This is a genomic window from Roseibium sp. (assembly GCF_048261595.1).
In the GTDB taxonomy this organism is placed as follows: Bacteria; Pseudomonadota; Alphaproteobacteria; order Rhizobiales; family Stappiaceae; genus Roseibium.
The window spans coordinates 705991-762377 of the sequence record NZ_JBLXFW010000002.1; the positions used below are offsets into that span (position 1 = coordinate 705991).

Annotated in this window: 57 protein-coding genes and 1 tRNA gene (2 of these 58 only partly in view); 28 read left to right on the forward strand and 30 right to left on the reverse strand. The window is 58.9% G+C overall.

The features are described from left to right. From fba to ACN0SY_RS10570, 7 genes are all read left to right on the forward strand, one after another. Positions 1–733 carry the 3' portion of a class II fructose-bisphosphate aldolase gene (fba, locus tag ACN0SY_RS10540; RefSeq protein ID WP_417687051.1) on the forward strand. It extends 335 nt beyond the left edge of the window, so the window shows 733 of its 1068 coding nt (coding positions 336–1068); its start codon lies off the left edge, out of view; its stop codon occupies positions 731–733. Positions 734–831: 98 nt separating this feature from the next. Further along, positions 832–1518: a thiamine phosphate synthase gene (locus tag ACN0SY_RS10545; protein WP_417687053.1), complete on the forward strand. Its 687-nt coding sequence runs from the start codon at positions 832–834 to the stop codon at positions 1516–1518. Positions 1519–1522: 4 nt separating this feature from the next. Then, the gene (locus ACN0SY_RS10550) at positions 1523–2596 is read left to right on the forward strand and encodes a tetratricopeptide repeat protein (RefSeq protein ID WP_417687055.1); all 1074 of its coding nucleotides are present in this window, start codon (positions 1523–1525) and stop codon (positions 2594–2596) included. Between the two features lie 142 nt (positions 2597–2738). Beyond that, positions 2739–3302 carry an elongation factor P gene (efp, locus tag ACN0SY_RS10555; RefSeq protein ID WP_417687057.1) on the forward strand — a complete coding sequence of 188 codons (564 nt, stop codon included), beginning with the start codon at positions 2739–2741 and terminating at the stop codon, positions 3300–3302. A gap of 71 nt (positions 3303–3373) precedes the next feature. Then, on the forward strand, positions 3374–4168 hold the full coding sequence (locus ACN0SY_RS10560) for an inositol monophosphatase family protein (RefSeq protein WP_417687059.1): 795 nt from the start codon (positions 3374–3376) through the stop codon (positions 4166–4168). Positions 4169–4340: 172 nt separating this feature from the next. Next, positions 4341–5330: a flagellar motor protein MotA gene (locus ACN0SY_RS10565; RefSeq protein WP_417687060.1), complete on the forward strand. Its 990-nt coding sequence runs from the start codon at positions 4341–4343 to the stop codon at positions 5328–5330. Positions 5331–5333: 3 nt separating this feature from the next. Beyond that, positions 5334–6365, forward strand: a complete 1032-nt coding sequence (locus tag ACN0SY_RS10570; protein WP_417687062.1) for a peptidoglycan -binding protein — start codon at positions 5334–5336, stop codon at positions 6363–6365. A 75-nt stretch (positions 6366–6440) separates the two neighbouring features. Here ACN0SY_RS10570 and ACN0SY_RS10575 read toward each other — a convergent pair whose 3' ends face one another. Then, a complete protein-coding gene (locus ACN0SY_RS10575) occupies positions 6441–7160 on the reverse strand; it encodes a DUF1013 domain-containing protein (RefSeq protein ID WP_417687064.1) in 720 nt (239 codons plus the stop codon). 178 nt (positions 7161–7338) lie between these two features. After that, positions 7339–8340, reverse strand: coding sequence for an NAD(P)H-quinone oxidoreductase (locus ACN0SY_RS10580; RefSeq protein ID WP_417687066.1), 1002 nt, complete (start codon positions 8338–8340; stop codon positions 7339–7341). A gap of 121 nt (positions 8341–8461) precedes the next feature. Between ACN0SY_RS10580 and ACN0SY_RS10585 the strand changes: the two genes are divergently transcribed. Together ACN0SY_RS10585 and ACN0SY_RS10590 are read left to right on the forward strand one after the other, a co-directional pair. Next, entirely contained in the window at positions 8462–8659 is a 198-nt protein-coding gene (locus tag ACN0SY_RS10585; RefSeq protein WP_417687068.1) for a DUF1192 family protein, read from the forward strand. Between the two features lie 425 nt (positions 8660–9084). After that, positions 9085–9615: a DUF1465 family protein gene (locus ACN0SY_RS10590; RefSeq protein ID WP_417687205.1), complete on the forward strand. Its 531-nt coding sequence runs from the start codon at positions 9085–9087 to the stop codon at positions 9613–9615. Between the two features lie 133 nt (positions 9616–9748). Here the strand turns inward: ACN0SY_RS10590 and rpmE are convergent, their stop codons facing one another. After that, on the reverse strand, positions 9749–9973 hold the full coding sequence (gene rpmE / locus ACN0SY_RS10595) for a 50S ribosomal protein L31 (RefSeq protein ID WP_417667681.1): 225 nt from the start codon (positions 9971–9973) through the stop codon (positions 9749–9751). Positions 9974–10221: 248 nt separating this feature from the next. Here rpmE and ACN0SY_RS10600 point away from each other — a divergent pair, with 248 nt between their 5' ends. Next, entirely contained in the window at positions 10222–12042 is a 1821-nt protein-coding gene (locus ACN0SY_RS10600) for an ABC transporter transmembrane domain-containing protein (RefSeq protein WP_417687070.1), read from the forward strand. Positions 12043–12065: 23 nt separating this feature from the next. Here ACN0SY_RS10600 and ACN0SY_RS10605 read toward each other — a convergent pair whose 3' ends face one another. Next, positions 12066–12857: an SDR family NAD(P)-dependent oxidoreductase gene (locus tag ACN0SY_RS10605; protein WP_417687072.1), complete on the reverse strand. Its 792-nt coding sequence runs from the start codon at positions 12855–12857 to the stop codon at positions 12066–12068. A gap of 98 nt (positions 12858–12955) precedes the next feature. Then, the gene (locus ACN0SY_RS10610) at positions 12956–14863 is read right to left on the reverse strand and encodes a propionyl-CoA synthetase (protein WP_417687074.1); all 1908 of its coding nucleotides are present in this window, start codon (positions 14861–14863) and stop codon (positions 12956–12958) included. Between the two features lie 184 nt (positions 14864–15047). On the opposite strand from ACN0SY_RS10610, the gene ACN0SY_RS10615 reads away from it, so the two are divergent. Continuing rightward, the gene (locus tag ACN0SY_RS10615) at positions 15048–15809 is read left to right on the forward strand and encodes a sulfite exporter TauE/SafE family protein (protein WP_417687076.1); all 762 of its coding nucleotides are present in this window, start codon (positions 15048–15050) and stop codon (positions 15807–15809) included. 110 nt (positions 15810–15919) lie between these two features. Further along, positions 15920–17554: an acyl-CoA synthetase gene (locus tag ACN0SY_RS10620; protein WP_417687078.1), complete on the forward strand. Its 1635-nt coding sequence runs from the start codon at positions 15920–15922 to the stop codon at positions 17552–17554. Between the two features lie 62 nt (positions 17555–17616). Here ACN0SY_RS10620 and ACN0SY_RS10625 read toward each other — a convergent pair whose 3' ends face one another. Beyond that, on the reverse strand, positions 17617–17799 hold the full coding sequence (locus tag ACN0SY_RS10625; RefSeq protein ID WP_417687079.1) for a YdcH family protein: 183 nt from the start codon (positions 17797–17799) through the stop codon (positions 17617–17619). A 333-nt stretch (positions 17800–18132) separates the two neighbouring features. Between ACN0SY_RS10625 and ACN0SY_RS10630 the strand changes: the two genes are divergently transcribed. From ACN0SY_RS10630 to ACN0SY_RS10640, 3 genes are all read left to right on the forward strand, one after another. Continuing rightward, complete coding sequence (locus ACN0SY_RS10630; protein WP_417687081.1) at positions 18133–18339, forward strand: YdcH family protein; 207 nt, start codon at positions 18133–18135, stop codon at positions 18337–18339. Between the two features lie 103 nt (positions 18340–18442). After that, entirely contained in the window at positions 18443–18931 is a 489-nt protein-coding gene (gene purE / locus ACN0SY_RS10635; RefSeq protein WP_417687083.1) for a 5-(carboxyamino)imidazole ribonucleotide mutase, read from the forward strand. Positions 18932–18971: 40 nt separating this feature from the next. Further along, positions 18972–20066, forward strand: coding sequence for a 5-(carboxyamino)imidazole ribonucleotide synthase (locus ACN0SY_RS10640; RefSeq protein WP_417687085.1), 1095 nt, complete (start codon positions 18972–18974; stop codon positions 20064–20066). Positions 20067–20129: 63 nt separating this feature from the next. Here ACN0SY_RS10640 and ACN0SY_RS10645 read toward each other — a convergent pair whose 3' ends face one another. After that, complete coding sequence (locus ACN0SY_RS10645) at positions 20130–21521, reverse strand: MATE family efflux transporter (RefSeq protein WP_417687087.1); 1392 nt, start codon at positions 21519–21521, stop codon at positions 20130–20132. Positions 21522–21835: 314 nt separating this feature from the next. On the opposite strand from ACN0SY_RS10645, the gene rpsU reads away from it, so the two are divergent. The 3 genes from rpsU to ACN0SY_RS10660 all read left to right on the forward strand — a co-directional run bounded on the left by rpsU (position 21836) and on the right by ACN0SY_RS10660 (position 23776). Next, a complete protein-coding gene (rpsU, locus tag ACN0SY_RS10650) occupies positions 21836–22063 on the forward strand; it encodes a 30S ribosomal protein S21 (protein WP_417687089.1) in 228 nt (75 codons plus the stop codon). A gap of 197 nt (positions 22064–22260) precedes the next feature. Continuing rightward, positions 22261–23109, forward strand: a complete 849-nt coding sequence (locus ACN0SY_RS10655) for a tetratricopeptide repeat protein (protein WP_417687091.1) — start codon at positions 22261–22263, stop codon at positions 23107–23109. A 73-nt stretch (positions 23110–23182) separates the two neighbouring features. Continuing rightward, positions 23183–23776, forward strand: coding sequence for an NAD(P)H-dependent oxidoreductase (locus ACN0SY_RS10660; protein ID WP_417687093.1), 594 nt, complete (start codon positions 23183–23185; stop codon positions 23774–23776). Positions 23777–23786: 10 nt separating this feature from the next. Here the strand turns inward: ACN0SY_RS10660 and ACN0SY_RS10665 are convergent, their stop codons facing one another. From ACN0SY_RS10665 to ACN0SY_RS10700, 8 genes are all read right to left on the reverse strand, one after another. Then, positions 23787–24458 carry an RluA family pseudouridine synthase gene (locus ACN0SY_RS10665; protein WP_417687095.1) on the reverse strand — a complete coding sequence of 224 codons (672 nt, stop codon included), beginning with the start codon at positions 24456–24458 and terminating at the stop codon, positions 23787–23789. A gap of 79 nt (positions 24459–24537) precedes the next feature. Then, positions 24538–25932 carry an NAD(P)(+) transhydrogenase (Re/Si-specific) subunit beta gene (locus ACN0SY_RS10670; protein ID WP_417687096.1) on the reverse strand — a complete coding sequence of 465 codons (1395 nt, stop codon included), beginning with the start codon at positions 25930–25932 and terminating at the stop codon, positions 24538–24540. Between the two features lie 14 nt (positions 25933–25946). Continuing rightward, positions 25947–26426 (reverse strand): proton-translocating transhydrogenase family protein, encoded by a 480-nt coding sequence (locus ACN0SY_RS10675; protein WP_417687098.1) that lies wholly within the window; start codon positions 26424–26426, stop codon positions 25947–25949. Between the two features lie 12 nt (positions 26427–26438). Then, complete coding sequence (locus ACN0SY_RS10680) at positions 26439–27578, reverse strand: Re/Si-specific NAD(P)(+) transhydrogenase subunit alpha (protein ID WP_417687100.1); 1140 nt, start codon at positions 27576–27578, stop codon at positions 26439–26441. Between the two features lie 63 nt (positions 27579–27641). Continuing rightward, positions 27642–27923: an aa3-type cytochrome c oxidase subunit IV gene (locus ACN0SY_RS10685; RefSeq protein WP_417687102.1), complete on the reverse strand. Its 282-nt coding sequence runs from the start codon at positions 27921–27923 to the stop codon at positions 27642–27644. A 140-nt stretch (positions 27924–28063) separates the two neighbouring features. Beyond that, positions 28064–29425: an ABC1 kinase family protein gene (locus ACN0SY_RS10690; protein ID WP_417687103.1), complete on the reverse strand. Its 1362-nt coding sequence runs from the start codon at positions 29423–29425 to the stop codon at positions 28064–28066. A 71-nt stretch (positions 29426–29496) separates the two neighbouring features. Then, complete coding sequence (locus ACN0SY_RS10695; protein ID WP_417687104.1) at positions 29497–30420, reverse strand: heme-dependent oxidative N-demethylase family protein; 924 nt, start codon at positions 30418–30420, stop codon at positions 29497–29499. 44 nt (positions 30421–30464) lie between these two features. Next, positions 30465–32291, reverse strand: a complete 1827-nt coding sequence (locus tag ACN0SY_RS10700; protein ID WP_417687105.1) for a M3 family oligoendopeptidase — start codon at positions 32289–32291, stop codon at positions 30465–30467. 185 nt (positions 32292–32476) lie between these two features. Between ACN0SY_RS10700 and ACN0SY_RS10705 the strand changes: the two genes are divergently transcribed. Together ACN0SY_RS10705 and ACN0SY_RS10710 are read left to right on the forward strand one after the other, a co-directional pair. After that, a complete protein-coding gene (locus tag ACN0SY_RS10705; protein WP_417687106.1) occupies positions 32477–34048 on the forward strand; it encodes a sigma-54-dependent transcriptional regulator in 1572 nt (523 codons plus the stop codon). Between the two features lie 255 nt (positions 34049–34303). Further along, entirely contained in the window at positions 34304–36073 is a 1770-nt protein-coding gene (locus tag ACN0SY_RS10710) for a DUF882 domain-containing protein (RefSeq protein ID WP_417687107.1), read from the forward strand. 87 nt (positions 36074–36160) lie between these two features. Here ACN0SY_RS10710 and pyk read toward each other — a convergent pair whose 3' ends face one another. Genes pyk through ACN0SY_RS10730 form a run of 4 tightly spaced genes read right to left on the reverse strand, consistent with a single transcriptional unit; the run spans position 36161 to position 40386 of the window. Next, the gene (pyk, locus tag ACN0SY_RS10715) at positions 36161–37597 is read right to left on the reverse strand and encodes a pyruvate kinase (RefSeq protein WP_417687108.1); all 1437 of its coding nucleotides are present in this window, start codon (positions 37595–37597) and stop codon (positions 36161–36163) included. Beyond that, complete coding sequence (locus ACN0SY_RS10720) at positions 37594–38082, reverse strand: DUF1036 domain-containing protein (RefSeq protein WP_417687109.1); 489 nt, start codon at positions 38080–38082, stop codon at positions 37594–37596. The genes pyk and ACN0SY_RS10720 overlap by 4 nt, the downstream gene beginning before the upstream one ends. 42 nt (positions 38083–38124) lie before the next feature. Beyond that, positions 38125–39432, reverse strand: a complete 1308-nt coding sequence (locus ACN0SY_RS10725; RefSeq protein ID WP_417687110.1) for a glycerate kinase type-2 family protein — start codon at positions 39430–39432, stop codon at positions 38125–38127. A 33-nt stretch (positions 39433–39465) separates the two neighbouring features. Further along, a complete protein-coding gene (locus tag ACN0SY_RS10730) occupies positions 39466–40386 on the reverse strand; it encodes a DMT family transporter (RefSeq protein ID WP_417687111.1) in 921 nt (306 codons plus the stop codon). A 136-nt stretch (positions 40387–40522) separates the two neighbouring features. Between ACN0SY_RS10730 and ACN0SY_RS10735 the strand changes: the two genes are divergently transcribed. The 3 genes from ACN0SY_RS10735 to ACN0SY_RS10745 all read left to right on the forward strand — a co-directional run bounded on the left by ACN0SY_RS10735 (position 40523) and on the right by ACN0SY_RS10745 (position 42011). Further along, positions 40523–41335 (forward strand): N-formylglutamate amidohydrolase, encoded by an 813-nt coding sequence (locus tag ACN0SY_RS10735; RefSeq protein WP_417687112.1) that lies wholly within the window; start codon positions 40523–40525, stop codon positions 41333–41335. Between the two features lie 14 nt (positions 41336–41349). Next, positions 41350–41646, forward strand: a complete 297-nt coding sequence (locus ACN0SY_RS10740; protein WP_417687113.1) for a DUF1244 domain-containing protein — start codon at positions 41350–41352, stop codon at positions 41644–41646. A 101-nt stretch (positions 41647–41747) separates the two neighbouring features. Beyond that, complete coding sequence (locus tag ACN0SY_RS10745; RefSeq protein WP_417687114.1) at positions 41748–42011, forward strand: DUF2312 domain-containing protein; 264 nt, start codon at positions 41748–41750, stop codon at positions 42009–42011. 49 nt (positions 42012–42060) lie between these two features. Here ACN0SY_RS10745 and ACN0SY_RS10750 read toward each other — a convergent pair whose 3' ends face one another. From ACN0SY_RS10750 to cpdR, 5 genes are all read right to left on the reverse strand, one after another. Continuing rightward, a complete protein-coding gene (locus ACN0SY_RS10750; RefSeq protein ID WP_417687115.1) occupies positions 42061–43068 on the reverse strand; it encodes an alpha/beta fold hydrolase in 1008 nt (335 codons plus the stop codon). Positions 43069–43140: 72 nt separating this feature from the next. Further along, complete coding sequence (locus ACN0SY_RS10755) at positions 43141–43752, reverse strand: tetratricopeptide repeat protein (RefSeq protein ID WP_417687116.1); 612 nt, start codon at positions 43750–43752, stop codon at positions 43141–43143. 132 nt (positions 43753–43884) lie between these two features. Then, complete coding sequence (gene ykgO / locus ACN0SY_RS10760; protein WP_008196524.1) at positions 43885–44010, reverse strand: type B 50S ribosomal protein L36; 126 nt, start codon at positions 44008–44010, stop codon at positions 43885–43887. A 169-nt stretch (positions 44011–44179) separates the two neighbouring features. Further along, positions 44180–44254: transfer RNA gene (locus tag ACN0SY_RS10765), tRNA-Val, on the reverse strand. A gap of 140 nt (positions 44255–44394) precedes the next feature. Then, positions 44395–44754 (reverse strand): cell cycle two-component system response regulator CpdR, encoded by a 360-nt coding sequence (gene cpdR, locus ACN0SY_RS10770; protein ID WP_417687117.1) that lies wholly within the window; start codon positions 44752–44754, stop codon positions 44395–44397. A 246-nt stretch (positions 44755–45000) separates the two neighbouring features. Here cpdR and ACN0SY_RS10775 point away from each other — a divergent pair, with 246 nt between their 5' ends. Next, positions 45001–45864, forward strand: a complete 864-nt coding sequence (locus ACN0SY_RS10775; RefSeq protein ID WP_417687206.1) for an N-formylglutamate amidohydrolase — start codon at positions 45001–45003, stop codon at positions 45862–45864. 302 nt (positions 45865–46166) lie between these two features. Continuing rightward, on the forward strand, positions 46167–46973 hold the full coding sequence (gene hisN / locus ACN0SY_RS10780) for a histidinol-phosphatase (protein WP_417687118.1): 807 nt from the start codon (positions 46167–46169) through the stop codon (positions 46971–46973). Between the two features lie 53 nt (positions 46974–47026). Here hisN and ACN0SY_RS10785 read toward each other — a convergent pair whose 3' ends face one another. Then, entirely contained in the window at positions 47027–47968 is a 942-nt protein-coding gene (locus tag ACN0SY_RS10785; protein WP_417687119.1) for an alpha/beta hydrolase, read from the reverse strand. Between the two features lie 157 nt (positions 47969–48125). Here ACN0SY_RS10785 and ACN0SY_RS10790 point away from each other — a divergent pair, with 157 nt between their 5' ends. Both ACN0SY_RS10790 and ACN0SY_RS10795 read left to right on the forward strand, forming a co-directional pair. Further along, positions 48126–48620, forward strand: a complete 495-nt coding sequence (locus ACN0SY_RS10790; RefSeq protein WP_417687120.1) for a hypothetical protein — start codon at positions 48126–48128, stop codon at positions 48618–48620. A 142-nt stretch (positions 48621–48762) separates the two neighbouring features. Next, the gene (locus ACN0SY_RS10795) at positions 48763–49209 is read left to right on the forward strand and encodes an Hsp20 family protein (protein ID WP_417687121.1); all 447 of its coding nucleotides are present in this window, start codon (positions 48763–48765) and stop codon (positions 49207–49209) included. A gap of 84 nt (positions 49210–49293) precedes the next feature. Here ACN0SY_RS10795 and ACN0SY_RS10800 read toward each other — a convergent pair whose 3' ends face one another. The 5 genes from ACN0SY_RS10800 to ACN0SY_RS10820 form a co-directional block, all read right to left on the reverse strand. After that, positions 49294–50340, reverse strand: coding sequence for a threonine aldolase family protein (locus tag ACN0SY_RS10800; protein ID WP_417687122.1), 1047 nt, complete (start codon positions 50338–50340; stop codon positions 49294–49296). A gap of 68 nt (positions 50341–50408) precedes the next feature. After that, complete coding sequence (locus ACN0SY_RS10805) at positions 50409–50993, reverse strand: DoxX family protein (RefSeq protein ID WP_417687123.1); 585 nt, start codon at positions 50991–50993, stop codon at positions 50409–50411. 1 nt (position 50994) lies between these two features. Then, positions 50995–51816: a DNA-binding domain-containing protein gene (locus tag ACN0SY_RS10810; protein WP_417687124.1), complete on the reverse strand. Its 822-nt coding sequence runs from the start codon at positions 51814–51816 to the stop codon at positions 50995–50997. After that, a complete protein-coding gene (locus ACN0SY_RS10815) occupies positions 51806–52693 on the reverse strand; it encodes a DUF692 domain-containing protein (RefSeq protein WP_417687125.1) in 888 nt (295 codons plus the stop codon). The genes ACN0SY_RS10810 and ACN0SY_RS10815 overlap by 11 nt, the downstream gene beginning before the upstream one ends. A 72-nt stretch (positions 52694–52765) precedes the next feature. Further along, on the reverse strand, positions 52766–53062 hold the full coding sequence (locus ACN0SY_RS10820) for a DUF2282 domain-containing protein (protein WP_417687126.1): 297 nt from the start codon (positions 53060–53062) through the stop codon (positions 52766–52768). 631 nt (positions 53063–53693) lie between these two features. Between ACN0SY_RS10820 and gltB the strand changes: the two genes are divergently transcribed. Then, positions 53694–56387, forward strand: partial view of a glutamate synthase large subunit gene (gltB, locus tag ACN0SY_RS10825; protein WP_417687127.1) — the 5' portion only. 2043 nt of this gene lie beyond the right edge of the window; 2694 of the gene's 4737 nt are visible here — the first part of the coding sequence; the start codon lies at positions 53694–53696; the stop codon falls past the right edge of the window.

Consider the following 56387-nt stretch of genomic DNA (forward strand, 5'->3'; position numbering starts at 1 on the left):
CAAGACACCAGCCGACTGGGACTACAACGTCGGCGTCACGAAGACCGTCACGGACATGGCCCACCTTGGCGGCATCTCCGTGGAAGGTGAACTCGGCGTCCTCGGTTCGCTTGAAACCGGCATGGGCGACAAGGAAGACGGCCATGGCGCAGAGGGCAAGCTGACCGAAGACCAGCTTCTGACCAACCCGGACGAAGCCGTAAAGTTCGTTCAGGAAACCAAGGTCGATGCTCTTGCGATTGCCATGGGCACTTCGCATGGCGCCTACAAATTTACCCGCAAGCCGGATGGCGACATTCTCGCCATGCACGTGATCGAGGAAATTCACCGCCGCCTGCCCGACACCCATCTCGTCATGCACGGTTCCTCGTCAGTTCCGCAGGACCTGCAGGATATCATCAACCAGTATGGCGGCGAGATGCCCCAGACCTGGGGCGTTCCGGTCGAGGAAATCCAGCGTGGCATCAAGAACGGTGTGCGCAAGGTCAATATCGACACCGACAACCGCATGGCCATGACAGGCCAGATCCGCAAGATCCTGAGCGAAAATCCGGGCGAATTCGATCCGCGCAAGTACCTCAAGCCGGCGCGCGATGCCATGGAAAAGCTCTGCATCGCCCGCCTGGAAGCCTTCAACACTGCTGGGCAGGCCTCCAAGATCAAGCGCATCGCAACGCTCTCTGAAATGGCAGCGGAGTACAAGAAGGGCAAGCTTGACCCGAAGATCGCCTGACGCGACCGGCATCGGACGCGCTTACACGCGCCAAAATTGACTTTCCGGAAAGAGGGGCCTTGCGTCCCTCTTTTGCCGTCTTTAGGGACAATAGCAATATGATTGCCCTTCCGGGCGTACCGAGATCAGAAACGGAAACACAAGTGAACCGTCCCCGTCTATTCCTCGTCACTCCTCCGTCGTTCGACACTGCAGAGATGGCAACCGCTCTGGAGAATGCATTTAAGGGGGGCGATGTCGCCTGCGTCCTGATCTACATGCCGGAGGCCACAAGCAAGGAGCTGCAGGCAACTTGCGAGAAGCTCGTTCCGGTCATCCAGTCTGGCGGAGCGGCAGCGCTTGTCTATGGCGACACCCAGGTCGCGGGACGCACCGGGGCGGACGGTGCCCATATCGACAGCTCGCTTGAAGACATCAAGCTGGCTGTGGAAAGCCTCCAGCCGGAGCGGATTGTGGGAGCGGGTGGCACAAAGTTGAAGCACGAGGACATGGAAACGGCAGAAACCGGTGTCGATTATCTCTTCTTCGGTAAGCTGGATCTGGCAGAACAGGCAGAAGCCCATCCGAAGACCCTTTCCAAGGCCGAATGGTGGTCGGAACTGTTCGAAACGCCTTGCGTTGCTCTTGCTGGCAACACAATGACCTCTGTCGAAGCGGCGGCTGCGACCGGAGCGGATTTCGTGGCCCTCAAGGATGCCATGTGGCAGCATGGACAAGATCCGGCTGCTACAGTCGCTGAAGCCAACGCAATTCTGGAAAAATACCCGTTCGAAATCGTGGAATGACGCCATGCCACGCCGCTTCTCTTCATTGCTTGCCTTAGTTTCCGCACTGCTCCTGACCGGAATGTGTATCGGCGACCTGCGCGCACAAACAGGCAACGAGGAAACAGTCGGCAACCTTGGTGCACCGTCCCAGCGTTCGGCCCTGCCCGAAATCACCTTGCAAAGCCCGGTCGATATTCCGCTGCCTCGGCTGCCGGAGGGGACCGAACCGGATGCGGATTTCGCCTATGGGGCATTTCAGCGTGGCTGGTATCTGACCAGTCTAGCGCTTGCGACCCCGCTCGCAGAAGACGGTAACGTCCCCGCCCAGGCGCTTCTGGGCGTTCTTCACGAAACGGGCCTCGGGATCGAGCAGGACAAGGAAAAGGCGGCAGACTGGTACCAGTTGGCAGCGGGCGCCGGAGATCCGGGCGCCGCCATGCAGCTTGCACAGCTTTACCTGCTCGGTTCTGGCGTACCGGAGGACAAGAAGAAGGCCGGAGATTTGTTCCAGATCGCCGCCGACGCCGGAAATCCATCTGCGATCTACAATCTTGCCCTTCTCTATCAGGAGGGCGTTGGCCGCCCTTATGACGAGGAGAAGGCGCGCGAGCTTCTAACCAAGGCAGCAACCCTGAACGATGCGGAAGCCCAGTATGCCTTGGGTCTGTCCTTCCTCGAGGGCGTGGGCGGGCTGAGTGACCCAGGCCAGGGCGCCTTCTGGCTCGGCCGCGCAGCACGCAGGGGACATACCTCGGCACAGATCTACTACGGAATTCTTCGTTTCCAGGGCAAAGGCGTCGAACCCAATGAGTCTGAAGCGGCAGATTGGTTCGAACGCGCGGCGACAGCAGGAAATCCGGTTGCCATGAACCGTCTGGCGCGTGTCTATGCTTACGGCCGCGGCCGTGACCTTGATCCTGTCGCGGCCGCAGGCTGGCATTTCATCGCCCGAGCCTTCGGAGTCTCGGATCTGCAACTGGACGGGTTTGTGGAGAGCCTGGATGACGAAACCCGCGCGCAGGCCCGCCAGCGTGCCGAGCAGTTTTCCGCTCTTCTGATCCCTGAACCGGAGGATCCGAACCGTCCTTCCCCGTGAGGCGGTAACGGTCTTCACCTTTTTTCCTTGAAACCGGCACGCAATTGTGTAGGACAGGCCGCACATTGGGTTCTTGCGACTTATTGCTTTTCGTAGTCGCTTCACCCGCACGTCTCAAACAGTCAATCCAATCGGTCGTTCCATGAAAATCAACGGTAACGAAATCAAGCCTGGCAACGTTCTGCAGCACCAGGACACCCTCTGGGCAGTCGTCAAGACCCAGCATGTGAAGCCGGGCAAGGGCGGTGCATTCGCCCAGGTCGAGCTGAAGAACCTCATCGACGGCCGCAAGCTGAATGAGCGTTTTCGTTCCGAAGACAAGGTCGAGCGCGTCCGCCTGGAGCAGAAGGACTTCCAGTACCTTTACACCCAGGAAGATATGCTGATCTTCATGGACACTGAGACCTACGAGCAGCTTGAACTTCAGGCCGATTTCGTTGGCGATCGCGCGGCCTTCCTGCAGGACGGCATGATGGTCACCGTGGAGCTGCACGAAGAGCGCCCGATCGGTATCACCCTGCCGCAGTTCGTCACTCTGCAGATTGCCGAGGCAGACGCAGTTGTGAAGGGTCAGACCCAATCCTCTTCCTATAAGCCTGCGCTCATGGAAAACGGCGTCCGTGTCATGGTCCCGCCGTTCATCACTGCAGGCGAGCGCATCATCGTTGACACCGGCACGCTGGAATACGTCCGCCGCGCCGACTGATCCAACTTCCTGCTTTTACCTGGCATGGCCGATGAACCCCGGCCATGCCCAAGAAACGACGGCACGCACAAATGGCCCGTACAGCAATTCTCAACGTCATGGTCCAGGCCGCAATGAAGGCCGGCCGCAGCCTTGTCCGCGACTTCGGCGAAGTCGAAAATCTCCAGGTGTCCCGCAAGGGCCCGGGCGATTTCGTCTCGGCAGCAGACCGTAAGGCCGAAGAGATCATCAAGGCAGAGCTGACCAAGGCTCGCCCGCAGTACGGTCTGGTGATGGAAGAAAGCGGCGTTGTCGAAGGATCTGATGTCCAGCACCGCTGGCATGTCGACCCGCTCGACGGAACCACCAACTTTCTTCACGGCATTCCGATCTTCGCCACCTCGATCGCACTTGAGCGCGATGGCCAGATCGTGGCTGGCGTGATCTACAACCCCGTCATGGACGAACTCTATACGGCAGAACGCGGTCGCGGCGCATTTTTGAACGACCGCCGCCTGCGCGTTGCCGGACGTACAGAGCTGCCGGAAATGGCCTTCGGCACCGGCCTTCCCTTCATCGGCAAGGGTGATCATGGCCGCGCGCTCAAGGAGCTTCGCTTCTTCATGCCGGAAGTCGCCGCCATTCGCCGCTGCGGTGCCGCTTCGCTTGACCTCGCCTGGACCGCTTCCGGCCGCCTCGACGGCTACTGGGAACACGATCTCAACTCGTGGGACATTGCTGCCGGCATCCTGATGGTCCGTGAAGCAGGAGGCTACGTCTCCGACACAGGCGGCGCAGACAAGATGCTCGAGACAGGCGACGTCGTCGCAGGCAACGAATTCGCCCACAAACATATTCTGCGCCTGATCAAGAACGCCTCAGCCTAAGCCAAACCCGCTGTTTTCAGCGGCAGAAATGACTTCTCCGGCCTCAGACAGAAGGCCGGAGAACCTCGTTTCGGGTGCGCGATCTTGGTTAAGTCGCGATTAACGGTTTTCAAGCTTCAGAAAATCACGCTATCAATCTTGCCAGTTCTAACAGGCGATTGATTGGCGACTCATGGCACGAGACTACGATCCCTACAGTCTTTCGAGCCCGAAGGCTTACCTCTCCTTCATGATCATCTTTCTGGTGATCGTAGCCTTCATCGCCTTCATCCTGTACCGGCAGATCCACGTTGCGTTCATGAGCAATCCGGGGCTGAACGGCCTGATTGTCATGGTGGGCATATTTGGCATCCTGCTCTTGTTTGGCAGGGTGATACGGCTTTTCCCGGAGATCAGCTGGGTCAACAGCTTCCGTATCGGTGATCCGGGGCTCGACGGACGCGCGCCGGTCCTGCTCGCACCAATGGCCACATTGCTCGGCAACAAAGTCGGCGAAATGGCACTGACACCGACGACCGCCCGTTCGATTCTCGATTCGATCGGCATGCGCCTTGAAGAATCGCGCGAGATCTCCCGCTATCTGACCGGACTACTCGTCTTCCTCGGCCTGCTGGGAACCTTCTGGGGCCTCCTGCAGACCGTCAGCGCGGTCGGAGCGACGATCCAGTCCCTTGATGTCGGATCGGGTGACGCCAACGTCATTTTCGAGGATCTGAAGGCAGGACTTGAAGCACCGCTTTCGGGCATGGGCACGGCTTTCTCCTCGTCACTATTCGGCCTCACCGGCTCTCTCGTCCTGGGCTTTCTCGATCTGCAGGCCGGTCAGGCCCAGAACCGGTTCTACAACGAGCTGGAGGATTGGCTCTCCACCGTCACGGACATCGAACCCGAAGAAGGCCCGCTGATAGCCGCACCGAGCACGAATACCGAACAGATCCAGGCCTCCATCGCTCAACTGCAGAAAACCATTGAGGAAGGCGGCAGCCGGAACGCGGCTCAGGCAATGTCAAACCTCGCCGAGGGTATCCAGGGTCTGGTCAAGCATGTGCGCTCCGAACAGCAGATGATGCGCGACTGGGCGGAGAGCCAGGGAGAACAGCAAAAGCGGATAGAAGGCCTGCTCTCCTCCATTTCTGCTGCCTTCGACCGGGCGAAGGACTGATAGATGGCCAGCCTGCGCGGCAAGAGGAGAAATCAGGGAACAGATTACTGGCCCGGCTTCGTCGACGCCATGGCGACGCTTCTGCTCGTCATCATCTTCCTGCTGTCTATCTTCATGCTGGCGCAGTTCTTCCTCAGCCAGCAGCTCTCGGGCCGGGACACAGTTCTCAACAGACTTAATGCCCAGATCAGCGAACTGACCGAACTGCTCGCTCTGGAGCGCGCGAATTCCGGGGAACTGGAAGATACGATCTCCGGCCTTCAGGCCAGCCTTGGCGATGCGACGGCGGAACGTGACCGCCTGCTCGGCCTCCTGGATTCCAGCTCCGGCGATGCGGAAGCCGCCGGTGGCCGCGCAGCGCGCCTCGAGAACCTGCTTGATGACGAAAGGCAGGTTTCCCAACGCGCCCTCGCCCAGGTCGAGCTTCTCAATCAGCAAATCGCGGCCCTGCGCCGCCAGATTGCAGCAGCCAATGCAGCCCTCGAGGCGGCGGAGGCCAAGGAGAGCGAGAGTCAGGCCAAGATTGCGAGCCTTGGCAAACGCCTCAATGCGGCTCTTGTGCAGCGGGTGCAGGAACTGTCGCGCTACCGCTCGGACTTCTTCGGGCGCCTTCGCGAGATCCTGTCCCAGCGCTCCGATATCCGCGTCGTAGGCGACCGTTTTGTCTTCCAGTCCGAGGTGCTTTTCTCGTCAGGCTCCGAAGAGGTCAATCCTGCTGGCACCGTCGAACTCGACAAGCTTGCCGAGGCGATTCTCGAACTGAGCGCCCAGGTCCCCGAAGAGATCAACTGGGTGCTGCGGGTAGACGGTCATACCGACGCCCGCCCGCTGTCGGGCACCGGCCGCCTTCGAAACAACTGGGAGCTTTCGGCGGCCCGCGCGATTTCAGTCGTGCGCTACCTGATCGACAAAGGCGTCGACCCCAAGCGGCTCGTCGCTGCCGGTTTCGGAGAATTCCAACCCTTGGAAGAAGGCGAAAGCCCGGAAGCACTGGCACGCAACCGCCGGATCGAGCTAAAGCTTACCGAACGCTGACATACGCAACACAGAAACGAAAAAAGCCGCCGAGCAGTTCGGCGGCTTTTCGTTTGTCACCCGGAAGCATCCGACTCAGTCGTCGTCCTGTTCCTGGTTCGACTTCAGCGAATTCAGCTTTGCGAAGACGGCATCGGCATCGATTTCCTCTTCTTCCTCGCGCTGAACCGGCTTCGATGTATCGAACGAGAACGCAGCGGCCAGAGCTTCTTCGCTGGTCGTCTCGTCGACCGAGGCCAGGGTCTCTTCCGGCTGGATCACCTGATGCGGAGCGTTCTTGGCGGCCTTTTCGACTTCCATGTCGAGTTCGAGCTGGCTGCACAGGCCGAGCGTTACCGGATCGGAAGGCGTGAGGTTCGCGGAGTTCCAATGGGTACGGTCGCGAATCGCGGCAATGGTCGGCTTGGTCGTACCGACGAGGCGCATGATCTGCGTGTCCTTGAGCTCCGGATGGTTGCGCACCAGCCAAAGGATAGCATTGGGGCGGTCCTGACGACGGGAGACCGGCGTATAACGCGGGCCCTTGCGCTTGGATTCCGGGACGACAACCTTGGAGCCCTGAAGCTTCAGAACGTAATTCGGATCGTTCTGCGCCTTCTCCAGCTCTTCGCGGCTCAGCTGGCCGGTGAGGATCGGGTCAAGTCCCTTGATGCCCTGCGCAGCTTCGCCATCGGCAATTGCCTTGACTTCAAGCGGGTGCAGTTTGCAGAAACTTGCGATCTGCGTGAAGCTCAAGGCAGTGTTGTCGACGAGCCAGACGGCGGTTGCCTTCGGCATCAGCGGCGTATTCGCCATCGGTCAAATTCCTCCTGTCGGCCCCCTCGCCCGGCAAGGCGAAAAAGCAGTGGTCCATTCAAGATTGATCGGAGATGCAGCGAATATAGTGGTTCTGCGCAACAAACGCAAACATTCACGTGGCACAGTTTCAAAAACTCTCACGTAAATCGCACCCCCGACCTTTTCTTGTCTTCCGCTAACCTACGGTCAGGACGATCTTGCCGATATGCCCGGAGCTTTCCATCCTGCGATGGGCATCGGCAGCCCGGTCAAGAGGAAACGTCGAGTCCATTACCGGCTTCAGCTTGCCCGCGCTGAGCAACGGCCAGACTTTTTCCCTGAGCGAGGCCGCGATCGCTCCCTTGAAGGCATCGTCGCGCGGTCTAAGCGTGGAACCAGTATGGGTCAGTCGCTTCACCATCAGGCGCGAAAAATTGACATCTTCGGCAATGCCGTTGAGCGTCGCAATCTGGCAAATACGGCCTTCCACGGCAGCGACCTTCCAGTTCTTCTCGACGTAATCGCCCCCGACCATGTCGAGAATGACGTCGATACCCTCACCGCCCGTCACTTCCAGGAAGGCAGAGACGAAGTCGGTCTTGTTGTAGTTGACAGCATGATCGACGCCGAGCGCCTTTACCGCCTCCAACTTCTCCTCAGAGCCCACCGTGGTGAAGACCTCTGCGCCGAAAGCCTTTGCCAGCTGGATCGCGGTCGTCCCAATTCCTGACGTGCCGCCATGGACGAGAAAGCGTTCACCGGACTTCAGCCCGACCCTGTCGAATACGTTCGTCCACACCGTGAAGAACGTCTCCGGCAAAGCCGCCGCCTCGACCATCGACAGCCCGTCAGGAATGGGCAGAGCGTGCGACTGGTGAACCTTGCAATATTCGGCATAGCCGCCGCCCGGAGCCAGGGCAGTAACCTTGTCGCCGATCTCGTAGGTTCCGGCAGCAACGCCTTTCGAGACAATAGTACCGCTGACTTCCAGGCCAGGCAGATCAGAGGCACCCTTGGGAGGTGGATAGGCACCCATGCGCTGCAGGACATCGGGCCGGTTTACGCCGGCGGCCTCCACCTTGATGAGTATTTCTTCACCCAAAGGAACAGGTACATGACGCTGCTCGGGCGCAAGGACATCGGGACCACCGGGTGCGGAAATTGCGATCGCCAGCATCTTTTCCGGTAAATCAGTCATTCTCATCCTCCAGATCGTGTCTCCACTCGTGTAGCCCGCAACAGTGAGACTGACAATTGGCCTTGGAGACGGTACGCTGCACCTTCGATATCGCGGAGGCTAGTCACGCGGGAGACAGCACATGCTTGATGACGAATTCAAACCGTCGGCAAACAAGGCGAGCGGAGCCATAACAGTCGGCGAAGATTTGACGGCACACTCGGAGCAAGATCTCGCAGATCGCATCGCCGCTCTCGAGGCCGAAATTCTGCGCACCCGCGAAACCCTTTCACAACGCGCGAATATTCGAAGCGCCGCGGACGCTCTCTTCAAATCATAAGATAGTAATTTTTGACAATATGAGACACATGAGCTTCAAAGTGTCCGATTTTGACGCAGTATAATATCTAAAATTTTAGACATTTACTCATTATTAAGCTTTCCAAGCGATAACCATACCTATCCAGTCATCTGGATCGCGAGTGGCTACTGTCCACTCTGTTTGACGCCTCCCTGTTAAAGACCTTGAGCCGCGGTCACGCGGCTCTTTTTTTTGCCCAACCGACAGACTATGTTGCCCCTGTTACGTCCGAGCGCGCCAACGAGATGACCTGACAGTCCGATCTGGCATGCCCGTTGCAAATCATCCTTGCAAGACGCCGAACCGTCCCGGCATGAGACAGACCCACGATGACACAGCACATCGCGGTCCACATCCGGGACAGACGGCACGTGACAGACGAACAGCAGAAGGCGCAACGAAAAATGGCGGATGACAAGAGCAATCTGAACGGCGCACCCGAGGCAGTGAATTTCGCACCGCGGCTTGCGACATCAGACACCTTCCAGTCGCTGTTCGACGAAGGAATGGCACTGGTCGAGGAAACTGCCGTCTATCTGGATGGCGAAGGCCGCAGCGAAGCAAAGCTGCTCGAACGCCCGGCCTCACTCGCCTATGCGACCGAATCCATGCGCTTGACCACACGCCTCATGCAGCTCGCCTCATGGCTCCTGCTACAGCGCGCAGTGAACGAAGGTGAAATGTCGAAGGAACAAGCCGGCTCTGAAAAGAACAAGGTACGCCTCGACAAGCTCAGCAGCGCGACCAACGGCGCCGCCTGGGACGACCTGCCTGACAGCCTCAAGGCGTTGGTCTCGCGCTCGGTACGACTGCAGGAGCGCATCGTTCATCTGGATCAGGCGCTGTACCGGGATGAAACACCGGCTGAGGCAGACGACAATCCGGTCTTCGCGCAGATCAGCCAGTTGCACGCAGCCTTCGGTCGCGCCGGCTAAGCGATCAGCTCGAAAGCTACAGCTTCATAACTTCAGGGCCGCCTTTGGGCGGCCTTTTTTTTGTTGTGGCAAAGACAACAAAAAACCCGGCCGAAGCCGGGTTTCCGTATCGAACATGCGGTTCGCTTGGGTCTTATGAACCCAGGAAGCCAGCGTACTTGTTCTTGAAGCGGGACACGCGACCGCCACGGTCCATGATCTGACGGTCACCGCCGGTCCATGCCGGATGAGAGGTCGGATCAATGTCGAGGGTCAGGGTATCGCCTTCCGCACCATAGGTGGAACGGGTGGTGAATTCGGTACCATCGGTCATGACAACCTTGATGGTGTGGTAATCGGGATGAATATCCGCTTTCATGGCCGGTCCTTTCCAGCACCCTCGACATCTCTGCGGCTGCAAAGACAGTCCATGGTGCAAACGAAACAAAGGGCCGCCGATCCGGTTTCGGACGCAGCCCAAGAAACATGGGTTGGGGCTATAACCCATGCGAGACCACGAAACAAGAGGGGTTTTCGAATCCTGCGCGGCAATTTTGATCTTGGTTTTTGCCTTTTGATCGCCCAAGTCTATGCCCTGCACAGATCAACCGAATTCAGGATAGAGAATTGGCAAACGCCAGCAGCGAAAACAACGCCGCCGAACAGATCCGCAGGAACAACCTCCGGCCACTTGCTCAGCTCGCCCCTTACCTTTCACGGCGCAAGGGAATGGTTGCCGGAGCCCTGATCGCGCTTGTATCCGCAGCTGTCTTCACCCTTGTCCTGCCGACCGCCGTGAGACACATGATCGATCAGGGCTTCGCGGGGGACAATCCGGCGCTCATAAACGACTACTTCGCTCTGCTCATGGCTGTCGTCGCAGCCCTCGCCGTTGCCAGCGCCATTCGGTACTATCTGGTGATGTGGATCGGCGAACGGGTTGTCGCAGATGTGCGCGCCGATGTCTTCGAGCACATGGCCCACATGAGTTCCGCTTTCTTTGACCGTTCAAAGTCGGGCGAAATCCTGTCGCGCCTGACGGCGGACACGACCCAGATCAAGTCGGCCTTCGGCGCAAGCGCCTCGCTTGCCATGCGCAACCTGGTGCTGTTCATCGGCGCCGTGATCATGATGCTCGTCACGAGTCCGGGTCTGTCGTCGATCGTACTGGCAGCAATCCCGCTCATCCTGCTGCCGCTCATCGGCTTCGGCAGGAACGTCCGCAAGCGCTCACGCTTCGCGCAAGACACGCTTGCAGATGCCGCTGCCTATGCAGGAGAGATGCTCTCGAACATCCGAAGCATTCAGGCCTACACTCATGAAGATATAGCCTCCAACCGTTTCCGCGGTGCGGCCGAAAGCGCGTTTCACGCAGCCCGGAAAGCCACAGGATCGCGGGCAGTTCTGACTTTCTTCGCGATCTTCATCATAGGCGCCAGCATCGTCGCCGTCCTGTGGATCGGTGCCAACCGCGTTCTGGCTGGCACCATGTCCGGAGGGGAACTGAGCCAGTTCCTGCTCTATTCGATCATCGCCGCCAGTTCTCTGGCGGGCTTGTCTGAAGTCTGGGGCGAGCTGTCCCTCGCGGCTGGAGCCGCCGAAAGGCTCGCTGAACTGCTTGCTCTTACCCCGCAAATATCACCCCCAGCCAATCCGGTCACCTTGCCAGATCCGGACAGGGTAGCGGTCTCCTTCGACGGGGTGAGCTTCGCATATGAAGCTGCGGAAAACGCGCCCGTGATCCGTGACCTCACCCTGGATATCGCACCCGGTGAGACCGTTGCAGTGGTCGGCCCGTCCGGCGCCGGTAAATCAACCCTCTTCCATCTGCTCATGCGCTTCTATGATCCAACGAGCGGTGCCGTCCGCCTGAACGGGATCGACCTGACCCGGATGGATCCGAAGGAGCTGCGACAACACCTGGCGCTGGTTCCACAGGAAGCGGCCATCTTCGCCGCAAGCATCCGCGAGAACATCGCCTACGGCAAACCAAGCGCTGCCCAGGAAGAGATCGAGAAAGCCGCAGAGGCCGCTTCGGCCCACCAGTTCATCACACAACTTCCCGACGGCTATGACACCCTGTCGGGAGAGCGTGGCATCACCTTGTCGGGCGGGCAAAAGCAACGGATTGCCATCGCCCGCGCGATCCTGAAAAACGCACCGGTGCTGCTGCTCGATGAGGCGACCAGTGCCCTGGATGCAGAGAGCGAACACCTTGTTCAAAAAGCCCTCGACCACCTGATGGAAGGGCGCACCACGCTGGTCATCGCCCATCGACTGGCGACAGTGCTTAAAGCCGACAGGATCGTCGTCATGGATGGCGGCAGGATCGTGGAGATCGGCACCCATGCCGAATTGACACAACAGGGCGGCCTCTACGCAAAACTGGCCCGGCTGCAATTCGATGCAGGGGCCAGTATTGCAACGGCCTCAGCTCCACGGAGCTGAGGACATCAATAGCGTATCGCAGCTCAGTCTTCGCTGGGCACCGCAACCGTATAGTTGAGTGGCATGCGGCCACCATCGGCATAGATGGTCTGACCGGTGACGTAGCTTGCGTCCGAAGACGCCAGGAAGGCGGCGACACCGGCGATCTCGGCCGGATCACCGACACGTTCCATCGGTGTGCGCGAGAGGATGCGGTTTCGCGCAGCCGGATCGTCATTCACAGAGGCCAGCATGTCGGTCATGATCGAACCCGGACCGATGGCGTTGACGCGAATGCCATGTGGCGCCAGCGCCAGTGCTGTCGTCTTGGTCAACTGTTGTACACCGCCCTTGGAAACGCAGTAGGGAATCTGGTTCGGGATGGCGAGCACTGCGTTGATCGACGACATGTTGATGATGCAGCCGGCTTCCCCGCCGTTCTGAACCTTCTCGACCATGTGCCGGGCCACCGCCTGGCTGCAAAGGAAGGTACCTTTCAGATTGATCGACAGAACGCGATCAAGATCCTCTTCCTCCAGTTCGAGAAAATCGGCACCAACCACAATACCGGCGTTGTTCACCAGAACATCGACGTCACCATAGGCGTTGAGGGTTTCCGCCACCATGTTGCGAACGTCGAGACGTTCGGCAACGTTGCAATGGATATAGGTGGCCTCACCAATCTTCTGCAGCTCTTCGACCGCTGCCTGACCGGCCTCGTCATCGACGTCTGCAACCACAACCTTGGCACCATCCGTGACGAAACGCTTGGCAACCGCATAGCCGATACCGCGCGCAGCGCCGGTGACGATGGCTACCTTATTCTCAAGGGACACTTGAAACCTCTTGGCCTTTTAAAAAGAATTCGGGCCGCCGAAGCGGCGACCCGAACCATAAGAGGATGTCTTGCGACTGTCGATGGGGTTTTCCCTGATCAACTGCCAATGCCGTGAGCAGCGAGGGCAGCAGTGATTTCATCGAGGATCGCGGGATCGTCGATCGTCGCCGGCACCTTGTACTGCTCCTGGTCGGCGATCTGGCGCATGGTTCCACGCAGAATCTTGCCGGAACGTGTCTTGGGAAGACGATCGACGGTGATCGCGATCTTAAACGCCGCCACCGGTCCAATCTGATTGCGCACCAGCTTGACCAGTTCTGCCTCGATTTCCTCATGCGGACGGTTCACACCGGCCTTGAGCACGACGAACCCGCAGGGCAGCTGCCCCTTCAGCTTGTCAGCGATACCGATGACCGCGCATTCCGCGACATCCTGATGGGTGGCGAGGACCTCTTCCATCGCCCCGGTCGAAAGGCGGTGACCCGCAACGTTGATGATGTCGTCGGTCCGCGACATGATCGACAGGTAGCCATCGCCGTCGATGATCCCTGCGTCGGACGTCTTGTAGTAGCCGGGGAACTCGGCCAGATACGCATCGTGGAACCGCTGATCTGCATTCCAGAGCGTCGGCAGACACCCTGGTGGCAACGGCAATTTGACGACGATATTGCCGAGCGTATCTGCCGGCAGCGGGTGGCCTGCGTCGTCCAGGATCTGCACATCGTAGCCAGGCATCGGAACAGTCGGCGAGCCGGGCTTGACCGGCAGGCGTCCAAGACCCAGTGGATTGCCGACCATGCACCAGCCAGTCTCTGTCTGCCACCAGTGATCCACGATAGGAACTTGCAGCTGGTCCGCCGCCCAGTTGACGGTTTCGGGATCGGCACGCTCGCCTGCGAGGAACAGCGCCCTGAACTGCGACAGGTCATAATCCGCAATCAGTTTGCCCTCCGGATCTTCCTTGCGGATCGCACGGAAAGCGGTCGGGGCAGTGAACAGGGAGACGACCGAGTGCTCCGAAATCACCCGCCAGAAGACACCGGCATCCGGTGTACCTACCGGCTTGCCTTCGAACATTATCGTCGTGCAGCCGTGCAACAGAGGCCCGTAGACGATGTAGGAATGGCCGACGACCCAACCCACATCGGATGCCGCCCAGAAGACTTCTCCAGGCTCGATATTGTAGAGATTCGACATCGACCACTTTAGGCTGACCATATGGCCGCCGTTGTCCCGAACCACGCCCTTCGGCTGGCCGGTGGTACCGGACGTATAAAGAACGTAGAGAGGGTCGGTGGCATTGACAGGAACGCAGGCAACCTCGCGGCCGGCAGCGAGCGCCTCATCCTGCAGCTTGCCAAGATCATGATCACGTCCGGGTATCAACTCGGCGAGCTGTTCCTGGCGCTGAAACACCAGACAGGTCTGAGGCTTGTGTTTCGCCTGCTCGATTGCGGCATCGATCAGGGGCTTGTACGCGATGACCCGGCCCGGCTCGATGCCGCAGGAAGCGGCGATAATCGCCTTGGGCGTCGCGTCATCAATCCGCGTAGCAAGTTCATGCGCGGCAAAACCACCGAACACGACAGAATGGATAGCTCCCAGCCTTGCGCAGGCCAGCATGGCCATCGCCGCCTCTGGGATCATTGGCATGTAGATGATGACCCGGTCACCTTTGCCAATACCCTGATCCTGCATGACCGCTGCGATGGCCTGAACGCGGTCCAGCAGTTCCTCGTAGGTGTAGCTGGCTTGCTTGCCTGTTATGGGGCTGTCGTAGATCAGCGCCGGCTGACCGCGCCTTCCACGTTCGACATGGCGGTCGAGGCAATTGTAGCAGGTGTTGCACTCCCATTCCGGGAACCAGCGGCCGTACTGACCCTGGGCCGGATCGAACACCTTGCTCCCCTTTCGGGACCAGTCGATCTCGGACGCTGCCTTTTCCCAGAAACCTTCAGGATCAGACTTCCAGGACGCATAGGTCTCGGCATATCTGCTCGCCATTTCGTTCGCTCCTCCCGCAAACCGCATCATACTCATGACGCTGGAGTTATTCGCCGAGACTGTGCGTTATGGGCAGTGCACTGCGCAAGACCTCGATAGTACGACATTCGAAGGGGAAGGGTCTTTACGTATTCCGCCCGGCGTGATTGATTGACGCTCCTCATACCCCGTTCTGGCGGCGCAGATGTTTCCGATCACGGACCCGATTTTCTACTTCGCGGCAATCCCTGCTGTGATTGTCGCAGGCTTGTCGAAAGGCGGCTTCGGCGGCTCGATGGCCATGCTTGCCGTTCCATTGATGGCTCTCGTCATCTCGCCGATCCAGGCGGCCGGCATCATGCTTCCGATTCTGGTCGCGATGGATATCGTCGGACTGTTCGCCTACAGGGGGCATGCAGACCGAAAAAGCCTTATCATTCTCCTCCCGGCAGCACTTGTCGGCATTGGCGTCGGCTGGGCAACGGCAGCCTTCGTCAACGAAGCATTCGTCCGCCTGCTTGTCGGCACTTTGTCCCTGCTTTTCGTTGCCGACTACCTGTTGAAGCGCAAACGCAAGCTGGGCTCAGCCGAACACAGCGCAGCGAAGGGCAGCTTCTGGGGTCTGATTGCCGGCTTTACGAGTTTCGTCAGCCATACCGGCGGGCCGCCCTTTCAACTTTACATGGTCCCGCTGAAGCTGGCCCCGACGCTTTTCGCCGGGACCGCGGTGATCTTCTTCAGCGTCGTGAACGCGGTGAAACTGGTCCCCTATTTCATGCTGGGGCAATTCGACACCACGAACCTTGCGACATCGGCTGTCCTGTTGCCGCTTGCGCCGATTGCAACTCTTGCCGGCGTGAAGCTGGTAAAGATCGTGAACCAGGATCTTTTCTACGGCCTTATCTATGCGGTCATGGTCGTGATCGGGATCAAGCTGGTCTGGGACGGCATCTTCAGTCTGATCTGAACCAGGTCCCTCACCCCGTGACGCCCGATCTAAGCCTTTAGATACGTTGCGAAACAGATCAGATGCCGCTTTAAAATGCGCCGGTCCAGAAAACGAGGGAGGATCCGGGCATGATCAGCGACATCAATCCATTCGACGACGGTCTTGAAAAGAATGCCGCGAACTACACGCCGCTGAGCCCCCTGAGCTTCCTTGCCAGGGCTGCTGACGTCTTTCCCGAGCGGCTGGCCGTGGTCCATGGACACCAACGTTATGACTATCGGACCTTCTATGCACGGAGCCGCCAGCTCGCTTCGGCCCTGTCGAGAATGGGCGTCGCAAGCAAGGACACCGTCAGCGTGATGCTGTCGAATGTTCCGCCGATGCTCGAGGCCCACTATGGCGTACCGATGGCAGGCGCGGTCCTTCACTCCCTCAACACCCGTCTTGATGCCGCCATCATCGCCTTCCAGTTCGACCACGCCAATACCAAGGTTCTGATCACCGATCGCGAGTTCGCGCCAGTGATCAAGGAAGCCCTGGCATTGGCAAAAACCAAACCGATCGTGATCGACTATTCCGACCCGGTCTTCCCTCAAGACGGAGAATGCCTGGGCACGCTGGACTATGAGGAGTTCGTGGCGAGCGGAGATCCCGAGTTCGAGTGGAAGCTCCCCGCCGACGAATGGGATGCGATCTCCCTGAACTACACTTCCGGAACAACGGGCAATCCGAAGGGCGTCGTCTATCATCACCGGGGCGCCTATCTGCTCGCGCAGGCGAACGTACTGACCGCATCGATGGCGAAGCATCCGGTCTATCTCTGGACCCTGCCGATGTTCCACTGCAACGGCTGGTGCTTCCCGTGGTCACTTTCGGTTGTCGCCGGCACCCACGTTTGTCTTCGCTGGGTTCGCCCGAAAGTCATGTGGGATCTTATCGCCGATGAAAGTGTCACCCATCTGTGCGGAGCGCCGATCATCATGTCGACCCTGCTCAATGCGGCCTCTGACGACAAGCGCGATCTGGATCGTGTCGTAGAGTTTTTCACCGCGGCGGCCCCTCCCCCCGAGAGCGTTCTCGCAGCCATGAAAGATGCGGGCTTCAACGTCACCCATCTTTATGGGCTGACCGAAGTCTACGGCCCCGCCGTCGTCAACGACTGGAAGGACGAGTGGAATAGCCTCAGCGGGCCGGAACAGGCCAAGAAGAAGGCACGCCAGGGCGTGCGCTATGTGGCGCTTGAGGGCTTGACGGTCCTCGATCCGGAAACCATGCAGCCGGTCCCCTCCGATGGACAGACCATCGGCGAAGTCATGTTCCGTGGCAACGTGGTTATGAAGGGGTATCTGAAGAACCGTGAAGCGACAGAAGAAGCGTTCGCTGGCGGTTGGTTCCATTCTGGAGATCTTGGCGTCCTTCATCCCGATGGCTACATCCAGCTCAAGGACCGCTCCAAGGACATCATCATCTCCGGCGGAGAGAACATTTCTTCAATTGAGGTCGAGGATGTTCTCTACAAGCACCCTGACGTCCAATCGGCCGCAGTTGTCGCAAGGCCTGATGAGAAATGGGGAGAGACGCCCTGCGCCTTCGTGGAACTGCGCTCAGGTTCAGCTGTATCGGAGAGCGACCTGATCGCTTTTTGCCGTGAGCACCTGGCCAACTTCAAGGCGCCCCGAACCGTGGTCTTTTGCGAGCTGCCGAAAACGTCGACAGGCAAGATCCAGAAATTTTCGCTGCGCGAGCAGGCCAAGGCGCTCTGACACCCGCTACAAAGAAAAACGCCGCGGTGAAGACCGCGGCGCACAAAACGGAGTTCCCGTCGTCAATGAAGCGTTTCGCCATTGTTGCGTATTCGCTCGATCTCGTCCTTGATCATGAGTTTCTTGCGCTTCATTTTCGACAATTCCAGAGAGTCGGTGCTCGGGTGGAGCTTTGCATCTTCGATCATTTCTTCCAGGGCGGCGTGACGGCGCTCGAGCTCTGCGAGATGAGACTGCATTGACATGGAATTGCCTCCTGTTTGTTGGGCCAAACAAGTTGAGCCTGCCACAGCGATATCTGGTTGTCGAACCCTGTTTCCGCAGAGGAACGATAATTTCGCCGTCTTACTCTCTTTTCCCGAAGTCAGCCTTTAAAAAGCCTAAAACCGCACCCCGAAGGTTGAAGTATCGGAACATCGTTGGTTCTTCAGCAGCTTAATGGAATTGCATGCCGGATCGCTATGTGGCATCCCTAGTCCGAACGACATGCGCGCCCTGCGCACGCTGTGGATGCCTGTGAAGAATGCCTCACCTTTGACCGGATCCGGTCCGGTATCAGAGGGTCCCGGGGGAGATTAATGGCCGATAACGAAGAAAAAGCCCTGCGCATGGAATTGGCCCAATTGCGACAGGAGCACCGGGATCTGGATGCCGCTGTCGAGGCGCTATCGTCAGCCGGCAATTCCGACGCCTTGCAGCTGCAGCGCCTGAAAAAGAAGAAGCTCATGATCAAGGACCGCATCGCCGTGCTTGAAGATCAGCTTTTCCCGGACATTATCGCTTGATCGGGCACTCCTCTGCCGGTCAAAAAGACACCTTGCATACCCCCTCGTCGTGCCTATACTCCGCGCCTTCCACAGGGGCGGTCGCAAATCGGGGTTGAAAGACGTGTCTAAAGCTGAAGTCGCTATCATCATGGGCAGCCAGTCGGATTGGCCGACGATGAAACACGCAGCTGACGTTCTCGACGAACTTGGCATCAGCTACGACGCGCGGATCGTATCAGCGCACCGGACTCCCGATCGGATGTACGAATTCGCCAAGGGCGCGAAGGCCGAAGGTTTCAAGGTGATTATCGCCGGTGCTGGCGGCGCAGCGCACCTTCCCGGTATGACAGCCGCATTGACCCCTCTGCCGGTTTTCGGTGTTCCGGTCGAAAGCCGTGCGCTGTCCGGCGAGGACAGCCTGCTTTCCATCGTCCAGATGCCTGGCGGCATACCTGTCGGCACGCTGGCAATCGGCAAGGCCGGAGCCACGAACGCCGCGCTGCTTGCAGCGGCGGTGCTTGCACTGATGAACCCCGCTGTCGAGACGACCCTGGACAACTATCGCAGCGCCCGTACCGCGGCGGTTACCGAACGCCCGGTAAACGACTGAACGCTGTTTCATTCGCAATGCTGAACAAGAGGACGCGTCCATGAGCACCGACATCCGCCTTTCCCCTGGAGATACAATAGGGATCCTGGGCGGCGGACAGCTTGGACGGATGCTGTCTCTGGCGGCAGCAAGCCTGGGTCTGAAGACCCATATTTTCTGCCCGGACCTCAACAGTCCGGCCTTCGAGGTCGCAAACGCCTTCACCGTGGCCCCCTATGAGGACGTTGCAGCGCTTGAGGTGTTCGCGTCTGCTTGCTCCGTCGTCACGTACGAATTTGAAAACGTTCCCGGACCTACGGCCGCGCTGCTCGCAGACCGTCTCCCGGTACGTCCGGGAGTGAAGGCCCTGGAAGTTTCGCAGGACCGTTTCCACGAAAAGGAATTCCTGCGCTCGGCCGGGGTCCAGATTGCGGACTACGCGACAGTCGACAGTGACCAGGACCTTACCGCCGCTCTTCAAGACTTCGGTGGCGAAGGTGTCCTGAAGACCCGCCGCTTCGGATATGACGGCAAGGGCCAGGTGATGATCCGCGCAGCTGCGGACGCTGTCGGTGCCTTCGACAAGATCGGTCGTGCCCCGGCGGTTCTGGAGCGGCTGATTCCGTTTGATCGCGAAGTTTCGGTCATCGTCTGCCGTGATGTGGACGGCAATTGTGATGCCTACGATGTGGCTGAGAACCATCACGAGCACCACATCCTGAAGACTTCGACGGTGCCTGCGAACGTATCTGCTGCAACGGCGGCAAAGGCTCGCGAGATGGCGATCAGCATCGCCTCCAGTCTGGAGTATGTCGGCGTCATGGGCGTCGAAATGTTCCTCAGCGGCAGCGGCGAGAACGAGGTTCTGCTCGTCAACGAGATCGCGCCACGCGTACACAACTCGGGCCACTGGACCGAGGACGCCTGCCTTACCTCACAATTCGAGCAACACATGCGCGCCGTCGCAGGCTGGCAGATGGGAAGCTGCACACGCCATTCCGACGTTGTGATGGAAAACCTGATTGGGGCGGATTGCGAGCGCTGGCCGCAAATCCTGTCGGAAGGAAATGCCCGCCTGCATCTTTATGGCAAGGAAGAAGCGCGTCCCGGTCGCAAGATGGGCCACGTGAACCGGCTCTCTCCGAAATCGGAGTGAGCCTGAGTTGCCTGTATCAGAGCCACCGCACGGACAGCTCTGACAGGAGACACATGCCGGTTCTCAAATCAGGTTCAGCTGGTCACGCTTGTAAAAGCGGATGTTGGTCAGGACGCCGACGAAGGCAAGTCCGCCTGCAAGACCCGTCCATACGCCAACACCACCAATCCCCATGCCGAACCCAAGGCCGAGGGACAGGCTGATCCCGATCACCCAGTATCCGACACCCGCATAGATCAGCGGTATCGTCGTGTCGCCCAGACCACGCAGGTTGTTGAGCCCGATGATCTGCGCCCCATCGGCAATCTGGAATATCGCGGCGACCGCCAGGAAAGACACAGCGAGCGAAATGACTTCCGCCGACTTGGGATTGTCGAGATCCAGATAGAGCGACGCCAGCGTTTCCGGAATCAGCCAGAACATGACCGCAAAGCAGGACATGAAGGCGAAGGTGATACCGAGCGCGGCCCAGCCCGCCCGACCGATGGCGACGGGATCGTTCCTGCCCGCGGCATAGCCGACGCGGGTCAGTGCGGCCTGGCTAAGCCCCACCGGGACCATGAATGTGATTGACGAGATCTGCAAGGCAATGCCGTGAGCTGCCAGCGGGATTGTCCCGATCCAGCCCATGAGCACCGAGGAGGCAGCAAACAGACCTCCTTCCGCGACCAGGGTCAGGCCGATGGGAAGTCCGAGACGCAGGATCCTTGCAAGAACAACCCAGTCCGAGCGCCAAATCCGGCCAAGGATAGCATAGCGTTTCAATCCCCTGCGGTTGGTCGCGTAGACCAGGAGGATCAGGAACGTGCTCATGGACGTCACAACCGATGCAATCCCGGCCCCGATCAGTTCCAGACGCGGAAAGCCGAACGCACCGAAGATCAGCAGGTAATCGAGAACCGCATTGACCAAGACACCTGCCAGCGTCGCGAGCAGCACCATCTTGGACCGCTCCATGATCGTCAGGAACCCGCGCACAGCCATGATCGCCAGAGCCGGGAGGAGCGACCATTGGAGCGCGCCCATGTACTCGCCAGCCAACGCCGCGATTTTTGGCTGCTGCCCGAGTGCCACCAGGATTTCTTCGGTAAAGAAGGTAAGGCACCAGGCGGGGAGACAGTAGAGAACCGAAATCCACAGTCCCATCCGGACGGTACGCCGAAGTTCCCTCGCCGCTCGTCGCCCACGCGCTCTCGCTCCAAGCGGTATCACCGCCTGGATGATTCCCATTCCGAAGAACCAGAGCAGCATCCACATGTTGAAGGCCAGGACCGAGGCAGCCAACGGCTCGGCGCCAAGGCGACCGATCATCAACACATCGGTGGTATTGATGCCCATCTGGGCGAGCTGCGCACCGGCAAGAGGCAAGCCAAGCGACAATGTCGGGCGGATATCGGATTGCCACAGCCCTGAGAAAGGCGATGCAACGTCTGATCCTTGACGATCCGGCTTCAATCAGCCCTCCATTTCGCGACGATTTGCTGCCGATAGGGGACTTGAAGGCAGGCCGGCAGGCCGCCGGTCTATACCCGCACAAACTGCCTGTCTACAAACAGAGGAGGAACCGGGCCTGAGAAATACAATCAAAGATAGAACTATCATCGCCAGCTATTTATAATTGCCTGTGGACAAGTGACAAGCTCTTTGATATGACCGCGCGCATGCGACGGGCCCGGTCAGGATGTGCAGACCAACCCGCGGGTAGCGATCGCAATTTTCTTCCAAACGAAACAGCTCATGGCAGCTGTTACAAGACAGGAAACAAACGCGTGCAGGTTCTGGTTCGCGACAACAACGTCGATCAGGCGCTTCGGGCGCTGAAGAAAAAATTGCAGCGTGAAGGCGTCTTCCGGGAGTTGAAGCTCCGCGGCCATTTCGAAAAGCCTTCCGTCAAGAAAGCTCGTGAAAAGGCCGAAGCCATCCGTCGTGCGCGCAAGCTCGCCCGCAAGCAGGCGCAGCGTGAGGGTCTCCTCCCGGGTCGCTCGAGCCGCCACTAAGGCCTTCTCGCAAGCAGGCCGGATCCGTTCAAATTTGACGGTTATCCGAAATCAAAGCCGGCTGCGCCTTGCCGCCGGCTTTTTGTGCTGTCAAAACGTATGTGACTGATCCAAACAGACAGGCTCGCTCGGCGCACGTGCGCCCACGACCGATTTCAACAGACGACAGGCAACAAAGACCGATGAAACAATCTCGCTTGGCACCTACAGAAAGTGACACGACATTTTCTCGTATCGCCAGACTTGCGACCATCGGGTTTGCCGTTTTTCTGGCTGCCTGCCAGTCGTCTGTTTATGACGGCGTTCCGATCGATACCGCGGCAGGATCTGCTGCCAACATCCAGTCTCTGACCGCCGTGATCGAAGCGAACCCACGGGACGCAAACGCCTACAACACCCGCGGCATCGCTTATGGTCAGGCCGGCAAACTGGATGAGGCGATTGCCGACTTCAACATCGCCCTTCAGCTCGATCCCCGGTCTCACCAGGCCTATGCGAACCGTGCTCTGGTCTATCGTCGGGCGGGGCAGATGCAGGCCGCCATTGCAGACTATGACCGCGCCATCAACATCAAGCCCGACTATGATGTAGCCTATGTCGGTCGCGGCAACACCTATCGGCAGACCGGTCAATTCGGCCCGGCCTTGAGCGATTTCAACACGGTGATTGCCCGGAACAGCTCGGACGCACGCGCCTATCATAATCGCGGCCTGATCCTTCAGGCCCAGGGTCAGCACCAGCGTGCCATTGAGGATTTCGCAACGGCGATAGGCCTCAACCCGAATGCGGACGAGCCCTATGTGGCGCGTGGCATTTCCTATCTTGCCATCAATGATCCGAACGCCGCGTTCTCCGACCTATCGATGGCTGTGAATCTCGACCAGCGCTCGTCTGTGGCATGGGCGAACCGTGGCGTGGCCCTCGAAATGCTTGGCAAGACCAAGGATGCCCGCCGCAACTACAACAAGGCACTGAATCTGGACGCCTCCAACGACCTGGCGCGCGAGGGATTCGCTCGCGTCAGCAAGGGACAGAACCTCCTCTGATTTCAATCAAGGCATCCCGGCATCAGCCGGGCGATCCTCTGTCGATGCTTGCCGTCAACAGAGGATAGAAGTCATGGCCAAGTCGAAATCTGTCGTCGTCATTGATGGACACCCAGACCCTGACCCGGCCCATTTCTGTCACGCACTCGCGCTTTCCTATTGCAAGGGCGCACGACACGCTGGCCATAAGGTTTCGCTGATTTCACTCGCGGACCTGGACTTCCCGTTACTGCGCTCCCCCAAGGCTTTCGCCGAAGACCCGACACCCGATAGCCTCATCCCTGCCAGGGACACCCTCTTGGCCGCCGATCATGTCACGATCATTTTTCCGCTGTGGCTGGGCAGCATGCCGGCACTTCTGAAAGGCTTCCTGGAACAGGTTCTGCACAGGGACACAGCTTTTGAAGACACGGCGGAAAATGCCTTCCCAAAAGGCAAGCTGAAAGGCAAGTCCGCTCGGATCATCACCACGATGGGCATGCCGGGCCTCGTCTACCGATTGTGGTTCCTGTCCCACGGGCTCAAGGCACTTGAACGGAACATTCTTAAGTTCATCGGTTTCAGCCCGGTACGGGACACGGTCTTCGGCATGGTCGAGATGGTTTCCGACGACAAGAGGAAGCGCTGGCTCGCGAAGGTGGAAGACCTCGGCAAGCAGGCGATCTGAAAGCGGGATTTCAGAAGGGGCACGGCGCCTGAAACGTGACGCGTTCACCGGTATCGGGATGATGCAGTGTCAACGTATCGGCGTGCAGGCGCAGGCGGTCTGCCGCATCTAATGCTTCACCATGCGCATAGAAGCGATCCCCGAGAATGGGATGCCCGAGATTGAGCATGTGCACGCGCAGCTGATGCGACCTGCCGGTCTCCGGGAAGAGATGCACCCGTGTCGTCAGCGACTGGCGGCTCTCCACCTGCCAGCGGGTTGTCGCCTTGCGGCCGTGCTCGTGACAGACCATTTGTTTTGGCCGATTCGGCCAGTCGCAGCGCAATGGCAAATCGATTTCACCCGCGTCCCCGTCAACCTCACCCCAGACGTCAGCAATATACATCTTTGCAGTCTTGCGGCGCTCGAACTGCAGACCGAGGTGCCGAAGGGCCTGTGCATTCATCGCGAGGACCATCACCCCGGACGTATCCATATCCAGCCGATGTACGATGCGCGCCTGCGGATAGAGGGACTGGGCGCGAGCTTCGATGCAATCCGAATGTTCAGCAGCCTTTCCAGGCACGCTCAGGAGACCCGACGGTTTATCGACCACCAGAAGATGCTCATCGGCATAGAGCACCTCCAGAAACGGCTCTTGCGGCGGGGCGTAAACGAAAGGCTCTGGCGGGCGCTGAATCATGACGCGCTTATACGCGACCTGCACAAAAACAAAAGGCGCGAGAATGATCCCGCGCCTTTCAAACTCTCGAAAGAGACCATTACATCGCCTTGACGATTTCCTCGGTCATCTTCTTGGCATCGCCGAAGAGCATCATCGTCCGGTCGAGGAAGAAAAGCTCGTTCTGGATACCGGCATAGCCCGAGCCCATGCCGCGCTTTACGAACAGAACCGTGCCCGCCTTGTCCACGTCGAGGATCGGCATGCCGTAAATCGGAGACTGCGGATCGTCGCGCGCCGCCGGGTTGGTCACGTCGTTCGCACCAATGACATACACCACGTCCGCCTGAGCGAATTCCGAGTTGATGTCCTCCAGTTCGAAGACCTCGTCATAGGGCACGTTGGCTTCCGCCAGCAGAACGTTCATGTGACCAGGCATACGACCTGCAACCGGGTGGATGGCGTATTTAACTTCGACGCCTTCTTCCTTCAGCGTGTCGGCAAGCTCGCGAAGAGCGTGCTGCGCCTGGGCAACCGCCATGCCGTAACCGGGCACGATGATGACCTTGGAAGCGTTCTTCATGATGAAGGCAGCATCTTCCGCAGCACCCTGCTTGACCGGACGATCATCTTCGCCGCCACCACTGACAGTCGCGGTTTCACCGCCGAAGCCACCAAGGATCACCGAAATGAACGAGCGGTTCATGCCCTTACACATGATGTAGGACAGGATCGCGCCGGACGAACCCACGAGCGCACCCGTGATGATCAGGGCCATGTTGCCGAGGGTGAAGCCGATGCCAGCTGCTGCCCAACCCGAGTAGGAGTTCAGCATCGACACGACCACCGGCATGTCTGCGCCGCCGATCGGGATGATGATGAGAATACCGAACAGGAACGATACCAGCACCAGAAGCCAGAACAGCATTGTGCTCTCGGTATTCACCAGACCGATGACCAGCAGAACCAGGCCGGCAGCCAGCAGGATGTTGATCAGGTGGCGAGCCGGAAGCATGATCGGCTTGCCCGACATACGGCCATCCAGCTTGAGGAAGGCGATGACGGAACCGGTGAAGGTAATGGCACCGATTGCCGCGCCGACTGCCGCCTCAACAAGAGCCTGGGCATGGATATGGCCAGGTTCACCGATGCCGAATGCGACCGGAGCGTAGAGAGCACTGGCAGCGACGAAAACCGCAGCAAGACCAACCAGCGAGTGGAAGGCTGCGACGAGCTGGGGCATTGCGGTCATCGGAATGCGCTTCGCAATCACCGCACCGATGCCACCACCGATACCGACGCCAGCAAGGATCAGGATGCCCGATCCGAACGTAACGCCGCTGGCGAGCAGCGTGGTCACGACGGCAATGGCCATGCCGACCATGCCGTAAAGATTGCCCTTGCGCGAGGTTTCCGGGCTTGAAAGGCCACGAAGGGCCATGATGAAGAGCACTGCTGACAGCAGGTAGAGCAGCGCCGTAAGATTTGCAGACATCAACCGGCCTCCCCTTAGCGCTGCTTCTTCTTGTACATGGCAAGCATGCGGCTGGTCACAAGGAACCCGCCGAATATGTTCACGCTAGCCAGGACAAGAGCCAGAAATCCGAATACGCGCGCCATCATGGCGCCGTCGCCGGACGTCAGATCAACGCCAACTGCCAGCAGAGCACCGACAACGATCACCGAGGAGATCGCGTTGGTCACTGCCATCAGAGGCGTGTGCAGAGCCGGGGTCACCGACCAGACAACGTAGTAGCCGACGAAGATCGCCAGCACGAAAACCGAGAACAGGAAGACAAACGGCTCGATAGCCCCGCCTGCCGCCGTTGCTGCTGCTTGCGTCATCACATCACCGGCAGCGCCCGCAATCTGATCCGCGTAGGTCTGTGCCGCGCTGGCAGCTTCCTGTGCGGTGGCCGCAGCTTCTCGCGCGGCATCAGCAGCCGCATTTGCACGTTCCAGCGCCTCAGCTTTAGACAACTCGCTCATGACATCCCCCTCTTAAGCTTCTGCCGGAGCGAAGGCGGGATGAACCACCTTGCCGTCGCGTGTCAGGACGGTCGCCTTGACCAGCTCGTCGTCCCAATCAGGCATGAGCGCCTTGGTTTCCTTGTCGATCATGGTCTCAAGGAAAGCGATCAGGTTCTTTGCATAAAGGGCAGAAGCCGATGCACCGATACGACCGGCCATATTGAGATGGCCAACGATCTTCACACCCGAAACGCTCGCAACCTTGCCAGGCTTTGCGCCTTCGACGTTGCCGCCACGCTCAACAGCCAGGTCGACCAGAACCGAACCGTCCTTCATGCTGGCCAGCATTTCCTTGCTGACAAGCTTGGGAGCCGGTCGGCCAGGGATCAGCGCCGTGGTGATGACGATGTCCTGCTTGGCAATATGGGAAGCCACCAGTTCGGCCTGCTTCTTCTGATACTCTTCAGACATCTGCTTGGCATAACCGCCGGCGGTCTCGGCCTGCTTGAACTCTTCATCCTCGACGGCGATGAACTTCGCTCCGAGAGACTCGACCTGTTCCTTGGCGGCCGGACGAACGTCGGTAGCGGTCACGACTGCGCCAAGACGGCGGGCGGTCGCGATCGCCTGCAGTCCCGCGACGCCTGCACCCATTACGAAGACGCGTGCAGCGGGAACAGTACCGGCTGCGGTCATCATCATCGGCATGGCGCGGTCGTATTCCGCGGCAGCTTCGATGACGGCCTGATAGCCGGCGAGGTTCGCCTGCGAGGAGAGCACATCCATGACCTGAGCGCGGGTAATGCGCGGCATGAACTCCATGGCAAACGCGGCGACGCCGGCTTTCGCCATCGCTTCCACGTCCTTTTCGTTGCCATGCGGATCCATGGTCGCAATGACCATTGCGCCGGACTTCATCAGCTTGAGTTCGGCAGCTGCCGGACGGCGAACTTTCAGAACCACGTCGGCGTCCTTGTAGACACCGGCAGCATCATCCACGATGGTCGCCCCGGCTGCGGCAAAGTCCGCATCGAGAATGCGGGACTTGGCTCCTGCATTCTTTTCAACGGCAACAGTCGCGCCCAGCCCGACCAGCTTCTTGACCGTATCCGGAGTGGCGGCCACCCGGGTTTCAACCGCGTCTGTCTCGCGCGGCACAGCAATCTTCATCGGTACCCTCCCCTAGGAATAAACATGGCCTTTCCGGGTTGCCGGAAAGGCGGGCTGAGCCCTTTAAACCGTCAGGATGGCAAGCAAGCCGGTCAGGACGAAAACGGCTGCGGACGGGATCCAGCCCTTGGCACCAAGTGCGAGACCGATGGCAGCGGCAACGAGGGTGCCGACCAGCATGATCCAGCCGAATACGGTCGCGGCGGTGCCACCGAAGGCAAAAAGGATCAGGCACAGAACAACGTTGAGCACGGCAATAGTGCCAACCTTGGAGAAGTTGATGAAGCCCTCATAGGTCGCTTCGTGAGCAGCGTAATCCATGGCAGGTGCGGAGTTGTCAGACATTCAGTCCCCCGGTTTCAAAATCACAGTTCGACAGAGGTCTTTACAATAAAGCCCTCTCTTGGAGCAATGTTTAGCGCAGAGGTTATCGTCAAACGCAAGGCTTGTTCTGCGGCAAAGTGACCGCTCGTCCCGTCACCGCGTCACTTCAACCCGGCGCCCCGCAGTAACTCCTTCTGTCGCTGCCCGACCTTCTCGACACTAAAGTGTTCAATTTGCTCGTTAAACAGCTGATAGAAGTTCAATTCTGCCCGCAAATGAAGAAAAACCCCACCTAGACCAATGGCTGCACGGTCCATGAAGACAAACTCACGAGGGACGGTTACCGGGCCAAGTTCCTTCAACGCCTTGTGAACCCGGAACGCTTCCTTGCGGCCATATTCGGCAGGACTGATACCGTCGGCGATCGACCGTACCCTGTCGCTCAGCAGAGGCCCATAAATAAAACGAGCCCAGACATTGAGCACCTCGATCAGGTCTTTCGTAAGTCCCTTGAAACCCCAACGCTCATAGGCAGAAACAATGCGGGCTTCGTCGTCTTCAAGCAATCCGAGATACAGATCGACAACTCCTGCGACAAAATTCGCAGGGAAAATGCGAATGCAGCCGTAATCGAGAAGGTTGATTCCCGCCGGTTGGCTTTCATCGGAAAAGACCGTGTAGTTCCCCAGATGCGGATCGCCATGGATCAGCCCGAAGTGGCTGAACGGGTGCCACCATGCGTGAAACATCGTTTCGGCAATTCGGTTGCGCTCCTCCAGCGAATGCTCCCGGAAGGAAAGCAGCGGCTCACCCTCCAGCCAGCCCATGGTCAGGAGCCGGCCGGTCGACAGATCGGATTTAACGTCTGGCACGCGTATTCGGTCGTTTTGCTCGAAGATCGTCCGGTAGGCCGCCATGTTTGCCGCTTCGCGTCGATAATCGAGTTCCTCGCGGACACGCTCTCCGATTTCCATCGCGATTTCCCGTGTATCGATTGCCGGCTGCATGCGTCGATGTATCGAAAACAGAACTTGTAGCTGGCGCAGGTCGGCCTCAACCGCGGAGGCCATGTCGGGATACTGAAGCTTGCATGCCAGATCGGCGCCCTCATGAGAGGTCGCCCGATGAACCTGTCCAAGAGATGCCGCCGCCGATGGCGCCTTATCGAATTCGGCAAAGCGGCTCTGCCAATCGGCACCGAGTTCGGCACGCATGCGCCTCTTTACGAACGCCCAGCCCATTGGTGGTGCATCGGCCTGCAGCTTCGCCAACTCGGCCGTGTATTCCGGTGGCAGCACGTCCGGGATCGTCGACAGAAGTTGCGCGACCTTCATCAGCGGCCCTTTAAGACCACCGAGCGCCGAGGCCAGTTCAATCGCGTGCTTCTCGTTATCCAGTTCAAGACCGAAAAGTCGGGCACCGGCCATCTTTGCCGCAATCCCCCCGACATTGGTGCCGACGCGGGCATATCGACCGATCCGGCCCGTCAGGCGATTGCTTTCCCGATCCTTCTCTGCGGACATTATGCCGTTACTCCTGAAACGAGGACGCGCGCTCTCCATCCATGTAGACAGCTCTGCGCATTTGACCAGCGTCAGATTGCTGCAGTGCTGGCAACCGCAGAAGAGGTTGCGCCTTCTTCGATCTCGGTCAGTTGGCGCACCAGCATATCCCTCTGAGCATGCAAGCCCTTGTAGGCAAGCTGGTCCGGATCAAGGCCCAGTAGCTGGTTGCGAAGTCCTGCGGCGAGTTCACTGCCATGCGGATGGCCCAACAGCGCCTTCAGCGGATCATGATGGATCTTGATCGTGAACAGGATGTCACCCGAACCCGGCAACCGCCGCAGCGTCTGACGTTCGACGCGCACGAACAAGCGGGCCAGAGTATCTGCCTCATCGCCACAGTCAGCGAGCAAGGTTCGTCCAACCGGTCTGTGCAATTCCGGACTGTCATACACCGACCAGTTGAAGCGGGCCACGAGCTGCCCGACCTTAAGGTTGTCGAAGATCCGCGCGACGATAGCCCCCATGCGCCCGTTGTTGAAACCCGGGACATGCTCATGAATCGCGTGCATCGAATGGCCGAATTTTTCGGCAAGAGACCACGACGACGGAAAACACAGGCACGCCGCTGCCAGCCTATATCCGTCGTCTGCATTCCGCATGAGAACCAGATCTTCCTGGACCAGCATGGCCGCCCGGATGAGATCCGCGTTCGGAAGGCCGCTCCCAACTTTCTCGCAAGCTGCGAACTTCAATGCACCCGATTCTGTATCGAACACATCGCGGTGATAATGGGACAAGTTCGCGGTTATGAGTTCGAGCACCTCTCTTTGAGAAGCGGCGGTCTCCGGCTCTGCCCGGAAGACGGTATCCTGCCCTGACGCAAGGAGCTCAGCCTTGCGCTCCAGGTGAGCAGCGAAATGTTCGTCGGGCTCCAGCCAGCTGCACTCACCGATCGGCTCCAGCCCGACCGTGAAGGGCTGTTTCGAGCCGTCATATGGCGTATGAGCGAACATCACTCGAATTCACCTGCCTCTCGCCGCAGTTCACCGCAAGAGCGTCAGCTATCGAGCTCTTCAAGTTCGTCGATGATTCCCTCGATGACCGACAGGCCCTTCTTCCAGAACGACGGATCGCTCGCATCCAGCCCAAAGGGAGCAAGAAGCTCGGAATGATGCTTGGTCCCGCCAGCCCTGAGCAGGTCAAAATACTTTTCTTGGAAGCCGGTCTCCGCATCCTGGTAGACAGCGTAGAGCGAATTCACGAGGCAATCGCCGAAGGCATAGGCATAGACGTAGAACGGCGAATGAATGAAATGCGGGATATATGTCCAGAAGGACTCGTATCCCGGATTGAGGCGGATCGCAGGGCCCAGGCTTTCCTTCTGCACGTCGAGCCAGAGTTCCCCGATCTTGTCCGACGTCAACTCCCCATTTCGGCGTTCCGTATGGAGCTTGCGCTCGAACGTATAGAACGCGATCTGGCGCACGACGGTATTGATCATGTCCTCGGCCTTGCTTGCCAGCATGACCTTTCGCGTTTCCTTGGTAGTGGTGCGCTCCAAAAGGGACTGGAACGTAAGCATCTCGCCAAAGACACTTGCCGTTTCGGCAAGCGTCAGTGGTGTGGGAGCCATCAATGGACCGTTGTGGCCTGCAAGGACCTGGTGAACGCCATGACCGAGCTCATGGGCCAAGGTCATGACATCGCGTGTCTTGCCAAGATAATTGACGAGAACGTAGGGATGGGCGCTCGGAACGGTGGGGTGAGCGAACGCTCCGGGAGCCTTGCCGGGGCGCGCGGGCGCGTCGATCCAGTTGCGGTCGAAAAAGCGTTCGGCGATATCGGCCATTTCAGGTGAGAACTTGCCGTAGGCCGACAGGACAGTCGCCTTGGCATCCTGCCACGGAATGACACGGTTGTCCGCAGCCGGTAGCGGTGCGTTGCGATCCCAATGATTCAGCTGTTCGACGCCAAGCCAGCGCGCCTTCATCGCATAATAGCGGTGCGACAAGCGCGGATAGGCGTCCCTGACCGCTGCGACAAGGGCGTCGACGACTTCCCGCTCGACGCGGTTGGACAGGTGCCGGCTGTCGGCGATGTCACCAAACTTGCGCCAGCGGTCCGAGATTTCCTTGTCCTTCGCCAGCGTGTTGGTGATCAGCGTGAAGGTACGAAGGTTTTCGCCGAATACCTTGGCTAGAGCCCCCGCGGCTATTTCCCGCTTCTGCGGCTCCTTGTCCTGCAACAGGTTCAAGGTCGCCTCGATCGCGAGCTCCTTGCCGTCGACTTCGAAGCGCAGGGACGCCATGGTTTCATCGAAGAGACGGTTCCAGGCTCCTCGGCCGGTTACCGACTTTTCATGAAACAGCTGCTCGACCCGATCCTCGAGCTGGTAGGGCTTTTCCTTGCGCAGATCCTCAATCCACGGCCGGTAGTGGTCAAGGCCAGGATCCTCCATCGCCTTTTCCAGAGTGTCGTCATCCACGCGGTTCAGCTCAAGACCGAAGAAAAGGAGATGCGAGCTGGCGCTCGTAATCCGCTCCTGAACATCGCCATAGAATTTCTGGATTTTCGGATCGGTCGTGTTGCCTGCATAGGTCAGACCCGCATAGGAGATCAGTCGCCCAAGCAGATCTTCCAGATCCTCGTAGGCGCGGATCGCCGTCACAAGAGCGCCGACATTCGAGGATGCCAGATCAGCAAGCCGCCCCTTGTAGGAAGTTTCGAAGGTCTTGGCACGTGCCAGCGACGCTTCGAGGTCTGCTTCGACCTCACTCGCGTCTATAGCCGAATAGAGGTCCGCAAGATCCCATTCCGGCAGCGAACCCAGATCCTCTCCGGCAGCACCTTCTGCGAGGGAACGAACATAGGGATCGAAAAGCATGTGCAATCTCCAACGGCAAATCGCTCGGGAAGTTTTCTAACTCCCTTCGATGTTTAGGCTGCGGACCCCCTCCACCGCAATTGTGGGGCAGTCAAATTTTTCCGATTGGCTGGACGATTTGTTTACCGCTCTCGTACCAGGATGGCCCGAATTGATACACACAGACGGACTTCAAAGGGCCCTTCATGCAGTCAGCCAGCGGCAAGATCCTCATAGTCGACGATGATCCGATCCAGAGGCGCCTGCTTCAGGAGGCCGTCCATAAGTTCGGACACAAGACGAAAACTGCCGAAAACGGACAGCAGGCGGTCGACATCATGATCGGCCCGGAAGGTGCCGACATCGACCTGATCATTCTTGACATGGTGATGCCGGAACTGGACGGCATTGGTGCCCTGACGAAGATTCGCGCGCAGAAGATTGCCACTCCGGTCATCGTTCAGACCGCCCATGGCGGAATTGATGCGGTCGTCAACGCGATGAATGCCGGCGCACAGGATTTCGTCGTCAAACCTGTCAGTCCGGAACGGCTCAATGTATCGATCCGCAACCTGATGAAGGTTTCGGCTCTTGAAGGTGAGATCAACCGATTCCGCAAGCAGGCTTCCGGCACGCTCACCTTTGCCGACATCATTACCCGCTCTCCGGCGATGGAGCGCGTGATCAACCTTGGGAAGCGCGCCGCATCCTCGAATATTCCGATCCTCATCGAGGGAGAAAGCGGTGTCGGCAAGGAACTGATCGCGAGCGCCATTCAGGGTTCCGGCGAACGCAAGTCCAAGCCACTGGTGACCGTGAACTGCGGTGCCATTCCGGACAACCTGGTCGAATCGATCCTGTTCGGACACGAGAAAGGCGCCTTCACCGGCGCTGTCGACAAGCATGTCGGAAAGTTTCAGGAGGCCCATGGCGGCACACTGTTTCTTGACGAAGTCGGGGAACTGCCTGCCGAAGTCCAGGTCAAGCTTCTGCGGGCCCTTCAGGAAAACGAAATCGATCCGATCGGCGCGAAGCGCCCGATCAAGGTGGATTTCCGCCTGATTTCAGCAACCAACCGTCGATTGGTCGACCAGGTCAAGGAAGGGGCGTTTCGCGAGGATCTTTATTATCGCCTAAACGTTTTCCCGATCTGGATCCCGCCACTGCGGGATCGCCCCGAAGACATTCCTGCACTTACACGGCACTTCCTCGCAAGATTTGCTGCGGAGGAAGGCAAGCCTCACGTATCGGGTGTCGCAACCCAGGCTCTCGACCTTCTTCAGGCCTATAACTGGCCCGGCAACATCCGACAGCTGGAAAACACAGTGTTCCGCGCAGTCGTCCTGTGCGACGGCGCAAGCCTGACCGTGGACGATTTCCCGCAGGTCGCCGCTGCTGTCGGCTCTGCGGCGCAGACACAGGGACGCGGTTTCACGGCGCAGCCAACGCCAGATCCGGCACTCGCAGCACCACGGACCGCCGAAGCGGCCGTCTCCCAGGAGGCGCGGCAAACCTCATCCTCGCAGGAACCCTCCCCCGCCCATGACGCGTTCCGCCATGCCGCTCCGTTTGGCTTCATGCGAAGCCTCGACAATGACGGCCACGTGCGAAAGCTGACCGACCTGGAAGAGGAACTCATCCGCACGGCGATCAATCACTATTCAGGTCGAATGACAGAGGTGGCGAAACGATTGGGAATCGGTCGCTCGACACTGTATCGCAAGCTCAAGGAATATGGCCTGGAGGAAGAAGCAGCGAACGATGGAGCCGCTGCATAAGAGCGTTCGGCCCCTGATTTGGGACATGATGGATACAGGCTCGAACTGAGCCCGCTTTTTTAACGTGATATCCCGCGCTAATTTCTGTTTTCGTTGTATTTTGGCCACGTTTTCGGCTCAAATGAAAACAGGGTAAAGGCTTCTTAACCCGCGCAGGCTAGTTTTCAACCTGCTGGGGGATAATCGCATTGGCCAAGAGCCATCAACAAACGGCGAGACGGTATTTTGCGTAGACGGTTGTTTGGATACGACGCCGTGAGAGGCTTGCGACGTGCGAGCGCTCTTTTGTGTCTGCTTACTCTGATGCCCGTGCTGTCTGCATTTACAGCAAAGGCAGAGACCCGCACCCTGAAGCTCTACAACACGCACACCAAGGAGCGTGTCGAGGTCACCTTCAAGAAGAACGGCCGGTTCATTCCATCCGGATTGCGCGAAGCCAACCGTTTCCTGCGCGACTGGCGCCGGAACGAGATGACCAATATCGACCCGAAACTTCTCGATCTGGTTTGGGAAGTCTACCAGCAGGTCGGCGCAAAGAATCCGATCTATGTCGTGTCCAGCTACCGTTCGCCTGCAACGAACAATATGCTGCGCAAACGTTCGCGCGGCGTCGCCAAGAACAGCCAGCATACGCTCGGCAAGGCGATGGATTTCTACATTCCCGGCGTCAATCTGGCTCAGTTGCGAGCAACCGGCCTCAGGCAGCACGTTGGCGGCGTTGGATACTACCCGACATCCGGATCGCCCTTTGTTCACATGGACACCGGCAGTATTCGTCACTGGCCTCGGATGACACGTTCGCAGCTTGCGAAGGTCTTCCCGGACGGCAAGACATTGCATGTCCCGTCTGACGGCAAGCCGATGAGCGGATACAAGTTGGCCCTCGCCGAGGCCAAGTCGGGCAAGCGCAGCACAACGCCGACGATCGTCGCCTCGAATGAGGAGGACGATGAAGGAAACGTCACCAGGGGTCAGTCGCTGCGCAATTCTTCAGACCTCGTAAGGCCAGCCCCCCGGGAGGCAGCCTCGGGATCCGGAGGCAACCTGCTTGCATCCTTGTTCAGGTCGAACAACGCCGACAGCGCGAACGAACGCACCCGCGTCGCCGCCGTCAGACCTGACAGCGCTCCGGTCCCACCGGGCGCTCTTCCCGGAGTTCGGAACTCCGGCGACAATGCGACGCCGGCTTCTCGAACCGCGCCAGTCGTGACTGCGCCTCCGGTACCTCTTCAGAAGGAAGAAGACGAAGCGACCGGTGCCGAAGATACGGTCATCGTGGCAAGCGTCGTCCCCCTCGCCAAACCAGCCGTCGCCTCCGCGCCGATCCAGGTCGCATCCGTTGCAGCTCCGAACACTCTGGATGCTCAGCGTATCGCCCTTGAAACTGGCGCTAGCCCTGCCGTAGCCAACAGTGATCGGTTTGCTGCAGCTTCTGCGTTGCCCAGCCAGAAGCCGGCCGATGCCCTCCTCAAGGCAACCCAGGTAGCGGCGTTGAACCAACAGAATGTAGCAGGCTCTGTCCCACTGCCGGCCCAGGCGCCTACCGACGATCCTGTGGCAGCTATTGTCGCGGCGACAAGCGGCGACAGCCAATCTACACCGACACCTGTCGCGGCCCCGACAGCCCTCGCATATGCGTCTGCGACCGCAACACCCGCTGCATTTTCTCGTCAGAATGGCCGTCCAAACGCTGCCAAGGCGGGAGCGCGAAGCACGCCAGCCAAGCAAACACTTGAAAGATCCGTATCAGGCAGAATCCCACGCAACGAGATCAGGGATCCGCTAGCGGGCTTTGCAGGTCTTCCCGACAAGTCGGAAACCCTCCTGATTTCCGGTGCGGGCACCACCCGCCACCGCCTGTTTGCCTCGCTCAGCCACCCTCGTCAGCGGAGCCTGAAGAATTTTCTGGCACCGGGAAATCGTTTCGTAAGCACAGGCTTCGAGCTCTTTCCCTATGGATCCCTGCGCACAGACCGTTTTGAGGGACCTGCGGTCATTGTGCTCCCGGTCACCTTCGCTCGCTGACGGCGGTGAACCTTCTTGGTTTAGATACAAAAAAGGCGGCCGATCTGGCCGCCTTTTTCGCTCTTGGAACTCTAATCGATTAAGGCGTCAAATACCGCCCTGTCCGTCGCTGCCGACGAAGGCAATCCGGAGCATGTTCGTCGACCCCGGCGTACCGAAGGGAACACCCGCTGTCACGATCACTCGTTGACCCGGCTTTGCAAAACCTTCCGAGTAGGAAATCCGGCATGCGCGGTCGACCATGTCGTCCTCGCTTGCGGCATCTTCGCTGACAACACAATGCAGGCCCCAGGCCAAGGCGAGCCGGCGTGCCGTTGCGACCACCGGCGACAACACGATCAACGGAGAGCTCGGGCGTTCGCGTGAAGCACGCAGCCCCGTTGCACCGGAGGTCGTGTAACACACGACAGCTGCCAGCTTCAGGGTCTCGGCAATTTGACGCGCTGCGGCTGAGATGGCATCGGCACCGGTTGCCTCCGGTTCGGTTCGCTGAGCGTGGATGATATTGAGGAAGTTCGGATCCCGCTCCACCTCGTGGGCAATCTTGTCCATCGTTTCGACCGCTTCGACCGGAAATTCACCGGCGGCCGATTCTGCCGATAGCATCACCGCATCAGCGCCTTCAAAGACGGCCGTAGCGACGTCGGACACTTCTGCGCGGGTCGGAACAGGAGCCGAAATCATCGATTCCAGCATCTGCGTCGCAATCACGACCGGCTTGCCTGCACGGCGTGCGGCGCGGGTAATCTGTTTTTGCAGACCTGGCACCTGCTCGAGCGGCATTTCCACGCCGAGATCGCCACGGGCAACCATGATTGCATCGGAAAGCTCGATGATCTCGGCCAGACGACCGATTGCCTGAGGCTTTTCGATCTTCGCCAGAACTCCCGCACGTCCGCGCGTGATCTTGCGGACCTCGGAAATGTCATCGGGACGCTGAACAAACGAAAGCGCGATCCAGTCGACGTTCTGATCAAGGGCTGCGACCAGGTCCTTGTGATCCTTGTCCGTCATTGCGCTTGTCGCAATCTCGGAATCCGGGACACTAACGCCTTTGCGGTTGGAAAGTTTGCCGCCGACGATAACTTCGGTAACCGCCTTGGTAGCTGTGCACTCGACAACGCGCAGCTGGATCTTCCCGTCGTCGAGCAACAGACGGTGAGACGGCTCAAGCGCCTTCAAAATCTCCGGATGCGGCAGATGCACTCGATTTACATCGCCTTCGGCCGGGTCGGCGTCCAGCGTGAACTTCGCGCCATTCTCCAGCATTACCGGACCGTCCTTGAAGGTTCCCACCCTCAGTTTCGGACCTTGCAAGTCTGCCAGAATGCCTATCGGCCGCCCGACCTTCTCCTCCACTGAACGGATGCGTTCAACCAGCATCTTCAGACGATCGTGATCCGTATGGCTCATGTTGATGCGGAAAACATCCGCACCCGAGCGATACAGCTTTTCGATGATGTCTTGTTCAGAGGAGGAGGGTCCGAGAGTTGCCAGTATCTTGACTCTTCGGTTACGCCTCATCGCCCACCTGTCCCCTGTTGCACGGGCTCCGTCAATTGAACAGTCCAACTGCTCTGTTCGCCCGTGTCGATTTCAAAAAAGCCTGTTCGTTCAAAACCTCGAGCGACGCAATCTTCTATGCCACGGATCGTGAATTCCTTTTCACGCGTGCACATGAATGCCCGGCCACCCCACTCACCGAACTGATCGTAATCAACAGCGTAGATGTAATAGTATCGTGACACCAGCGAGCCCGGGACGAGGGTCTCACAAGAGTTGCCCTCCAGGTTCCACCAGCCTTCGGTGATCCAGTCGGACTTGTCTTTGTAGCCGATAGCAATGCCAACACGGCTCTCGGTCTTGTTGCAAAGGCGAAGATCAGCCTTTGCCGGAGCCGTCGCAAGACCCATGACCATCAGAGACACGCATGCGCCCAACGCCGTCTTCACAGCGCGCTTGAAGCCATTTGATGACTCCTTATGGCGTCGGTCCCCACCTTTGTTCATTGTCAGTCGTTCGTCTCGCGGCTTTTGAACATTAGCTTTTTGCTAGCACATGCCAGTGTTGTCAACGACGATGGCTCGAAAGTCATTGACGTTTGTATAAGTTGGCCCAGGGACAAGCAGGTCCGAAAGCGCATCGAAGAAACAGGTACTATCGTTTCTGGCTAGAAATGAGGCAGGATCAAGGCCAAGCGCGGTTGCACGGCTAATCGTCGTGGGGAAAACAAAGGCACCTGCCGGATCGCTCGCCGCCCCCTGACCGCCGTCGGTTCCGTCAGTATCCGCGGCAAGCCCGCTGACCCCCGGCAAATCTTGCAAGGCAATCGCCAGTGCAAGCGCATACTCCTGATTCGGACCACCAATCCCATCGCCATTGATCGTAACCGTGAGCTCGCCTCCCGAAAGGAAGACGCAGCGCTTTCCCGCGCCGAGCGCCTCGCGTGCGAGCCCTGCGTGTTCGCGCGCCCGCTCCCTTGCCTCGCCTTCAACGCTGTCGCCAAGGAAGATCGGCTCATAGCCGGCAGCCCGGGCAACCTCGGCTGCGGCATCCAGAGACGCCTGCGGCCGCGCCACGATCTTGAATTCTGCAGTGTTGAAAGCCGCATCGCCCGGTTTCAGGGACTCGTTCGCCTGGTCGTTGAGCGCTTCGGAAATCGCCGGCGGCACCTGGATCGCATACTTGGCGCATATGCCGCGTGCATCGGCCAGCGTTGAAGCGTCAGGAACCGTCGGCCCGGAAGCGATGGCGGCAGGATCGTCATTGGGCACATCGGAAACGGCGAGCGTTGTCATCTTCGCGGGAGCTGCCAACCCAGCCAAGCGCCCCCCTTTTATCCGCGACAGATGCTTGCGGACCTTGTTGATCTCATCGATTGTCGCTCCGGACTTCAGCAGGGCTTTCGTGAGCTGCTGCTTGTCATCAAGCGTAACGCCCGCTGTCGGCGCAATCCAGTTTGCGGACCCGCCACCCGACAGCAAAACAACGATGTGGTCATTCTCACCGGCAGCGCTAACAAGCTCCATGCAGCGAATGGTAGCGTCGACGCCGGCCTGATCCGGGACCGGATGCCCTGCCTCGATAAGTTCGATCGTACCGGTCGGACGGCCATAACCGTGCCGGGTCACACCCAGACCGATCAAGCGGTCCGAACCCAGTCCCCGCTGCTCGCGGTAATGACGCTCCGCCACCTCCAGCATGGCACCGGCGCCTTTCCCTGCTGCCAGTAGAATGATCCGTCCTGACGCGGAAGGTTCCGGCAGATGCTCGGGCAAACAATTCTCCGGCAATGCGGCCGAGACCGCTGCATCGAACATGGAACGAAGGAATTCCTTGTGCGGCCGGTGATCCGTCATTCTTCGCTCCCCAACGAACTTTTCTTCATCATTTCAATTGCTGGAAGGTCTGCCCGGACGGGCAATCCAGATTCCGAAGAGAATCAGGAGACCACCCGCAATCTGCAAGATCCTGAGGGCTTCGCCAAGTGCGATCCAGGCAAATGCTGCTGCAGTCACGGCCTCAAGAAAGATCACAAGCGCAGAAAATCCCGCCGTGAGGCGACCAAGCGCGAAGGCAAGAAGCCCCTGCCCGGCCGCATGCGCCAGCAAGGCCAGCCCCGCAAGAGCCGCCCAACCACGCGACGTCTCCGGCAACAGCTTGTCGTCCAGCATCAGGGCGACAAGCAAAAGGCAAATCGAAGTGACAAGTGACGAGCGGAACATCAACCCGCCGGGCCCTAGGCTCCGCCGTACATAGCGGGTGGCGAGGATGTATGCTCCGAAAAACACAGAGGTCATCACGCCGAACCCGTCACCGATCAATCGCTCTGGCGCTATGCCCAGGTTCGAGCCTACCAGCAACGCCGCCCCGGCGAGGCAGGCACCAAGCCCAAGCCACATACCGCGTGTCGTTGCCTCGCGCAGGATCAGGTTGGATCCGAGCAACACCCACACAGGCGCCAGCGTCGCAAGGAAGGTCGCATTGGCGATCGAGGTCTTCATGATCGACAGATGCCAGAAGATCAGGTCCCCGGAGAAGAGCAGCCCTGCAATGACAACCGGCCACGACCAGCCACGCAAGGGACTTTTCGACCTGTCCTCGAGTTGAGACCACGCCCAGAGCACAGGCAAGGCGGCGAACACACGCCAGAACGCGCTGGAATAGGGTCCAACCTCCGCCAATCGGACGAAGACTGGAGAAACTCCCATCGCAACGGCACCCGCCAGCAAGGCAAGCAAGGCAACCCCCGTCCCGGCTTGCGGCTGCAAGCCGGCGCCGGTTGCCCCAAGCGAGGACGCGGGAACGTGCAACAGATCTTCTTGAGAATTCGGCATGTGAAGCAGTACAGAAAAGGTTGGTTCGACCTTGCGGTTGGTCTAAAGCTACAGGGCGCAATCTCCTGCGTCATCCCAACAATGAAGTTCTTCGCGAACGTATAGCGATTTCATGATCACCTCCCAAAATTCGCAGCCATCCGATTTCGTCCCGACCGAAACGATCAAAGGCGATTTGTCCGGCGGACTGCTGCTTCTGTGTGACCACGCACGCAATGCCGTGCCCGCGGAATACGGGGATCTCGGCCTTCCACCCGAGCAATTCGAGCGGCACATCGGCTACGATATTGGCGTCCGTCCTCTGACAATGGAACTCGCAAGGCGGCTGAATGCGCCGGTGTTGATGACGACATACTCTCGGCTCCTGATCGACCCCAACCGTGGCGAGGACGATCCGACGATCGTCATGCGCCTTTCAGACGGAGCTGTCGTTCCGGGCAATTCCGAGGTCGACCATGAGGAGCGGCAACGCCGTATCGAGCGTTTCCATCGGCCCTATCACACGTTGATCGACGAGACGCTCGATCAGATGATCGGCAAGGCCCCGGCACCCGTAATCGTCTCCATCCACAGTTACACACCGGTTTGGCGCGGCGTCCCGCGGCCATGGCATGCCGCGATCCTGTGGGACAGCGACGAACGAGCAGTTCGGCCGTTCATCGAACAACTTGAAGCCCAGGGCGATCTGGTGGTCGGAGACAACGAGCCATATGACGGCTGCCTCAAGAACGACACCATGTACCGCCATGCGACAAGGCGCGGGATTGCCCATGCACTACTGGAGGTTCGGCAGGACCTGATTGCCGACGAAAAGGGTGTCTTGGAATGGGCCGACCGGCTGCAACCGATACTGGAAGACCTTGTTTCCCGGCCGGACCTGCGCCAGATCAAGCATCACATGTCCCGCTCGGACAAACCCGCCTGAGAGAGGAACACTCAATGGACGACAAGACACGCACCGAACTGGAGGCCGCCGCGTTCCGCCGCCTTCTGAGCCACCTCGGACAGCGTACCGATGTTCAGAACATCGACATGATGAACCTGGCCGGTTTCTGCCGGAACTGCCTGTCCAACTGGTACCGCGAAGCCGCAGAAGAACGCGGCATCGAGATGGACAAGGAAACCAGTCGCGAAATCGTCTACGGCATGCCGTACAGCGAATGGAAGGACAAGTTCCAGACCGAAGCCACCGACGCCCAGAAGGCGGCTTTCGAGGTGAATAAACCGGCCCATTGAAGCTTGACGGAGAACCCGGCTTGACCTGTCAGGCCGGTTCTGGCACGGCACTGTCCGGCTATACGAATCCGAACCCAAAATACCAACTAGGAGACACCCCCATGTCCGATCCGGGCGGAGTTGCCGGCGATCAGCTGCGTGCATTTGTCGAGCGTATCGAGCGTCTCGAAGAAGAAAAGAAAGTCATCTCCGACGACATCAAGGACGTCTATGCCGAAGCCAAGGGCAACGGTTTCGATGTCAAGATCCTTCGCAAGGTCGTTTCGCTGCGCAAGAAGCAGCCCCACGAGCGCGAGGAAGAAGAGGCCGTACTGGACCTCTACCTGCATGCCCTGGGCATGGCCGGGCCTGCCGGCAACGACTGACAACCAAAGCACCAGCGGCGCTGCCGCCGCTGGTCTCTTCACCCGAGGGCTAACCTGAGCTTTTCAGCTCCACCTCGGATGTAGGCGCCAGAGACGCTGTCTGCCTGTCGGCGAGCTTCGCCAGGAGTTTCTCAATTTCACAGGCTATCTCGTCTCCATGGGTGTGGTGAGGCATATGCCCCGCACCTTCGAGCAGAATCAGCTCAGCATCCGGCATATCCCTGATCAGCCCCTCGCTGTGAATGCTCGGCCAGACCACCGTATCCTGATCACCGGTAATAACGACGCCGGGCTGCTTCATGTCTCCATAGCGCCGGGACTGGTGCTTCAGAAATCCCTTGAGCCCGGCAACATCCATCGCATTGGCCCGGAAGCTGTGCGGCCTGAAAAGAAGTGGCAGCTTGATCTCGGCGGCATAATTCTCGATTGCGGGATGCGGACTGAACACTCCGGATATTGAAGCCGGTGCGAGCCGCTCCGCGACCGGTAGCGTGATGGTACGGCAGAACAGCGGCCCGAAAAGAGGCATGGCCGCCAGCCTGTAGTACCAGTTGATGCCACCCGGCCAGGGATGGGTTGCAGGCGCAACAAAAACGGTGCCCGAGACGACGTCCGGCCGTTCCAGTGCGAGCGCGGCCGAAACCGAGGCACCAAGCGAGTGCCCGACCACAACACAGTCGTCTATGCCAAGCTTGTCGAGCAGGGCACCAATGCTGCGAGCCTGCTCGACCGGATTCGCATGCCGTTCCGGCTCACGCCGGGAGTGGCCAAGGCCCGGACGGTCGACGAACAAGAGCTCGTGCCGCCCTTCGAACCTGTCCTTGAAGGCAATCAGAGGATCGAGGGCATTGCCACTGGCGCCATGAACGAAAACCAGTGCAGGCCTCTTTCCGTCATGGTGAGGCAGGGCGTAGTGAAAGTAGTGCAGCCTGACACTGTCCACCAAGGCAAATTCGCCCTCCGGACCATGTCGGTCGTCAATCTGTCTGGTCTTCCAGGCTGTGTACAGGCCGCCAAGCAAGAGAACAGCGGCCAGGATGATCAATACTGTTTCCATCGGGAGAATATTAGAGCGCGCCAAGGTGACTGCAATGGATCACCAGCCGGAAATGTCCAGGACAAAGCTGGATCAGATCGGCTCGCCTGCGGCGGCCTTTTCCAGAGACTCGATAGATTCGCGGGCGTTCTTGAGCCCCGGGTGAATTTCGACGGCCTGCTTGAATGTGGACAACGCCCTTTTTTCCTGACCGAGACGTCGCTGAATGATGGCAAGCCCGGACAAAGCGCCCCAATGGCGGGGTTCAAGCGCCAGCGTCCGCTCGATATCAGCCAACGAGCGCCCGAAATCCTTCTGCATGTAGAAGACAGTGGCACGCCTGTTCCAGCCTTCGGCGAAATCAGGTTCAAGCGTAACGACAACATCAAGAAGATCCAGCGCAAGGGGAAGGTCATCCCCTTTCAACGCTGCACCTGCACGCGCCATCAGGAGGTCGACGGTATCGCTTCCCGATTCGAGCCAGAGGATCTGGATCCTCCGGGCGATGCCATCCGCAATCTTGTCGTTCTCGGCCCGGCCGAGACTGGCAAACAGGTCCTCGAGCTCACTTGCAGGAGGTGGACCGTCATTATCGACCACGGCGGCGCCGGAATTCTCGTTTTCCGGGATCAGCGTCTCAAGGTCGTTGACAGAAGGCTCCTCCGCATCCGGCCCCAGATCAGGTTCCGTTTGCGCCGTCGCCATGCTGAGTGGCCAGAGAATCGAAATGACAAACAAAAAAAGCCGCATGCCGACAAGATACCTTGCCGGCTGCAGCGGTCAATCCGTGAAACGGACAATCAAGAGATCACAAAGACGCTATCGCGCCTCGCGCAATCAGCCCTGGCGAGCCTTGAAGCGCGGGTTCTTCTTGTTGATGATGTAGACACGGCCTTTGCGACGAACCATGCGGTTTTCGCGGTGGCGGGTCATAAGCGCTTTGAGCGAGTTCTTGATCTTCATGACACTGTCCCCGAAGGGCCCTTTACCCGTAAACATGAAACGAGCGCCTGAGGCGCTCGCTGTGACTGGTTTCCCCGGGAAGCCGCTGCAAGACCCCTCGTCCTGCGCAGATCCTGATGTCCGGGATCCACCCGCGCCGATCTGACCAAAATGTCGAAAAGCGCAAAAATGGTGGGCGTGACAGGGATTGAACCTGTGACCCCTTCGATGTCAACGAAGTGCTCTCCCGCTGAGCTACACGCCCGAATTTCTCGGTATCACTGCGCCGCAACGCCGTGGTGGGGAGCGATATAACGGGGTTCTTTGAACGACGCAACACCCTTTTTTACAGAACCGTCAAACAATTCCACAGGCATGTTGTTCAAGCCCCGCAGCTGCCTGCCATCAGGCAGCGAGCATCTTGTCCACCTCCTGAACGAGGTCCTTCAGGTGGAATGGCTTGGAGAGAACCTTGGCATCCTTCGGCGCGTCCGACTCCGGATTGAGGGCAACAGCTGCAAAGCCCGTAATGAACATGACCTTCAGGTCCGGGTCGAGCTGCGTCGCTCGGCGCGCCAGCTCGATACCGTCCATTTCAGGCATGACGATATCTGTCAGCAGAAGCGAGAAGGGCTCCTCCCGGAGGCGCTCATAGGCGCTTTTGCCATTATCGAAGGAGACGACGTCATGTCCGGCATTTTCCAGGGCCTTCGCCAGAAAGCGGCGCATGTCATTGTCGTCTTCCGCAAGAAGGATACGCGGCATCGTTTGCAACCATTACATCACGAGGGAACATAGCGAACGGGTGGTACCCCGCCGACCTCCCGCTCGGTTATAGTCGGAATACGGCGTAAAGATAGAGTGAAACCGTTCGCATGGGGATCCCGGCTGGTTTCTGTGGACTGCGTGTTGATTCCTTGGCACCATGGCAGGGAGGAAACGAAAGGGATCGATTTGGCCATAAGCGACACTGGAGATATCCCGTCGATCGATCAGGTCGACTTCAATGGCATGCCGCCATTCGAAGTGCTCGCTCCGGCAGACCAGCGCCTACCTTTCGTCTTCAACTCTCCACACTCCGGCTGCCAGTACCCGAAAAGTTTCCTCAATGCTTCCCGGCTTGATGAACGGTCGATCCGCCGCTCCGAGGACGCCTTCGTGGACAACCTCTTCCGGCACGTGGTCCCACTCGGCGCCCCTTTGCTGCGTGCGCATTTTCCCAGAGCCTACCTGGATGTGAACCGCGAGCCATATGAGCTCGATCCGAAGATGTTCGACGGGCGATTGCCCTCTTACGCAAATGTCCGCTCGATCCGTGTTGCCGGCGGCCTTGGCACCGTCGCCCGTATCGTCAGCGAATCGCATGAGATCTATCGCCATCGCCTCCCGGTCAGCGAGGCACTCATGCGGATCGAGGGGATCTACAAACCCTATCACTCTGCGCTGCGGCGTCTTTTGGCACAGACGCATGTCACCTTCGGATATGCTGTCCTGATAGATTGCCACTCCATGCCGTCTACCGTGCGGTGCCAAAGTTCCAACCAGCGGCCTGACTTCATCCTTGGCGACAGGTACGGCACCAGCTGCTCACCTGACCTCACCGAATATGCCGCCTCGATCCTCGAAGGTCTCGGCTACTCAGTCAGTCGCAACAAGCCCTATGCCGGCGGTTTCATTACCGAACATTATGGCCGCCCCGCACGAGGACTTCATGCGCTTCAGCTCGAAATCAATCGTGGCATCTACATGGATGAACCGAGCCATACGCCACACGCAGGTTTCGAGCGCCTGAAACAGGATCTGGCGATTTTCGCCCGGGAACTCACCGCAATGCCCGACGCGGGACTTGCAATCGATGCGATGGCTGCTGAATAAGGATTTTCAAAAAGAGAATAAAAAAGGGGCCGCACAAATGGCGGCCCGAGTCTAGGGAGGAAACGCCCAAGGAGGGCGGCGCTACTTCGAAAACTCGTTTCGCGCTGCAATAAAATTCGCACCGCAGCGCACAAACGTCAAGCTCGGCTTATAGGCAGACACTGATCAAAAATTAGCCACGCATCTGATCTGATCATCGTGACATTTAGCTTGCTTCAGAATAACTACCTGTTTTGGAAAGAAAATAGCGTCCATTACGCTTCGCCAGGCGGCTGTAGACGCAGATTTGGAACCCATACCAAATGAGTACCCCTACCATGCAGCTGTCGCATAGCTTCGCCGACTTCCTGGAAACACTTGCGGAAGCCTCGTCCAAAGCCATCATGCCTCATTTCAGAAACGGGCATGACGTGGAGAACAAGCTGGATGGCGGCTTCGATCCCGTCACCATCGCCGATCGGGCCGGTGAAACGGCAATGCGCGAGCTGATCAACCAACGCTATCCCGATCACGGAATCCTGGGCGAAGAGCATGGGCCGGAAAACCTCGATGCCGAGAACGTGTGGGTACTTGACCCGATCGATGGGACCCGGGCGTTCATCACCGGCCTTCCTACATGGGGAACGCTGATCGGGCTGACGACAAACAGCAAACCCTCTCTCGGCATGATGGTGCAGCCCTATGTCGGAGAGTACTACGCCGGAGATTGCACCTCCGCGGTCTACAAGGGTCCGGTCGGCTCAAAGACACTGAAGACGCGAAGCTGCAATGCGCTCCAGGACGCGGTCATGTTCACAACGACCCCAGCCCTGTTCCCGCCAGCTGAACGTGAGGTCTACGACATCATTGAAGCGCAGACCAAACTCGCCCGCTACGGTACCGATTGCTATGGCTACTGCATGGTGGCGGCGGGCCTTGCAGATATCGTCATCGAGAGTGGCCTGCAGGCCTACGATATCGTCGCGCTTATACCGATCATCGAAGGGGCTGGCGGCGTCGTGACCAACTGGAACGGCGGTTCTGCCGCTCAAGGCGGTCAGGTCCTCGCGACGGGTGATCCGAGGCTCCATGAGATCGTTCTCAAGAAACTTTCAGCCTGCGCAGCTTAGGTAGAGGCTGCTGGCATTTGCCAGCAGAGGCTCGGAAACGGTCGGCCGAGGCTTTAGCGAACCTGTCCTGGGATGAAAGCGTCGAAGGCAGCCCAGAACTGATTGCGGATGTGATCCCGCTCCATCATCAGCTCGTGCTCCGCGCCGGCAATCTCTAGGAATCCGGCAGCTTTCATGTGCGACACGAGCTCTTCGGTCGCCCTTGTCGAAACGATCCGGTCATGCCCTGCGGCCACAACGAGACACGGTAACGAGACGCTCGGACCATAATCACGACGGCGAAAGCCCTTGATTGCCCGCGTGACCGCGTAAAGCCAGCTGACCGTGGCAGATCCGATACCGAGTTCAGGGGCGGCACGAAGAACAGCCTCTGCCCGCTCAAAACGAGCCTTGTCCCGGGTCTGGCGATTCTTTTCGAACGCGATGAAGAGATCGCCATTGCCGCCGGGAACATACATCCGGCCGAGGCCGATCATTTTCAAAAACGTTGCAAGCCGGAATGCCCAGCGCTCTTTCCAGCCATTGTCCAACATTCCTGTCAGCGGCGAGCTCAAGACGACACGGTCGAGCATGGTTCTCAAGCGCTGTGCATCGGAAAGCAGGATTGCCCCACCTGTGGAATGGGCCAGGGCGAAGTGCGGGCCGGGGTATTCCGCGAGCGACACCTTTTTCAGGACCGTATGCAGATCGTCGCGATATTGCCCGAAGCCAGCGACATAGCCCTTGCGCTTGTTTCGCAGGGCACGGTCGGATCCGCCCTGACCACGCCAATCGAATGTCACAACAGCAAAGCCGCGCTGCCTCAGTTCCTCGATGACCTCGAAGTATTTTTCGATGAACTCCGAACGCCCCTGCAACAGTGTGACCGTGCCTTTGCGCGTCCCGCCAGTCGAAGGCCAATGCGCGTATCGGATCTTCACGCCGTCCGCCGTCTCGACAAAGCCGGATGTCACGCCCGCGGGCAAGGGATTTTCGGGAATATCAATCAGCGTCATGAGGCAATCGCCCTTGTCGGAAACCGAAATGCGTTTGCTGCACGATAGCCCGGTCACGACTTGAAACAACTGCGAAATTCTGTTCGCAGTTGTTTCGGTAGCTAGCCATGGCTCACCAGCGGTAGCTCCAGTGAAAACCACGCCCGGCCGGACGCATGTGAAGGATCTGCCCGCTTACCCGATCAACAACAATCCGGAAAGGAACACCGTTTCGGCCAATTGCAGATACCTTGAAGACAAATGGCTTCCGGTCTTCGATCCGAATCCGATGAAATCCGCGATGGCGCAGGCTTCGGCGAACCTCCTTGACGCCCATCCTGTATCCATGCCGGCCGAACCGCTCATGCTCCTGCCAGTGCCCGCGCGGACCTCCGCGATCATTGCTTCTCGCGAAGTCGTCTCCGCGCATCTCGCGATGATGATCGCGGCCGTTATGGTCTCGGGGAGCCGCCTGCGCAGAACCTGCCAGGACGGCGACAGCAACAAGTGCGGCAACGGGGATACCAAGAGCTTTCTTGAAGGTCATCATATTCACTCTCCTCAGAATTCAGACATCAGCCGATCGCTGATGTTGAGAAGAATTTGCCACGCCGCCCTTGAACCGAACCGGAAGCACCTGTTCAGCGGACGTTCATGTTCAAACCAACGATGAAAACCTCTTGAAAGCCGAAAATTCCGACACCACCTGATCTCATGCGGGTGCCAAGAGGGCCCGCAAGGTGCCAGTCCTGCCAAGATGGGGGACACCGGACCTTCGAGACCATATCTGTTGCTCAACAAAGAGGACCGAACACATGCGTCACTTTGATTTTTCGCCGCTCTATCGCTCGACCGTTGGCTTTGACCGGCTCTTTTCCATGTTGGATTCCGCCAACTCGGATGCACCGAGCTATCCGCCCTACAACATCGAACGCACCGGCGAGAACGCCTATCGCATTTCGATGGCCGTTGCGGGCTTTTCCGAAAACGATCTTTCCGTCGAAGCCAAGGAACACGTTCTGACGATCAAGGGCGACAAGGCAGAGGAAGAGGAAAACCGCGACATCCTTTACCGCGGCATTGCTTCCAGAACCTTTGAGCGGCGCTTCCAGATTGCCGAATACGTCCGCGTCGAGGGCGCGCATCTGGAAAATGGCCTGCTCCACATCGATCTCGTACGCGAGCTTCCCGAAGCGATGAAGCCGCGCAAGATCGAAATCGGTAGCGGTTCACCGAAACAGATCGAGACCAAGGCTCACTAACGAGCCGCCGGTCTTCCTGTCCGACCTCCCAAGGCTCTGACAATGAGGGCGTCCGGATTATCCGGGCGCCCTTTCATTTCACGATCAAAGCAATTCCAGGAAGCAGTCAACGTCCTCAGGCGTTGTCGCGAAATTCGCAACGAGCCGCAGGCAGACCTCTTCCCCTGACGGCCTCGAGCCTTCCGGGAGGCCGTCGGCCGGCCATTCATAGAACATGGCCCCGGCTTCGCGCAGACGACTGACTTTCTCTTGTGGCAATATCGGAAAGACTTCGTTGGCTTCTACAGGCCACGCAGTACGCCCACCGGTTCTGCGAATGCCCTCCGCCAATCGCTGAGCCATCTCATTTGCATGCGCAGCGGAACCGAGCCAACTGTCGTCGGCAAAATATCCCTCGAACTGGGCCGCAACAAAGCGGCTCTTTGAAAAGAGGTGCCCTGCCCTTTTTCGGAAATACTCAAAGCCCTTGGCCTGTTCGGGATTGAAGAAGACCACTGCCTCGGCACACCAGCAGCCGTTTTTGGTGGCGCCAAATGACAAAACGTCGACACCCGCCATCCACGTCATCTCCGCAGGAGTGACGCCGAGCGACACGAGTGCGCTAGCAAAGCGGGCTCCGTCCATATGCAACGGGATGCCCCGCTCGTCTGCCGCTGCCTTGATCGCGCGAATTTCGTCAAGGGTGTAGACGGTCCCGCATTCCGTCGACTGCGTGATCGAAACGCTGGCAACCTGTCCATGATGGACGACGCCTTCCGGGAAGGCTTTCATGGCATTGCGCAATGCGTCGGCAGTGATCTTGCCGTCGGCGCCGTTTATCGGCACCAGCTTTTCACCACCGGTCAAAAACTCCGGACAACCGCACTCGTCGACCTGGATGTGTGAATCCGAGTGACAGAACACAGCCCCGCCCGGCCGGGCAAACGCCGACAGTGCCAAGGCGTTCGCGGCTGTACCGGTTGCAACGAAGTAAACGGAGACGTCGCGCTCGAAAATTGCGGAAAAGGTGCGGGTAACGTCGGCGGTAAGCGGATCGGCGCCGTATGCCGACGCCAATCCGGTCGAGTGGCGGTTCAGGGCTTCCATCACCGAAGCCGTTGCACCCGCCCAATTGTCACTGGAAAAGTTCATTCCTCGCTTTAATCAGCTTCACAAGCAGGGAGCAAGCGGGCCGGCGCGACAAAGACCTCAAACAGTGATCAGTAGTAGCGCTCACGTCGGCTGTAGTGGGTCGAGAGCACCCTGTCCACGGAGACCGCTCCGGGGCCTTTCAACATCGGCACAAGCAAGACGAAGATCCACAACAGGCGCTGGTCAAGGATCAGCGACGTGGGATTGCCGTCAAACAGCGCACCGATCGTTTCGGCTTCCACAAAGTGACCGGTGATGTCGACATAGGACATGACGATAACGAAGATGATCATTCCAAGGCTCGCCACACGGGTAAACAGTCCGATGACGACCAGGATCGGAAGGATAATCTCACCCCAGGTCCCCAAAAGCACGATCAAGCCATAGGGAAAGAAGCCGATCTGGCTGGTGTCATAGCCAACCTGCTCCATGAGGGTCGGAAGAATCTGGGCGTAGGCGCCGTCACTCGGCGACAGGAAACCAAACAGGCCGTTGCCCATCTTGGTTAGGGCGGAGTTGATGAAGTAGACCAGCAACGTGCTGGCGAAGACGGCACGTGCCGCGAGACCAAGAAACCATCCGCTAGTGAGCCGCTCCAGCGCCCCGAAGACTGTATTATGCAAATTGACCAGAAGACTGATTAGCGCACCCATCCTACGCATTCCTTTCATTTAGCCCGCCGCGCGAGCTTCGTACATGATCGAGGTGTGCGCCAAACACACCGTTGGTTAGAAAATCGCCAAGCGTGGCACCAAGATCGAAAGCCTCGTGCTCCGACGCGGCAGCTTCGGCGGCTGCACCAAGCGTTCGGCCCTCCTGCAGACACTCCAGAAAAACCGCAGCGCCGGGGCGCAAAAGCAGGATTGCGACATCCAGGTCAGGACGGGCCACCAGGACATCCTGGGGATCGTCCATATCGATGGCGTGGTCGCCCTCCTCATCAAAACGGTTAGCCGCAACCAGCGAAAACACCGGCCAGACAGACTTCACCACGCGCACTGCCGGATGAATCGTGAAGCGGACCTGACCCAACTTCTCCGGATCGACCGCTGAAAGCACACCCGGATCCAGGACCGGTGCATCTTCTGCATGGTAGGCTTCGAGCCAGGTCCATTCGAGCTGCGCGACATCCGAAAGATACGGGTAGGCCTTCAAAGGCTCGAAGTCCTCAATGAAGCCCGGAAACCGGTCGCCGTACCACAAAAGCACTGGCGACGTCGGCGGGTACTCGGCAACGAACGCACGGGCAAGCGCCTTGAAGTATTCCTCTCCCAGCATCTTCTGCACCGCCGGGAAGCTCTCCTCGATCGCCTCGACGAGCGAGACCGCGACATTGTTTCTGTAAACGCTGAAACGCTTGGGCGCAGGTTTCCCATCCGGTCCGATAATACCGTGCGGCATCGGACACTGCGGCTGCAACAATGCCTCGCTGAAATCGTCTAGCAAACTTGTTTGTGAATGAGCTTCATCCGGCAAGACGGGCCTCCACCGGCTGGGCGCGATCGAGTACCGCGTGAGCCAATTCGACCTCGCGCAGCAGGACTGGCCAGGCAGGAAGGTCATTGTCCCATTCGATGAGAGTCGGCAAGGGACCTGTCCTTGCGATCAGGATCTCATAAAGACGCCAGACAGCTTCATCCACTTCCCGGTCGTGGGCGTCGATCAGCAAGGGACGGCCTTCGTCATCAATATCCGGCGCGTGGCCGCCAAGATGGATCTCGCCAACATGCTCGACCGGAAACTCTGCCAGGTAGGCTTCGGCGGAACGCTCGTGGTTCACGCAGGAAACATGGACATTATTGACGTCGAGCAGAAGTCCGCAGCCGGTTCGCGCGACGATCTGCTTCAGGAAATCAAGCTCGCTCATCGTGCTTTGCTCGAAGGCGACATAGGTAGACGGATTTTCCAGAAGCATCCGCCGCCCAACAACGGACTGCACTTCATCGATATGGTCGCAGACCCGTTCCAGCGTTTCCTCGTCGTAGGGAACCGGCAGAAGGTCATTATAATAGGTCGTGTCGTGGGTAGACCAAGCCAGGTGTTCGGAGAACAGCCCCGGCTCATAGCGTTCGTTCAACGCCTTCAACCTCTGGAGATGCGCCTTGTCCAAGGGCCCCTCGGCACCGATGGACAGCCCGACACCATGCAGAGAGATCGGATACTCGCGCCTGATCGCTTCAAGCTGGCGATGCGGCATGCCTCCGGCACCCATGTAGTTCTCTGCGTGGACCTCAAAGAACCCCACACTCGGACGGGTTGATAGGATCTCGCTGACGTGCTCACCCTTCAAACCCGCTCCGGCTCTTGCCGGGATGCCAGCTGCGGTCCGCTCGCTTTCTTTCGGAATCTTCATGGCTTGCATCGCCTCGTCAAAAAGAATGACCGGGCAGCCGGGCTGCCCGGTTCAGCAGTCAATCCACCCGCATCAGGCCTTCGGAAGGTCACGGTCGAGTTCGGTCAGTGATCCCTTGCGGCCATCCGGAAGTTCCATGGAGATACAGGTACCCTTCGGAACGAGAGTCCAGGCATTGCCCTGATAGTCGACGGTCGACGTACCAGCGCAAGACGTGCCGGCGCCTGCCTTGCAGTCGTTCTTGCCTTTCAGGGAAACCCCGTAGCACTTTTCCTTCGCCTGGGCGTGAGCGGCGGTCGGAGCAGCAATCCCGGATACGGCGGTGGCAACTGCACCTGCGACAATTGCTGCGGTCATGATCTTTTGCATCGAATTTCCTCCATCGGAGCCGGTTTTCAAAAGGGCCAATGTTTCGCGTTTGCGGCGCCCTAAGGCAAAAATGGTCAGTGACTGTATCAATAGGAAATCAAACAGACGTGACACCGGCGCGAGCGGGAAACATATCTCCCGACACCCTCTACGCAACATTCTTTCACCGCACCGGCTCCGCGGCTACTAAAATGGCAGAATAGGACTCTTGGGGCGAAACAATAATAATAATGCGCTATATAAACGCACTTGCTACTGGCTTCGAAATCTGTCATGTTCGCGCCGCTCGGAATAGGACAGGAGCACTGTCCCATTTATCGGACCTGACGATGGAACTCGGCGCAAGAGCACCGGATCCGGGTCCTGAAGATCTTAATCCGGGCAGACCATGGGGTTGACGTGTTGACGCAACCCCGATGCGGGCATCCGGATCGAAACGGGTGTTCGGCGGCGGACCAACCGCTGCGTCAATGAAGCGTTTCGCTTTTAAGCAGTGAGACGCTACACATTTCGACAGAGCCGGGGCTGAAAGCCAGGGTCGTCGCACGAGCCGCGTTCCGAAAAGGAGTGCGACGCGAACGGGACCGGACGCTTCAGCTGCGGGAGTTTTGGGGAAACCGTGAGGGCGCAAATGACGAAGATAGAGCTGACGACCAGCACAGCGTTGCAGGCCAGTGGAATTGGAGCGGAATCCACAACCGCCACCAAATCCGATTTGGCCACTCGACTGGGCACGGCCGCCGACAAAGGGCTCTATAACCCCTCGCGCGAGCATGATGCCTGTGGCGTAGGTTTCGTTGCCCACATGAAGGGCGAGAAGTCTCATCGTGTCGTTGCAGACGGGCTCCAGGTCCTCGAAAACCTGACGCATCGTGGTGCCGTTGGCGCAGACCCGCTGATGGGCGACGGCGCCGGCATGCTGGTGCAGATCCCTCATGACTTCTTCGCCGCAGAACTCGGCGCAAAGGGTATCACCCTGCCGGAGCGCGGAGAGTATGGTGTCGGCTTCATCTTCCTGCCGCAGGACACGAACCTGCGCCAGAAGTGCAAGGAAATCATCGAGCGCGTTATCGCGTCCGAAGGTCAGGGCCTGATCGGCTGGCGCGACGTTCCGGTCGACAACTCCTCCCTTTCCAAGGCTCCTGATATCGCCGCAACCGAACCGGTTTCCGAACAGGTCTTCATCAAGCGTTCCGAAGGCGAAGATGATGCGACCTTCGAACGCCGCCTCTTTATTCTCCGCAAGGTCATTTCGAACAATGTCCGCGCAGAAACCAATGCTGTCGACAACGGCTTCTATATCGTGTCGCTCTCCAGCCGGACCATCGTCTACAAGGGCATGTTCCTGGCCTACCAGCTTGGCGCCTATTATCAGGACCTGAAGGACGAGCGCTTCGTCTCGGCCCTCGCTCTGGTCCACCAGCGTTTTTCCACCAACACGTTCCCGTCCTGGGACCTGTCGCACCCATACCGGATGGTTGCGCACAATGGTGAGATCAACACGCTGCGCGGCAACGTCAACTGGATGGCTGCCCGTCAGGCATCCGTGTCCTCGCCTCTCTTCGGCGAAGACATCACGAAGCTCTGGCCAATCTCCTATGAAGGCCAGTCCGACACCGCCTGCTTCGACAACGCACTCGAATTCCTCGTCATGGGGGGCTATTCGCTCGCCCACGCCGCGATGATGCTGATCCCGGAAGCCTGGGCCGGCAATCCGCTGATGGATGACAACCGCCGCGCGTTCTACGAATACCACGCGGCTCTGATGGAGCCGTGGGACGGACCCGCTGCTGTTGCATTCACGGATGGACGCCAGATCGGCGCTACGCTCGACCGTAACGGCCTGCGCCCTGCCCGCTACATCGTCACCGACGAAGACTTTGTCATCATGTCTTCCGAAGTCGGTGTTCTGCCGGTGCCGGAAGAAAAGATCGTCCGCAAGTGGCGCCTGCAGCCGGGCAAGATGCTGCTCATCGACCTTGAACAGGGCCGCATCATTTCCGACGACGAGATCAAGCGCGAGCTCTCGACCGCCAACCCTTACAAGGACTGGCTGCACAAGACCCAGATTGTTCTGGAAGACATGCCGGAAGTCCGTGGCCGTGCTCCGGTCGCAGGTGAGAGCCTGCTCGATCGCCAGCAGGCCTTCGGCTACAGCCAGGAAGACATCAAGCTCCTGATGACCCCGATGGCAACCATCGGTCAGGAAGCCATTGGCTCCATGGGCACCGACACGCCGATCTCCGCGCTGTCGGACAAGTCCAAGCTTCTCTACACCTATTTCAAGCAGAACTTCGCCCAGGTGACCAACCCGCCGATCGACCCGATCCGCGAGGAACTGGTCATGAGCCTGGTGTCGTTCATCGGTCCGCGGCCGAACCTCTTCGATCTGAAGGGCCTGTCCACCTCCAAGCGACTGGAAGTGCGCCAGCCAATCCTGACGAACGAGGATCTGGAAAAGATCCGCGCGATTGGCGACATCGCAGATAACCAGTTCTCTGCAAAGACGCTCGACATCACCTACTCTTCGGAGAAGGGCGCCGACGGCATGGAGGCAGCCCTTGAAGAGCTGTGCCAGCGTGCGGAAAAGGCTGTTCTGGATGGTGACAACATCATCATCCTGTCCGACCGCCTGGTCAGCCGCGCCCGGATTGCCATCCCTGCCCTTCTGGCGACGGCGGCCGTACACCATCATCTGATCCGCAAGGGTCTGCGCACGTCGGTCGGCCTCGTCGTTGAAACCGGCGAAGCTCGCGAAGTGCACCACTTCTGCGTCCTTGCAGGCTTCGGCGCCGAAGCGATCAACCCGTATCTTGCGTTCGAGACGCTTCTGTCGATGCACGCGGAAATGGACTTCCCGGAAGAGGTCGACGAGCACGAAGTCGTCTATCGCTACATCAAGTCCATCGACAAGGGCATCCTGAAGGTTATGTCCAAGATGGGCATCTCGACCTATCAGTCCTATTGCGGCGCGCAGATCTTCGACGCCGTCGGGCTCTCGACCGAGTTCGTGAAGAAGTACTTCTTCGGCACGGCAACGACGATCGAAGGCGTTGGCCTTGCGGAAGTCGCTCAGGAGACCGTTCTGCGTCACGAGGAAGCCTTCGGCGACGTCGCGATCCTGCGCCGCTCGCTGGATGTAGGTGGCGAATATGCCTATCGCGTTCGTGGCGAGAGCCATATGTGGACGCCGGACTCAATCGCGACCCTGCAACACGCTGTCCGCTCCAAGCTGCCGGACATGTACCGTGCGTTTGCGAAGCATGTGAACGAGGAAACCGGACGCTTCGCGATCCGCGGCATGTTCCGCATCAAGGGCGCTGAT

What these genes read in the sequence shown, in the direction of transcription:
- ACN0SY_RS10545 (WP_417687053.1), top strand. Translation starts at nt 832, where the DNA reads ATGATTGCCCTTCCGGGCGTACCGAGATCAGAAACGGAAACACAAGTG.
- ACN0SY_RS10550 (WP_417687055.1), top strand. Translation starts at nt 1,523, where the DNA reads ATGCCACGCCGCTTCTCTTCATTGCTTGCCTTAGTTTCCGCACTGCTC.
- efp (WP_417687057.1), top strand. Translation starts at nt 2,739, where the DNA reads ATGAAAATCAACGGTAACGAAATCAAGCCTGGCAACGTTCTGCAGCAC.
- ACN0SY_RS10560 (WP_417687059.1), top strand. Translation starts at nt 3,374, where the DNA reads ATGGCCCGTACAGCAATTCTCAACGTCATGGTCCAGGCCGCAATGAAG.
- ACN0SY_RS10565 (WP_417687060.1), top strand. Translation starts at nt 4,341, where the DNA reads ATGGCACGAGACTACGATCCCTACAGTCTTTCGAGCCCGAAGGCTTAC.
- ACN0SY_RS10570 (WP_417687062.1), top strand. Translation starts at nt 5,334, where the DNA reads ATGGCCAGCCTGCGCGGCAAGAGGAGAAATCAGGGAACAGATTACTGG.
- ACN0SY_RS10575 (WP_417687064.1), bottom strand. Translation starts at nt 7,160, where the DNA reads ATGGCGAATACGCCGCTGATGCCGAAGGCAACCGCCGTCTGGCTCGTC.
- ACN0SY_RS10580 (WP_417687066.1), bottom strand. Translation starts at nt 8,340, where the DNA reads ATGACTGATTTACCGGAAAAGATGCTGGCGATCGCAATTTCCGCACCC.
- ACN0SY_RS10585 (WP_417687068.1), top strand. Translation starts at nt 8,462, where the DNA reads ATGCTTGATGACGAATTCAAACCGTCGGCAAACAAGGCGAGCGGAGCC.
- ACN0SY_RS10590 (WP_417687205.1), top strand. Translation starts at nt 9,085, where the DNA reads ATGGCGGATGACAAGAGCAATCTGAACGGCGCACCCGAGGCAGTGAAT.
- rpmE (WP_417667681.1), bottom strand. Translation starts at nt 9,973, where the DNA reads ATGAAAGCGGATATTCATCCCGATTACCACACCATCAAGGTTGTCATG.
- ACN0SY_RS10610 (WP_417687074.1), bottom strand. Translation starts at nt 14,863, where the DNA reads ATGGCGAGCAGATATGCCGAGACCTATGCGTCCTGGAAGTCTGATCCT.
- ACN0SY_RS10615 (WP_417687076.1), top strand. Translation starts at nt 15,048, where the DNA reads ATGTTTCCGATCACGGACCCGATTTTCTACTTCGCGGCAATCCCTGCT.
- ACN0SY_RS10620 (WP_417687078.1), top strand. Translation starts at nt 15,920, where the DNA reads ATGATCAGCGACATCAATCCATTCGACGACGGTCTTGAAAAGAATGCC.
- ACN0SY_RS10625 (WP_417687079.1), bottom strand. Translation starts at nt 17,799, where the DNA reads ATGTCAATGCAGTCTCATCTCGCAGAGCTCGAGCGCCGTCACGCCGCC.
- ACN0SY_RS10630 (WP_417687081.1), top strand. Translation starts at nt 18,133, where the DNA reads ATGGCCGATAACGAAGAAAAAGCCCTGCGCATGGAATTGGCCCAATTG.
- ACN0SY_RS10640 (WP_417687085.1), top strand. Translation starts at nt 18,972, where the DNA reads ATGAGCACCGACATCCGCCTTTCCCCTGGAGATACAATAGGGATCCTG.
- ACN0SY_RS10660 (WP_417687093.1), top strand. Translation starts at nt 23,183, where the DNA reads ATGGCCAAGTCGAAATCTGTCGTCGTCATTGATGGACACCCAGACCCT.
- ACN0SY_RS10665 (WP_417687095.1), bottom strand. Translation starts at nt 24,458, where the DNA reads ATGATTCAGCGCCCGCCAGAGCCTTTCGTTTACGCCCCGCCGCAAGAG.
- ACN0SY_RS10670 (WP_417687096.1), bottom strand. Translation starts at nt 25,932, where the DNA reads ATGTCTGCAAATCTTACGGCGCTGCTCTACCTGCTGTCAGCAGTGCTC.
- ACN0SY_RS10675 (WP_417687098.1), bottom strand. Translation starts at nt 26,426, where the DNA reads ATGAGCGAGTTGTCTAAAGCTGAGGCGCTGGAACGTGCAAATGCGGCT.
- ACN0SY_RS10680 (WP_417687100.1), bottom strand. Translation starts at nt 27,578, where the DNA reads ATGAAGATTGCTGTGCCGCGCGAGACAGACGCGGTTGAAACCCGGGTG.
- ACN0SY_RS10685 (WP_417687102.1), bottom strand. Translation starts at nt 27,923, where the DNA reads ATGTCTGACAACTCCGCACCTGCCATGGATTACGCTGCTCACGAAGCG.
- ACN0SY_RS10690 (WP_417687103.1), bottom strand. Translation starts at nt 29,425, where the DNA reads ATGTCCGCAGAGAAGGATCGGGAAAGCAATCGCCTGACGGGCCGGATC.
- ACN0SY_RS10695 (WP_417687104.1), bottom strand. Translation starts at nt 30,420, where the DNA reads ATGTTCGCTCATACGCCATATGACGGCTCGAAACAGCCCTTCACGGTC.
- ACN0SY_RS10700 (WP_417687105.1), bottom strand. Translation starts at nt 32,291, where the DNA reads ATGCTTTTCGATCCCTATGTTCGTTCCCTCGCAGAAGGTGCTGCCGGA.
- ACN0SY_RS10705 (WP_417687106.1), top strand. Translation starts at nt 32,477, where the DNA reads ATGCAGTCAGCCAGCGGCAAGATCCTCATAGTCGACGATGATCCGATC.
- pyk (WP_417687108.1), bottom strand. Translation starts at nt 37,597, where the DNA reads ATGAGGCGTAACCGAAGAGTCAAGATACTGGCAACTCTCGGACCCTCC.
- ACN0SY_RS10720 (WP_417687109.1), bottom strand. Translation starts at nt 38,082, where the DNA reads ATGAACAAAGGTGGGGACCGACGCCATAAGGAGTCATCAAATGGCTTC.
- ACN0SY_RS10725 (WP_417687110.1), bottom strand. Translation starts at nt 39,432, where the DNA reads ATGACGGATCACCGGCCGCACAAGGAATTCCTTCGTTCCATGTTCGAT.
- ACN0SY_RS10735 (WP_417687112.1), top strand. Translation starts at nt 40,523, where the DNA reads ATGATCACCTCCCAAAATTCGCAGCCATCCGATTTCGTCCCGACCGAA.
- ACN0SY_RS10740 (WP_417687113.1), top strand. Translation starts at nt 41,350, where the DNA reads ATGGACGACAAGACACGCACCGAACTGGAGGCCGCCGCGTTCCGCCGC.
- ACN0SY_RS10745 (WP_417687114.1), top strand. Translation starts at nt 41,748, where the DNA reads ATGTCCGATCCGGGCGGAGTTGCCGGCGATCAGCTGCGTGCATTTGTC.
- ACN0SY_RS10750 (WP_417687115.1), bottom strand. Translation starts at nt 43,068, where the DNA reads ATGGAAACAGTATTGATCATCCTGGCCGCTGTTCTCTTGCTTGGCGGC.
- ACN0SY_RS10755 (WP_417687116.1), bottom strand. Translation starts at nt 43,752, where the DNA reads ATGGCGACGGCGCAAACGGAACCTGATCTGGGGCCGGATGCGGAGGAG.
- ykgO (WP_008196524.1), bottom strand. Translation starts at nt 44,010, where the DNA reads ATGAAGATCAAGAACTCGCTCAAAGCGCTTATGACCCGCCACCGCGAA.
- cpdR (WP_417687117.1), bottom strand. Translation starts at nt 44,754, where the DNA reads ATGCCGCGTATCCTTCTTGCGGAAGACGACAATGACATGCGCCGCTTT.
- ACN0SY_RS10775 (WP_417687206.1), top strand. Translation starts at nt 45,001, where the DNA reads ATGCCGCCATTCGAAGTGCTCGCTCCGGCAGACCAGCGCCTACCTTTC.
- hisN (WP_417687118.1), top strand. Translation starts at nt 46,167, where the DNA reads ATGAGTACCCCTACCATGCAGCTGTCGCATAGCTTCGCCGACTTCCTG.
- ACN0SY_RS10785 (WP_417687119.1), bottom strand. Translation starts at nt 47,968, where the DNA reads ATGACGCTGATTGATATTCCCGAAAATCCCTTGCCCGCGGGCGTGACA.
- ACN0SY_RS10795 (WP_417687121.1), top strand. Translation starts at nt 48,763, where the DNA reads ATGCGTCACTTTGATTTTTCGCCGCTCTATCGCTCGACCGTTGGCTTT.
- ACN0SY_RS10800 (WP_417687122.1), bottom strand. Translation starts at nt 50,340, where the DNA reads ATGAACTTTTCCAGTGACAATTGGGCGGGTGCAACGGCTTCGGTGATG.
- ACN0SY_RS10805 (WP_417687123.1), bottom strand. Translation starts at nt 50,993, where the DNA reads ATGGGTGCGCTAATCAGTCTTCTGGTCAATTTGCATAATACAGTCTTC.
- ACN0SY_RS10815 (WP_417687125.1), bottom strand. Translation starts at nt 52,693, where the DNA reads ATGAAGATTCCGAAAGAAAGCGAGCGGACCGCAGCTGGCATCCCGGCA.
- ACN0SY_RS10820 (WP_417687126.1), bottom strand. Translation starts at nt 53,062, where the DNA reads ATGCAAAAGATCATGACCGCAGCAATTGTCGCAGGTGCAGTTGCCACC.